The organism is Streptococcus mitis (genome assembly GCF_002860865.1).
Taxonomy (GTDB): domain Bacteria; phylum Bacillota; class Bacilli; order Lactobacillales; family Streptococcaceae; genus Streptococcus; species Streptococcus mitis_AT.
Window position 1 is genome coordinate 230,686 of sequence record NZ_PKIE01000001.1, and the last position, 57,671, is coordinate 288,356.

Below are 57,671 nucleotides of genomic sequence, written 5' to 3' on the forward strand. Positions count from 1 at the left end.
TCTTCGAAAATCAAATTCAAACCACGTCAGCGTCGCCTTACCGTACTCAAGTACAGCCTGCGGCTAGCTTCCTAGTTTGCTCTTTGATTTTCATTGAGTATAAGGAGGAAATCATGTACCATATAAAAGAAGCTGCCCAGCTTTCGGGTGTCTCTGTCAAGACCCTGCATCACTACGACAAGATAGGGCTCTTGGTTCCTTTAAAGTCGGAAAACGGCTATCGAACCTACAGTCAGGAGGATTTGGAACGCCTTCAGGTTATTCTTTATTACAAATACCTAGGTTTTTCTTTGGAAAAAATAGCAGAGCTATTAAAGGAAGAAAGGACAGATTTATTGCCCCATCTGACCAGACAGTTGGACTATTTGACTCGAGAAAGGGAACATCTGGATACCTTGATTTCAACCTTGCAAAAAACCATTAAAGAACAAAAAGGAGAAAGAGAAATGAGCATTCAAGAGAAATTTGCTGGATTTAACTACCAAGACCATCAAAAATACCACCAAGAGGCGGTAGAGAAATATGGACAAGAAGTCATGGACCAAGCGCTGGAGCGCCAAAAAGGTCACGAAGACGAGGCTACAGCTGCCTTCAACCAAGTTTTTCAAGCTTTGGCACAAAATCTTCAAGCTGGTCTACCTGTAACAGCAACCGAAAATCAAGAAGAAGCCACTAAACTCTTGCAAGCCATCCGTACTTATGGATTTGACTGCTCTATTGAGGTATTTGGTTATATCGGTAAAGGCTACGTCTACAACCCAGAATTTAAGGAAAACATTGACAAATTTGGACCTGGAACAGCCCAGTACACATCAGATGTCATTGCCTATTATGTCCAAACTCAGACAAAATAAAATCGGAGGAGCATTCTTCCGATTTTTACTAAATTCAAGCACTATTTGCTTAATAATTTTTCTACCACATTTAGTTTTCGCATGGTCAAATCTACATTAAAAAGCTTTTCAAGATAGTTGGTATGGAGTTTCTTTTGTTTAGCAGTTCTAGGGAGATAGAGGTAAAGACAATGGTTACCGATACAAATTTCTTCTTCACCGTAATCAATTTTCAATTTTTCTAAAGGGAGACTTTGAATAGATTCTTGATAAAAAATCACATGTATACGGTCATAAAGATAGTGTTCTCCAAACGGGTTTTCTTGGACAATTTTTTTAAAATCACTTTTGTTCTTGATAACCATTTTTAAGTCGGCCCCAATTTTTTCCTTTATCAGAGTATGAACACATTCTCGTATTTCTTCTAAATCTAAATCACTTTCAAGAATGATATTCCCACTTTGAATATAGGTTCGAACGTGTTGAAAACCAGCTTCTGTTAAAATATCTACCAAATAAGACATTTTCGGGATAGCATTTTTTCCATTAGGAGTAACACCTCTTAGTAAAATAATATGTTCCAAAGGACTTCCTTTCTTATTTTGTATTTTAGTCATTCAATTATTTATATATTTGATTTGAGCCTGCCACCCAACCGGTACAGAGGGCTGAAGTGATATTAAAGCCACCCGTGTGGGCATTGATATCCATGACTTCGCCAGCAAAGTGAAGGCCAGGTACCAGCTTACTTTCAAGGGTTTTAGGGTTGATTTCCTTAAGACTGACACCACCCTTGGTAACAAAGGATTTGGCGAGAGACATTTTACCAGTCACAGGGATTTTGAGGGTCTTAATAGACTGGAGAAGTTGTTCTTGTTCCTTTTCACTCAACTGTTTGACTTTGTCAGGATAGCCTTGCACAAAAAAATCTGCCAAGCGTTCTGGAAGCAAAGTTTTTAAGGCATTTTTCAAGGATTTTTCCCGATTTTCTTCTAGAAATGTAGTCAAGTCATTTTCAGAAAGATGAGGCAAGACATCCAGTGAAAGGATTTCACCACCCTTGACAAAACTAGACATACGTAGGGCAGCAGGGCCAGACAAACCAAAGTGGGTAAAGAGCAAATCGTGAGTGATGACATGCTTACCATAGCTTAGGGTCACATCGTCCAGCGAAATACCCTGCAAGACCTTGTGTGGAAAATCTGTCAACAAAGGACTCTCAGCGGCCTCAAGTTCGGTGATGGTGTGCTTAAAATGACGGGCGATCTCGTGACCAAACCCAGTTGAACCAGTCGAAGGATAGGATTTACCACCTGTTGTGACAATGAGTTTCTCACAAGTGAAGGTTTGGTCTGCGGACTTAAGGACAAACTGGTCGTCTATCTTTTTAACCGAAACAATCTCCGTTTGAGTAGCAACTCGACCACCGAGTTCAGTGATTTTCTTTTCCAAGGCCTCGATAATGGTCCGAGACTTGTCACTAGCAGGAAAGACGCGTCCGTGGTCTTCGACCTTAAGTTTAACACCATTTTCTGTAAAAAAATTAATGATATCATGGTTATCAAATTGGGAGAAGACACTGTAGAGAAAGCGCCCATTTCCAGGGATGCCAGCTAGTAGGTCATCTAGAGTTCCGTTGTTGGTTACATTGCAACGTCCCCCACCAGTACCAGCTAATTTTTTTCCAAGTTTCCGATTTTTTTCGATGAGGAGGGTTTTCTGTCCATAAAAGCTACTGGAAATCGTAGCCATCATACCAGCAGGACCTCCACCAATGACGATAGTATCAAAATGTTTCATAGCTCTATTGTACCACAAAAAAACAAGAGATGAAGTCACCTCTTGTCAAGAATGCAATTAATCAATTTCATACCCCATCAGCAAACCACCATCTTCTGCATAAAAACTGCAGAGACCAGATGTTGGGAGAATTTTAATATCCGCCTGTGGGAAGGTTTCACGTATTCGGTCTGAAAGCTGTTGGCAACATTTCTCGTTATTACGTTGGGCCATGACAATACGGCCACCAGCATATCCAGCTTTAATGATTTCATCATAGGCAGCTTGAACTGATTTCTTTGGTCCTCGTGCTTTTTGTAGCAATTCGAGAGTTCCAGTTTCACTAGCTTCTCCGACCATACGGATATTGAGAAGGCCAACGACCGTACCGATAAGCTTGCTCAAACGGCCGTTCTTCACCAAGTTATCGACTTTAGCTAGGACAAAAAGTAACTTGGTTTTTTCTTGATAGGCGGTGATAGCTTCAACCACTTCTTCAAAAGATAAGCCCTGGTCGATCAAGTCATTCACTTTTTCTACGAGCAAGTCAACTTCCCCACCAGCAGACAAACTATCAATTATATGAATTTTAGTATCAGGATGTTCTTCCAGATAAATATTTTTTGCTAGTTGAGCACTATTGTGGCTTCCAGAAAGAGTACCAGTGATGGTTACTAGGAAAATGTTTTTGGCTCCTTCAAATGCTCGCAAATAATCATCTGGGCTTGGACAAGCTGATTTTGAAGCTTCTGCAGTTGCATACATGGTTTCCATCATTTGGTCAATGTCAAGACTGGCATCATCAACAAAGACCTGATCAGCTACTTGAATGGTTAAGGGCACACTTACAAAGGTCGTGTCAATAGCTGGTCTTGCCAGCTGACGATAATCACAACCAGAGTCAGCAATAATCTTCCAAGTCATAGAAATTCTCCATCTTTGTCAGTTATACATTGACAAAGGTTCTGTCTTTTTTTACAATTATATCATGAAAGCCCTTGAAACAAAAGCCTCATCCGTCTGTTGTGACAAGTAGAAAGAAAATGTTATGTCTGAACGTAGAATCTCTGAAAAGTCTCTTGAAAATCTCAGAAAATCAAACCAAGAATCCAATTTATTAACTAGAGAAGCCATCGAAACAGCCCTCTTGCAGCTCTTGGAAAAAAAGGACCTGACCAAGATTAGTATTTCTGAATTGGTCAAACGTGCAGGCGTTTCTCGTGCAGCCTTTTACCGTAATTATGATTCCAAAGAGGAAATTTTAGAGAGTGTCTTTAAACGGAGTGTCCACAACATCATGGAACAACTGCACCATTATGATTTAAAGACAGATCTTTATCTGGTCTGGGTTCATCTTTTCCGGGAGGCCAGAAAGGAAGCCAGAGTGATTCAATTGGCCTTGGATTACCATCTGGAAAAAATCTTTGTCCAAGCCATGGAGGAATTTTTAGAAAAATACCATGGGAAATCAAAAGGTGTCAGCTCTTATCTTCATTCCTTTTGGAGCTCGGCCATCGTTTCTGTCCTTCTAAAATGGATCAAGGATGGCATGAAGGTACCAGCTGAAAAGATTGCAGATTTAGGTTTACCATTTTTTAAAAAATAGAGAAAAAGGAGAAGAGATATGACTGAAAAAAGACTAGCATGGGATGAGTATTTTGCAGCCCAAGCCTTACTAATTGCCAATCGTTCCACTTGTAAACGTGCCAAAGTGGGCGCAATTTTGGTAAAGGATAATAAAGTTATTTCCACTGGTTATAATGGTTCGGTGTCAGGGACTGAGCATTGTATTGATCACGAATGTCTGGTCATTGAAGGTCACTGTGTTCGCACTCTTCACGCAGAGGTTAATGCCATTCTCCAAGGTGCAGAACGTGGGGTTCCCAAAGGCTTTACAGCCTATGTGACCCACTTTCCATGTCTAAACTGTACAAAACAATTGCTTCAGGTTGGTTGTAAGCGCGTGGTTTATATCAACCAGTACCGAATGGACGACTATGCCCAATACCTTTATCAAGAAAAGGGAACAGAATTAACCCATTTACCACTTGAGACAGTGCAGGCAGCTCTTAAAGAGGCGGATTTAATGTAAAAATTATCAAAAATAAATGGTTTAGAAAGATTTTTAAACCGTTTTTTGGTATAATAAGAAGAATAAATTGAAAGAAGGAATTCCAAAAATGGGAAAAATTGAAGTTATTAATCATCCATTGATTCAACACAAATTGTCAATCTTGCGTCGTACAGATACTTCTACAAAAGCTTTTCGTGAGCTAGTAGATGAGATTGCAATGTTGATGGGGTATGAAGTACTTCGTGATCTTCCACTAGAAGATGTGGAAATCGAAACACCAATCACAAAAACAGTTCAAAAACAATTGGCAGGTAAGAAATTGGCCATCGTTCCAATCTTGCGTGCAGGTATCGGGATGGTTGATGGACTCTTGAGCTTGGTTCCAGCTGCTAAGGTTGGCCACATCGGTATGTACCGTGATGAAGAAACGCTTCAACCAGTTGAGTACTTAGTGAAATTGCCTGAAGATATTGACCAACGTCAAATTTTTGTGGTAGACCCAATGTTGGCAACAGGTGGCTCAGCAATCTTGGCTGTTGATTCTCTTAAAAAACGTGGCGCATCAAATATCAAATTTGTCTGCCTTGTATCTGCTCCAGAAGGTGTTAAAGCCCTTCAAGAAGCTCATCCAGATGTAGAAATCTTTACAGCAGCCTTGGATGAACGTTTGAACGAACACGGATATATCGTTCCAGGTCTTGGAGATGCTGGAGACCGCTTGTTCGGTACAAAATAACATCGAAAAGAAGAATGATTTGGAAAAGTATTTCCAGTCGTGAAAGGGGGTTGAATTTTTGTTTCTGTCTGATGAAAACAGAGCAAAAATTTGACCTTTTTTGACCAAGATATTATAATAGTCTTATCTTCAGTCATTTGACCAACAAAATTAAAACTCAAAAGGAGAAATGAATGATTCCTGTAGTTATTGAACAAACAAGCCGTGGGGAACGTTCCTACGATATTTACTCACGTCTTCTCAAAGACCGCATCATTATGCTGACAGGCCCAGTTGAAGACAATATGGCTAACTCAGTTATTGCACAGTTGCTTTTCTTGGATGCCCAAGATAGTACAAAAGATATTTACCTTTATGTCAATACACCTGGTGGTTCCGTTTCAGCTGGTTTGGCAATCGTTGATACCATGAACTTTATCAAGGCAGATGTCCAAACCATTGTTATGGGAATGGCTGCATCTATGGGGACTGTCATCGCATCAAGTGGAGCAAAAGGCAAGCGTTTCATGCTTCCAAATGCAGAGTATATGATCCACCAACCGATGGGTGGTACAGGTGGTGGTACTCAACAAACTGATATGGCGATCGCTGCAGAACACTTGCTTAAAACTCGTAATACTTTGGAAAAAATCTTGGCTGAAAATTCAGGTCAGTCAATCGAAAAAGTCCATGCAGATGCAGAACGAGATAACTGGATGAGCGCCCAGGAAACACTTGAATATGGCTTTATTGATGAAATCATGGCCAACAATTCATTGAATTAATGATCAAAGAAGGCAAACTCGACTGGGTTTGCTTTTTTTGGTATAATAGGGAGAGATTTCTTAGAAAGAGGATTTATCATGTTTGAAAAAGTCAATCGATCTGGCTTGATTATCTATCTTTACTATAATCGTGATGCCAAAAAATTGCAGGATTATGGAGATATTACCTATCATTCCAAGAAACATCGTTACTTACAACTCTATGTTCCAACTCAAGAAATGGAGCAATTGGTCGGGCGCTTGGGCAAGGAAAAGTTTATAAAAAAAGTCAGGGTTTGTCATATCCAAGAGCTGGAAACACCCTTTGTGGGCAATCTTCATCGAGAGGAAAACGTTATCATCGAAAAAGTTCAAGAAAAGTGTTGACAATTTTCTGATAATTCGGTATATTCTTAACATGCTATTTATTTAAGAAATAAGGAGACAAAAAAAGATGAAGAAAAAATTTGCCCTATCGTTTGTGGCGCTTGCAAGTGTAGCACTTCTTGCAGCCTGTGGAGAAGTGAAGTCTGGAGCGTCAAACGCTGCTGGTAACTCAGTAGAGGAAAAGACAATCAAAATTGGATTTAACTTCGAAGAAACTGGTGCCGTAGCTGCCTACGGAACATCTGAACAAAAAGGTGCCCAACTTGCCGTTGATGAAATCAATGCAGCAGGTGGTATCGACGGAAAACAAATCGAAGTAGTTGATAAAGATAATAAATCTGAAACTGCTGAGGCGGCTTCAGTAACAACTAACCTAGTAACCCAATCTAAGGTATCAGCAATCGTAGGACCTGCGACATCTGGTGCAACTGCAGCTGCTGTAGCTAACGCTACAAAAGCAGGTGTTCCATTGATTTCGCCAAGTGCGACTCAAGATGGATTGACTAAAGGTCAAGATTACCTCTTTATCGGAACATTCCAAGATAGCTTCCAAGGAAAAATTATCTCAAACTATGTTACTGAAAAATTAAACGCTAAGAAAGTTGTTCTTTACACTGACAATGCCAGCGACTATGCTAAAGGTATTGCTAAAGCCTTCCGTGAAGCTTACAAGGGTGAAATCGTTGCAGATGAAACTTTCGTAGCAGGTGACACAGACTTTCAAGCAGCCCTTACAAAAATGAAAGGGAAAGACTTTGATGCTATCATCGTCCCTGGTTACTACACTGAAGCTGGTAAAATTGTAAACCAAGCGCGTGGTATGGGAATTGATAAACCAATCGTTGGTGGTGATGGATTCAACGGTGAAGAGTTTGTACAACAAGCAACTGCTGAAAAAGCATCAAACATCTACTTTATCTCAGGCTTCTCAACTACTGTAGAAGTTTCAGCTAAAGCAAAAGCTTTCCTTGATGCTTACCGTGCTAAGTACAACGAAGAGCCTTCAACATTTGCAGCCTTGGCTTATGACTCAGTTCACCTTGTAGCAAACGCAGCAAAAGGTGCTAAAAACTCAGGTGAAATCAAGGATAACCTTGCTAAAACAAAAGATTTTGAAGGTGTAACTGGTCAAACAAGCTTCGATGCAGACCACAACACAGTCAAAACTGCTTACATGATGACCATGAACAATGGTAAGGTTGAAGCAGCAGAAGTTGTAAAACCATAATAGAAAAATGTTGAAATAGGGAATGAGCCTTTGACTCACTCCCTGTTTCGATGTTTAAGAACCTATCAAAAAGTGAGGGGAAACCCTCAAAATTATAAATAGAAAGAGTGAATCTTATGCTCCAACAACTAGTAAATGGTTTGATTCTAGGTAGTGTTTATGCGCTGTTAGCACTAGGATATACCATGGTTTACGGAATTATCAAGCTCATCAACTTCGCCCACGGTGATATTTATATGATGGGAGCCTTTATCGGTTATTTCTTGATTAATTCTTTCCAAATGAATTTCTTTGTAGCGCTTATTGTAGCTATGCTAGCGACGGCCATTCTTGGTGTCGTGATTGAGTTCCTTGCTTACCGACCTTTGCGTCACTCTACTCGTATTGCTGTTTTGATTACAGCTATCGGGGTTTCCTTCCTATTGGAGTATGGCATGGTCTATCTGGTTGGTGCCAATACCCGTGCCTTCCCTCAAGCGATTCAAACAGTTCGCTATGATTTGGGACCAGTTAGCCTAACAAACGTGCAGTTAATGATTTTGGCCATCTCCTTGATTTTGATGATTTTATTACAAGTCATTGTTCAAAAGACCAAGATGGGGAAAGCCATGCGTGCAGTATCCGTAGATAGCGATGCGGCGCAATTGATGGGGATCAATGTAAACCGTACTATCAGCTTTACCTTTGCTTTGGGTTCAGCTCTTGCGGGTGCGGCTGGTGTTTTGATTGCCCTTTATTATAACTCTCTTGAGCCTTTGATGGGGGTTACTCCAGGTCTTAAGTCTTTCGTTGCCGCAGTACTTGGTGGTATCGGGATTATTCCTGGTGCGGCTCTTGGTGGCTTTGTGATTGGTCTATTGGAAACCTTTGCGACAGCCTTTGGGATGTCAGACTTCCGTGATGCCATTGTTTATGGAATTTTGTTGTTGATCTTGATTGTCCGCCCAGCTGGTATCCTTGGTAAAAATGTGAAAGAGAAGGTGTAAACGATGAAGGAAAATTTAAAAGTTAATATTCTATGGTTACTCCTTTTGTTAGCTGGCTATGGCTTGATTAGTGTACTGGTTTCAGTCGGAGTACTCAACCTATTCTATGTTCAGATTTTGCAACAAATCGGAATTAATATTATTCTGGCTGTTGGTCTCAACTTAATCGTTGGTTTTTCAGGCCAATTTTCACTTGGTCATGCTGGTTTCATGGCGATTGGTGCCTATGCAGCAGCTATTATTGGTTCTAAATCACCAACCTACGGTGCCTTCTTTGGAGCTATGCTTGTAGGGGCTTTGCTTTCAGGAGCAGTTGCCTTGCTTGTCGGAATTCCAACCTTGCGCTTGAAGGGGGACTATCTTGCGGTAGCGACTCTAGGTGTTTCTGAAATTATCCGTATCTTTATCATCAATGGCGGAAGCCTTACAAATGGTGCGGCAGGTATCTTGGGAATTCCTAACTTTACAACTTGGCAAATGGTTTACTTCTTTGTCGTGATTACAACTATTGCAACCTTGAACTTCTTGCGTAGTCCAATTGGTCGTTCAACTCTCTCTGTTCGTGAGGATGAAATCGCTGCTGAGTCAGTTGGGGTTAATACGACTAAGATTAAAATCATCGCCTTCGTCTTTGGTGCTATTACTGCAAGTATTGCAGGGTCACTTCAGGCAGGATTTATCGGTTCAGTTGTACCGAAAGATTACACTTTCATCAACTCAATCAACGTTTTGATCATTGTTGTCTTTGGTGGACTTGGTTCCATTACAGGTGCTATTGTTTCAGCTATTGTTCTTGGAATTTTGAATATGCTTCTCCAAGATGTTGCTAGTGTGCGTATGATTATTTATGCTTTGGCCTTGGTATTGGTAATGATTTTCAGACCAGGTGGACTACTTGGGACATGGGAATTGAGCCTATCACGTTTCTTTAAAAAATCTAAGAAGGAGGAACAAAACTAATGGCATTACTTGAAGTAAAACAGTTAACCAAACATTTTGGCGGTCTAACAGCTGTTGGAGATGTGACTCTTGAATTGAACGAAGGGGAATTGGTTGGACTAATCGGTCCAAATGGAGCTGGGAAAACCACTCTTTTCAACCTTTTGACCGGTGTTTATGAACCAAGCGAGGGAACAGTAACCCTAGATGGTCACCTTTTGAATGGAAAGTCACCTTATAAGATTGCTTCTTTGGGACTTGGACGTACTTTCCAAAATATTCGACTCTTTAAAGATTTAACAGTTTTGGACAATGTTTTGATTGCTTTTGGCAACCATCACAAACAACATGTTTTTGCTAGTTTCTTACGCTTACCAGCTTTTTACAAGAGTGAAAAAGAATTAAAGGCTAAGGCTTTGGAATTGTTGAAAATCTTTGATTTAGATGGTGATGCAGAAACTCTTGCTAAAAATCTTGCCTACGGACAACAACGTCGTTTGGAAATTGTTCGTGCTCTCGCTACGGAACCTAAAATTCTCTTTTTAGATGAACCAGCAGCAGGTATGAACCCACAGGAAACAGCCGAATTGACTGAGTTAATTCGTCGTATCAAAGATGAATTTAAGATTACGATCATGCTGATTGAACACGATATGAATCTGGTCATGGAAGTGACAGAACGTATCTACGTACTTGAATATGGTCGTTTGATTGCTCAGGGAACTCCAGACGAAATTAAGACCAATAAACGCGTTATCGAAGCTTATCTAGGAGGTGAAGCCTAATGTCTATGTTAAAAGTTGATAATCTTTCTGTGCATTACGGTATGATCCAAGCAGTCCGTGATGTAAGCTTTGAAGTAAATGAAGGAGAGGTTGTTTCCCTTATCGGTGCCAATGGTGCAGGTAAGACAACCATTCTCCGTACCTTGTCTGGTTTGGTTAGACCGAGTTCAGGAAAGATTGAATTTTTAGGTCAAGAAATCCAAAAAATGCCAGCTCAAAAAATCGTGGCAGGTGGTCTTTCACAAGTTCCAGAAGGACGCCACGTCTTTCCTGGCTTAACTGTTATGGAAAATCTTGAAATGGGAGCTTTCTTAAAGAAAAATCGTGAAGAAAATCAAGCCAACTTGAAGAAAGTTTTCTCACGCTTTCCTCGTCTTGAAGAACGGAAGAACCAAGATGCAGCTACTCTTTCAGGGGGAGAACAGCAAATGCTTGCCATGGGACGCGCCCTCATGTCAACACCAAAACTTCTTCTTTTAGATGAACCATCAATGGGACTTGCCCCAATCTTTATCCAAGAGATTTTTGATATCATTCAAGACATCCAGAAACAAGGAACAACCGTCCTCTTGATTGAACAAAATGCCAATAAAGCACTCGCAATCTCTGACCGAGGCTATGTATTGGAAACAGGGAAAATCGTTCTATCAGGAACAGGAAAAGAACTCGCTTCATCAGAAGAAGTCAGAAAAGCATATCTAGGTGGCTAAAAAGGTCCGGGGGACCTTTTTAGTCGGCGGATGAAGATTGCGAAGCAATTATCAAATCCACTGGATTGTTTTAGTCGGTGGATGAGGATTACGAAGTAATCATCATTATAGTCCGGGGGACCTTTTTAGTCGGTGAATAGAGATTGCGAAGCAATTCTCATCTGCACTGGAAGGTTAGCTTCTGATAATTGAAATAAAATCGAATGAAGCGTATCTACCCTTCATTCACAGGGCTCGATTTCAGAGCTCTTTTTGCTAGCTTATTCATACTTTTCTGAATTTTGAAAAAGAAATGTAAGCGTTTGATAGATTTACAAAAAGATTGTATAATAGGGATAAGAATAGAAAAGGAGAAGTCTCATGGCAGTTAAAGATTTTATGACCCGCAAGGTAGTTTATATTAGTCCAGATACAACAGTATCTCATGCAGCAGATTTGATGAGAGAGCAAGGGTTGCACCGCTTGCCTGTTATCGAAAATGATCAATTGGTTGGTTTGGTAACTGAGGGAACCATTGCCCAAGCTAGTCCATCCAAAGCAACAAGTCTTTCTATCTATGAGATGAATTATCTTCTAAATAAGACAAAAGTAAAAGATGTGATGATTCGTGATGTTGTCACTGTTTCAGGCTATGCGAGTCTAGAGGATGCAACTTATCTGATGTTGAAAAACAAGATTGGTATTCTTCCTGTCGTAGATAACCATCAAGTCTATGGGGTTATTACGGACCGTGACGTTTTCCAAGCCTTTCTTGAAATCGCAGGTTATGGCGAAGAAGGGATTCGTGTACGCTTTGTTACGGAAAATGAAGTTGGTGTACTCGGAAAGATTGTTTCTTTGATTGTAGAAGAAAATTTGAATATCTCTCATACAGTCAATATTCCGCGTAAGGATGGTAAGGTCATTATCGAAGTTCAAATCGATGGATCAATTGATTTACCAGCCTTGAAAGAAAAATTTGAATCAGAGAATATTCAAGTAGAAGAGATTACTCGTACTTCAGCAAAAGTCTTGTAAAAAGGGAAGCCGAAAGGCTTCTTTTTTCATGAAAAGAGGAGTAGAGCAAAAGATGGAAAGAAATGATAAAATATGCTATAATGAAATAATGTAAAAAAGGAGTATTTATGGACATTTCAGTAATTCGTCAGAAAATTGACGCAAATCGTGAAAAATTAGCTTCTTTCAGGGGGTCTCTTTGACCTCGAAGGTTTAGAGGAAGAGATTGCTATCTTGGAAAACAAGATGACAGAACCTGATTTTTGGAACGATAATATCGCGGCCCAAAAAACGTCGCAAGAATTAAATGAATTAAAAAACACTTACAATACTTTCCATAAGATGGAAGAGTTGCAGGATGAAGTTGAAATTTTATTAGACTTTTTAGCTGAAGATGAGTCGGTACATGAAGAATTGGTTGAACAGTTGTCAGAACTTGATAAGATGATGACCAGTTACGAGATGACCTTGCTCTTGTCAGAACCTTATGACCATAATAATGCCATCTTGGAAATCCATCCAGGATCCGGTGGTACTGAGGCTCAGGACTGGGGTGATATGTTGCTTCGTATGTACACTCGCTATGGAAATGCTAAAGGCTTTAAAGTGGAAGTATTGGATTACCAAGCAGGAGATGAAGCTGGTATCAAGTCAGTAACCTTATCATTTGAAGGACCTAATGCCTATGGTCTTCTCAAGTCAGAAATGGGGGTACACCGTTTGGTGCGAATTTCACCATTTGACTCTGCTAAACGTCGCCATACCTCTTTCACATCTGTAGAAGTGATGCCAGAGTTGGATGATACCATTGAAGTGGAAATCCGTGAAGATGATATCAAGATGGACACCTTCCGTTCAGGTGGTGCTGGTGGACAAAACGTCAATAAGGTTTCAACAGGTGTACGTTTAACACACATTCCAACTGGGACTGTTGTCCAGTCAACGGTCGATCGTACCCAGTATGGAAATAGAGATCGTGCCATGAAGATGTTGCAGGCTAAGCTCTATCAAATGGAGCAAGAAAAGAAAGCAGCGGAAGTTGATTCCCTCAAGGGTGAGAAAAAGGAAATCACATGGGGAAGCCAAATCCGTTCATATGTTTTTACGCCATATACTATGGTAAAAGATCACCGAACTAGCTTTGAAGTTGCACAAGTAGATAAGGTTATGGATGGAGACCTAGATGGTTTTATTGATGCCTATCTCAAGTGGAGAATCAGCTAAGATAGAAAGGAACTCACATGTCAATTATTGAAATGAGAGATGTCGTCAAAAAATACGACAACGGAACGACTGCCCTACGTGGTGTTTCGGTAAGCGTTCAACCAGGGGAATTTGTTTACATCGTAGGACCTTCAGGAGCTGGGAAATCAACCTTTATTCGTTCTTTGTATCGCGAAGTAAAAATCGAAAAAGGAAGCTTATCTGTTGCTGGTTTTAATCTGGTTAAAATTAAAAAGAAAGATGTTCCTCTCCTACGTCGTAGTGTTGGGGTTGTCTTCCAAGATTATAAACTGTTACCAAAGAAAACCGTTTATGAAAATATTGCTTATGCAATGGAGGTAATTGGAGAAAGTCGCCGTAATATCAAAAAACGTGTTATGGAAGTCTTAGACTTGGTTGGATTGAAGCATAAGGTTCGTTCTTTCCCAAATGAACTTTCAGGGGGAGAACAGCAACGGATTGCAATTGCACGTGCCATTGTAAACAATCCAAAAGTATTGATTGCGGACGAACCAACAGGAAACTTGGACCCAGATAATTCATGGGAAATTATGAACTTGCTGGAACGCATCAATCTCCAAGGTACAACTGTCTTGATGGCTACCCACAACAGTCAGATTGTAAATACCTTGCGCCACCGTGTCATTGCCATTGAAAATGGCCGTGTCGTTCGTGACGAAGCTAAAGGAGAATATGGATACGATGATTAGTAGATTTTTTCGTCATTTATTTGAATCGTTAAAAAGTTTGAAACGAAATGGCTGGATGACAGTAGCTGCTGTTAGTTCAGTTATGATTACTTTGACCTTGGTTGCAATATTTGCATCTGTTATCTTTAATACGGCTAAACTAGCTACAGATATCGAAAATAATGTCCGAGTAATGGTATACATTCGTAAGGACGTAGCTGATAATAGTGAGACCATTGAAAAAGAAGGTCAAACTGTTACAAATAACGACTACCATAAGGTATATGATGCTTTGAAAGGTATGTCAACCGTTAAAAGTGTTACGTTTTCAAGTAAAGAAGAACAATATGAAAAGTTGACAGAAACAATGGGGGACAACTGGAAAATCTTTGAAGGCGATGCCAATCCTCTCTATGATGCATATATCGTTGATACAAATACACCAAGTGATGTAAAGACAGTAGCAGAAGAGGCTAAAAAAATCGAAGGTGTATCAGAAGTTCAAGATGGTGGTGCTAATACAGAACGCTTGTTTAAGTTAGCCTCATTTATTCGTGTTTGGGGACTAGTTATCGCTGGATTATTGATTTTCATTGCGGTGTTCTTGATTTCTAATACTATACGTATCACCATTATTTCACGAAGCCGTGAAATTCAAATCATGCGTTTAGTAGGTGCTAAGAATGGCTATATCCGCGGACCTTTCTTGCTTGAAGGTGCCTTCATTGGTTTGCTTGGAGCAACACTTCCATCAGTTCTGGTATTTATTGTCTATAAAATGGTTTACCAATCTGTTAATAAGTCATTGGTTGGTCAGAACCTTTCAATGATATCACCAGAAGTATTCAGTCCACTGATGATTGCCTTATTATTTGTGATTGGAATTTTTATCGGTTCAATCGGATCAGGAATTTCAATGCGCCGATTCCTGAAAATCTAAAATAGAAGTATATTTGAGGAGATTTTAATATCTCCTTTTTTACTACAAAAATTTTAGAAAAAAGTCTACTTTTTTTTTATAAAAGCCTTTACAAAAAAAATTAAAGTGGTATAATTGAATTATAGAAAGTGCAAACGTTTTCGTAAAACGTTTGCCTAAATAAAAATAAAGGAGATTTGAATGATGAAAGATACATTCAAAAATGTCTTGTCTTTCGAGTTTTGGCAAAAATTCGGTAAGGCTTTGATGGTGGTTATCGCGGTTATGCCGGCTGCTGGTTTGATGATTTCAATCGGTAAGTCTATCGTAATGATTAACCCAACTTTTGCACCACTTGTAGTTACAGGTGGAATTCTTGAGCAAATTGGTTGGGGGGTTATCGGTAACCTTCACATTTTGTTTGCCCTAGCAATTGGAGGAAGCTGGGCTAAAGAACGTGCTGGTGGTGCTTTCGCCGCTGGTCTTGCCTTCATCTTGATTAACCGTATCACTGGTACAATCTTTGGTGTATCAGGAGATATGTTGAAAAATCCAGATGCTATGGTCACAACTCTCTTTGGTGGTTCAATCAAAGTTGCTGATTACTTCATTAGTGTTCTTGAAGCTCCAGCATTGAACATGGGTGTGTTTGTAGGGATTATCTCAGGTTTTGTAGGGGCAACTGCTTACAATAAATACTACAACTTCCGTAAACTTCCTGATGCACTTTCATTCTTCAACGGGAAACGTTTCGTACCATTTGTAGTTATTCTTCGTTCAGCAATCGCTGCAATTCTACTTGCTGCCTTCTGGCCAGTAGTTCAAACAGGTATCAATAGCTTTGGTATCTGGATTGCCAACTCACAAGAAACTGCTCCAATCCTTGCACCATTCTTGTATGGTACTTTGGAACGTTTGCTCTTGCCATTTGGTCTTCACCATATGTTGACTATCCCAATGAACTACACAGCTCTTGGTGGTACTTATGACATTTTAACTGGTGCAGCTAAAGGTAGTCAAGTATTTGGTCAAGACCCACTATGGCTTGCATGGGTAACAGACCTTGTTAACCTTAAAGGTACAGATGCAAGTCACTACCAACAATTGTTAGATACTGTTCACCCAGCTCGTTTCAAAGTTGGACAAATGATCGGTTCATTCGGTATCTTGATGGGTATGATCGTTGCTATCTACCGTAATGTCGATGCTGATAAGAAACATCAATATAAAGGTATGATGATTGCGACAGCTCTTGCAACATTCTTGACAGGGGTTACTGAACCAATCGAATACATGTTCATGTTCGTCGCAACACCTATGTATCTTGTTTACTCACTTGTTCAAGGTGCTGCCTTCGCTATGGCTGACGTAGTAAACCTACGTGTCCACTCATTCGGTTCAATTGAATTCTTGACTCGTACACCACTAGCAATTAATGCTGGTATTGGTATGGATATCGTTAACTTTATCTGGGTAACTGTTCTCTTTGCCGTAATCATGTACTTTATCGCAAACTTCATGATTCAAAAATTCAACTACGCCACTCCAGGACGTAACGGAAATTACGAAACTGCTGAAGGTTCAGAAGAAGCTAGTAGCGAAGTGAAAGTTGCAGCAGGCTCTCAAGCTGTAAACATTATTAACCTTCTTGGTGGACGTGCAAACATCGTTGATGTTGATGCATGTATGACTCGTCTTCGTGTAACTGTAAAAGATGCTGACAAAGTCGGTGATGCAGAACAATGGAAAGCAGAAGGAGCTATGGGTCTTGTCATGAAAGGACAAGGAGTTCAAGCTATCTACGGTCCAAAAGCAGACGTATTGAAATCTGATATCCAAGATATCCTTGATTCAGGTGAAATCATTCCTGAAACTCTTCCAAGCCAAATGACTGAAGCACAACAAAACACTGTTCACTTCAAAGGTCTTACTGAGGAAGTTTACTCAGTAGCAGACGGTCAAGTTGTTGCTTTGGAACAAGTAAAAGATCCAGTATTTGCTCAAAAAATGATGGGTGATGGATTTGCAGTAGAACCTGCAAATGGAAACATTGTATCTCCAGTTTCAGGTACTGTATCAAGCATCTTCCCAACAAAACATGCTCTTGGTATTGTGACTGAAGCAGGTCTTGAAGTATTGGTTCACATTGGTTTGGACACAGTAAGTCTTGAAGGTAAACCATTTACAGTTCATGTTGCTGAAGGACAAAAAGTTGCAGCAGGAGATCTTCTTGTCACAGCTGACTTGGATGCTATCCGTGCAGCAGGACGTGAAACTTCAACAGTAGTTGTCTTCACAAATGGTGATGCAATTAAATCAGTTAAATTAGAAAAAACAGGTTCTCTTGCAGCTAAAACAGCAGTTGCTAAAGTAGAATTGTAATATACTTGAGGTTGGAAGCTGTATTCCAACCTCTTATTTTGGGAGAAAAGAATGAAATTTTTAACACTCAATACTCACAGTTGGATGGAGAAAGAAGCAGAGGAAAAATTCCAGATTTTGCTTGAGGATATTCTTGAAAAAGACTATGATTTGATTTGTTTCCAAGAAATCAATCAGGAGATCACTTCGCCAGTGGTGGAGGTTAATGACCTTTATCAAGCTTTGCCAGCAGCTGAGCCTATTCACCAAGACCATTATGTTAGACTTTTGGTTGAAAAGTTGTCAGAGCAAGGGAAAGATTACTACTGGACTTGGGCCTATAACCATATTGGTTATGACCGCTACCATGAAGGTGTGGCTATCTTGTCTAAAACACCTATTGAAGCAAGAGAAATTTTGGTTTCAGATGTGGATGATCCAACAGACTATCATACTCGCCGTGTCGCCCTGGCTGAAACTGTAGTTGATGGCAAGGACCTTGCAGTTGCCAGTGTCCACCTTTCTTGGTGGGATAAAGGTTTCCAAGAAGAATGGGCACGATTTGAAGCTGTCTTGAAAGAATTGAACAAGCCGCTTTTGCTAGCTGGAGATTTCAACAATCCAGCTGGTCAGGAAGGTTACCAAGCTATTTTAGCTAGTCCATTAGGCTTACAAGACGCATTTGAAGTTGCTCAAGATAAAAGTGGTAGCTATACTGTTCCACCAGAAATTGATGGATGGAAGGGGAACACTGAACCCCTTCGAATCGACTATGTTTTTACTACCAAGGAGTTAGCGGTGGAAAATTTACATGTCGTATTTGATGGTAACAAGAGTCCACAAGTGAGTGATCACTATGGCTTGAATGCTATTTTAAACTGGAAATAATGACTGAAAAGAGGTTGGGATTCACAAATTCCAGCCTTTTTTACTAGAGAAGCTACTAGAAATAGCCTAAATAAGTGAGACTACTGAAATGGAATAAAATATGGTATAATTGATAGGATAGATAGAATCGAGGATATTATGTCATTTACGAAATTTCAATTTAAAAAATATATTAGTGAAGCCTTGGAGGAGTTGAAATTTACAACTCCAACAGAGGTGCAAGACAAGTTGATTCCTATTGTTTTGACAGGTCGTGACCTAGTCGGTGAATCAAAAACAGGTTCGGGTAAGACTCACACTTTCCTATTGCCGATTTTCCAGCAATTAGATGAAGCCGACGATAGTGTTCAAGCAGTCATTACTGCACCGAGCCGTGAATTAGCTACTCAAATTTACCAAGCAGCCCGTCAGATTGCAGCCCACTCAGATGTCGAAGTTCGTGTGGTTAATTATGTGGGTGGTACGGATAAGGCTCGCCAGATTGACAAATTGGCAAGTAACCAGCCTCATATTGTTATCGGAACGCCTGGCCGTATTTATGACTTAGTTAAGTCTGGTGACCTAGCTATTCACAAGGCTAAGACCTTTGTGGTCGATGAGGCAGATATGACCTTGGATATGGGATTCTTGGAAACTGTTGATAAGATTGCTGGAAGCCTTCCAAAAGACTTGCAATTCATGGTCTTCTCAGCGACTATCCCACAAAAACTGCAACCATTCTTGAAAAAATACTTGTCAAATCCTGTTATGGAGAAAATCAAGACCAAAACGGTCATTTCTGATACCATTGATAATTGGTTGATTTCTACAAAGGGACGTGACAAGAATGCTCAAATTTACCAGTTAACTCAGTTGATGCAACCGTATTTGGCAATGATTTTTGTTAACACTAAAATGCGTGCTGATGAATTGCATTCATATCTGACTGCTCAAGGCTTGAAGGTAGCGAAGATTCATGGAGATATTGCCCCTCGTGAACGCAAGCGTATCATGAACCAGGTGAAAAATCTGGATTTTGAGTACATTGTCGCAACAGACTTGGCAGCGCGTGGGATTGACATTGAAGGTGTCAGCCATGTCATCAATGATGCCATTCCGCAAGATTTATCTTTCTTTGTTCACCGTGTTGGTCGTACTGGACGAAATGGCCTACCAGGTACAGCTATTACCCTTTATCAGCCAAGTGATGACTCGGATATCCGTGAGTTGGAGAAATTGGGAATCAAGTTTACTCCTAAAATGGTCAAAGACGGGGAATTTCAAGATACTTATGACCGTGATCGTCGTGCCAACCGTGAGAAAAAACAAGATAAACTTGATATCGAAATGATTGGTTTGGTTAAAAAGAAAAAGAAAAAAGTCAAACCAGGTTATAAGAAGAAAATTCAATGGGCGGTTGATGAAAAACGCCGCAAGACCAAGCGCGCTGAAAATCGCGCACGTGGTCGTGCAGAGCGTAAAGCAAAACGCCAAACATTTTAATAGAAAAAGTTGGAGTACTGAGCTCCAACTTTTTTAATTATGTGATTTGCAGTCCGTCTCGCTCAGTTAGGTGCGAGACAAAAAAACTCCAAACGCGATACAATGAAGGTGTTCAAGCCAATTGTAAAGCGAAAGGAGAAAAATATGGCACAAAAGGCTCATAGTTTATCGTACACAAAGTAGAACTGTTGTGTTCACACCTAAGTATAGACGAAAAGTCATCTAAAATTAATATCGAAGTAAGAATCACAAAAAATTTTAAAAAATGGCAATATTTGTTAACAAGGATTTCGTAGTTTGTTATAATGTGGTTGTAAATGATTAAGATTGGTAATCAAAAAATAAAGAGGGGACTGTCATGAATAAGAAATATAACAAGTTTCTATTTTTGTTGTTTATAGTTTATTTATTTGGATATTTTTCAATTTCAAAAACGTTAATTCCTATAATGTGTCTTTTTCAAGTATTTTTGATAGAAAATATATTTAGAGTTCGAAATAGGATTATGCAAATAGGTGAAATTATAATTATTGTTGCTTCTATGATATTATTTATTGATAGTATATTGAGTTTGTAACAAAAGGATTCTCTATAAAATCAAATTTTCCAGATACCTGCTTAAGGTGATTTATCTTCTCTCTATGCCTTCTCATCTTTATTCTACTATCTACACCACTAAACTTGACAGTCATATATTGCAGGTACAACCTCTCTACCTATAATATCACAGTTAATCTGAGGCTAGTTTCTTAGTTTGCTCTTTGATTTTCATTGATAAAAAGAAATGCTCCTCCAAGACGGAAGAGCATCTTTTATTGTGATTTTGATTTGGTTTCTGCCGACTCTGGATGGAGTTCTTGGTAACTTGGTGCCTTGAAAAGGTCAGCACTGGTTTTACCTTGTCGTTGGCTAAAGAGACTGGTTGATTGACTACCTTTTTCCTGCTCAATCTTTTGAAGAATTGGTAAAGAATTGAGATAAGAAATACTTTCTGTATCAACTTTTCCAAGATGATCTGCTTGGTAGAAACGGATCAAATCGCCAGTTTGAATCTGGTCGCTGATTTTTAGCTGTTGACTAGCTGCTTGACGAACAATTTCTAGTTCAGTCTGAGCTTGTTCATCAAGATTGCTGATTTCAAGACCGCTCTCAGTATAGTAGGTTCGACCGTCGTAGCTGGTATATTTGGGTGTGACGAAGGAATTGGCAGTCCGAAAGGCAACGATTTCTTGATGATCTGGAGACAGAAGGTCTTGGCCGACTTGAAGGAAGGAATTGGACTCAATACCAAGGAGGTGTTCGAGAGTTGGTAAGATATCGATTTGTCCACCGTAGGTATTGATGATTTGCCCTTTTTCATAACCAGGCATGACCACCATAAAAGGCACTCGTTGCAACATGGCATTGTCGTAATTCGACCAGTTCTCAGAAGTCTTGCCAATCAAGGGAGCCAGGTCAGGATTGCGGGAGTTAGAAATTCCATAATGGTCTCCGTAGATGACGATGATGGATTTTTCATAGAGGCCACTTTCTTTGAGATAGTCAAAGAAGGCCTTGATAGCACTATCCAGATAGTTAGCTGTTTGGAAGTAGCCGTTGATTGTTTCATCTTTGGTTTTAGCCAGTGGGAAACCAAGCTCATCGCCTGTCAGATTGCTAGCATAGGGATAGTGATTGGACACCGTGATATACTTAGTATAAAAAGGCTGCTGCAAGTGCTCTAAATATTGGATAGAATCTTTCATCATGATTTTATCATTTAAACCATATTGGAAAGAATTGCTACTGTCTTGCTTGGTGAAGTAGGAAGCATCAAAGAAGTATTGGTAGCCCCATTGCTTGTAGGTTGTATTTCGGTTCCAGAAGGTCCCGATATTACCGTGAAAGACGGCACTCGATTGATAGCCGTTTTTTGATAGGATAAAAGGAGCTGCCTGCTGGGTATTGGTACCTCCATAATTGACCATAAAGGAACCTTGGTCAAGTCCAAACAAACCGGTTTCTAGCATGGTTTCTGCATCTGAGGTTTTACCAGCCTTGACTTGGTTAAAGATATTCGAAAAGGCTAGGGTAGATTGCGAATGGTAGAGGGAATTAAGGAAGGGAGTGACTTCATGATCAGTTCCATCTAGGTTGAGTTTATAGTCAAGCAGGAACTGTTGGAAACTCTCCAAGTGGAGATAAATCACATTTTTCCCTTTGGCCAGGCCAAAATAGTCTGGATTGGGCTTAGCCGAATGTTCTTGAATATAATCTGTAATAGGTTGAAGGTCAGTCTCAGAGGCCTTAGCCCGTTCTTTATTAGCGCTATAGGATTGGTTGGCACTATAGCCTAAAAAGGCTGGCAAACTAAGGGCACGAACAATATAATAATTAGAAAATCCTCGCGACAGGAGATCGGGACGCTCAATCTCTGCCAAGAAAAGATTAGCAGAAAAGAGCAGGGCTGAGAGAGCAGTGATAGCAACACTGGAGCGGAATTTGAAGGGTCTCCTATTCAGCTGGATGAATTTTTTATAGAAAAGGAAAGCCAGCAGTGGGAAATCCATAAAATAGATGAAATCCCAGGGACGCAGTAACTCTAGTTCCGCAGTGCCGACAGACACCTTGCTGACCACCTTCATGGTATTGGCTGTGATAAAGTCGCTAAATTCTCGATAGTAAAAGACGTTAGAATAAAGCCAAATGAATAAAAGGCTATAAATAGCTATACTCAGGCCATAAAAAATCTTGGTTGACCGAGCATAGAGGGCTAGAGCCAGCAGGAGTAGTCCTAGAGGAAGGGGGTTGAAAAAGGCGATAAAGGCAAGGTAATTTCCCTGCAACTTGCCCACTTGAATATCTAAATTAAAGTCAACGGCATAGGCTAATAAGGTTTTGAGCCAATAGAGGATTAAAAGGGTTAGGACAAAACCCAGTCTGGTACCCATGGCTTTTTGGATTTTGTTAAAATTGCTTTTCACACATTTACTTCCTAGTTTTTTATTAGTATTAGTATACCATTTTTTAAAAGAAGAGTAAAAAAGCAAGGGTAGTTTCTTTTTTGAGAATTGTCTAAAAGTTTGATATAATGGTAGTTATGAATAGAATAAGAGTCAGCAAAAGGGTTGAAAAGAAGCTCGCTAAGGGGCTAGTTTTACTAGAAGCCAGTGATCTTGAGAATGTCAATCTTAAGGATCAGGAAGTAGAAGTGCAGAGTCAGGAAGGAAACTTTCTTGGTACTGCCTACCTTTCTCAGCAAAACAAGGGCTTGGGCTGGTTTGTTAGTAAGGACAAGGTGGTCTTCAATCAAGCTTTCTTTGAAACACTATTTAGACAAGCTAAAGAAAAGAGAAGCGCCTACTATCAAGATGATTTGACAACTGCCTTTCGTCTCTTTAATCAAGAGGGAGATGGCTTTGGGGGTCTGACAGTGGACCTCTATGGTGACTATGTCGTCTTTTCTTGGTATAACTCTTATGTTTATCAGATTCGCAAGGTTATCTCAGAAGCTTTTAGACAGGTTTTTCCTGAGGTGTTAGGGGCCTATGAGAAAATCCGCTTTAAGGGTTTGGACTATGAATCAGCCCATGTTTATGGTCAAGAAGCACCTGACTTTTTCACTGTTCTAGAAAATGGTGTCTTGTATCAGGTCTTTATGAATGATGGCTTGATGACAGGGATTTTCCTAGACCAGCATGAAGTTCGTGGGAGCTTGGTCGATGGTTTGGCTATGGGTAAATCCTTGCTCAATATGTTTTCTTATACAGCTGCCTTTTCCGTGGCTGCGGCCATGGGAGGAGCAAGTCAGACAACTTCTGTTGACCTAGCCAAGCGTTCACGAGAATTGTCTCAAGCGCATTTTCAGGCAAATGGAATCAGCACAGACGACCATCGCTTTATAGTCATGGATGTCTTTGAATATTTCAAGTATGCCAAACGAAAAGGTTTGACCTACGATGTGATTGTCCTAGATCCGCCTAGCTTTGCTCGGAACAAAAAACAGACCTTCTCTGTGGTCAAGGATTATCACAAGTTGATTTCCCAGAGTCTTGAGATTTTAAATCCGGGAGGAATCATCATTGCCAGCACCAATGCTGCCAATGTTTCCCGTCAGAAATTTACAGAACAAATTGATAAAGGCTTTGCAGGAAGAAGTTACCAGATTTTAAACAAATACGGTCTTCCAGCAGATTTTGCCTATAATAAAAAAGATGAAAGTAGTAATTACCTCAAGGTGATTAGTATGAAGGTTAGTAAATGAAATTAATCGTTTCAGTAATGCCAAGAAGTTTAGAGGAGGCCCAGGCTCTGGACGCCACGAGGTATCTGGATGCCGACATCATTGAATGGCGTGCAGATTATCTGCCTAAGGAAGCGATTTTGCAGGTAGCTCCAGCTATTTTTGAAAAATTCGCAGGCCGTGAGTTGGTTTTCACGCTGAGAACTCGCTCTGAAGGGGGAGAAATCGACCTTTCTCCAGAAGAATATATCCATCTAATCAAGGAAGTGGCGCAACTCTATCAACCAGACTATATTGATTTTGAGTACTATAGCTACAAGGATGTTTTTGAGGAAATGTTGGACTTCCCAAATCTCGTTTTGAGTTACCATAATTTCCAAGAAACACCTGAAAATATGATGGAAATCTTGTCAGAGTTGACGAGCCTAAATCCAAAACTTGTTAAGGTCGCGGTGATGGCTCACACGGAGCAGGATGTGCTAGACTTGATGAACTATACACGAGGCTTTAAAACCCTCAATCCTGAACAGGAATATGTGACCATTTCTATGGGCAAGGTGGGTAAGGTCTCTCGTATCACTGCGGATGTGACGGGTTCTAGCTGGTCTTTTGCTAGTCTAGATGAGGCAAGTGCCCCAGGTCAGATTTCCTTAGCTAACATGAAAAAAATTCGGGAGATTTTGGATGAAGCTTGATGGCTATACACGTTTAGCTGCCGTTGTTGCCAATCCTATTAAGCATTCTATTTCCCCCTTTATTCACAATAGTGCCTTTGAGGCGACAGCTACCAATGGTGCTTACGTGGCTTGGGAGATTGAAGCGGGTGATTTGGCAGAAACAGTGGCCAATATTCGTCGCTACCAGATGTTTGGCATCAACCTGTCCATGCCCTATAAGGAGCAAGTGATTCCTTATTTGGATGAGCTGAGTGACGAAGCGCGCTTGATTGGTGCGGTCAATACGGTTGTTAATGAGAATGGCAATTTAATTGGATATAATACAGATGGCAAGGGATTTTTTAAGAGCTTGCCTTCTTTTACAATTACAGGTAAGAAGATGACCCTACTGGGTGCAGGTGGTGCGGCCAAGTCCATTTTGGCACAAGCTATTTTGGATGGTGTCAGTCAGATTTCGGTCTTTGTTCGTTCAGTTTCCCTGGAAAAAACAAGACCTTATCTAGACAAGTTACAGGAGCAAACAGGCTTTAAAGTGGACTTGTATGCTTTAGAAGATGTTTCTGAACTGAAAGAAAGGATTGCTGAGTCTGATTTACTGGTCAATGCGACAAGTGTAGGGATGGATGGTCAATCATCTCCAGTTCCTGAAAACATTGTCCTATCAGAAACTCTTTTAGTAGCAGATATCATTTACCAACCCTTTGAAACGCCATTTTTGAAATGGGCTAGACGTCAGGGCAATCCAGCAGTCAATGGTCTGGGAATGTTGCTCTATCAAGCTGCAGAAGCTTTTCAACTGTGGACAGGCAAGGAAATGCCAACAGAAGAGATTTGGCAGTCTTTAACAGAAAAATACCAATAAAGAAAAGGAGATTCTCCTATGAAAATCAGAATCGATATTCCTCATCATCCTTATGATATTCAGATTGAAAAAGGTTGTCTGGCTCAGGCTGGTCAATGGTTGCGAGAACTCTGGCAACCACAAAAAGTGGTCATCGTAACAGACAACCATGTAGCTTCTCTTTATGCAGAGAAGGTCAAACTCAGCCTAGAAGATGCTGGTTTTCAGGTAGCTGTATTTGACTTTTTAGAAGGTGAAGAAAGAAAGAATTTGACCACTGTTCAGAAGGTCTATGAATTTTTGGTCAAGCAAGGTCTGACCCGCAGTGATGGGATTGTAGCCCTAGGTGGTGGTGTCGTTGGGGACTTGGCTGGTTTTGTAGCCTCTACCTATATGCGGGGCATTCACTTTGTTCAGATTCCGACTAGTTTGACTGCCCAGGTGGATTCTTCAATCGGTGGAAAGACGGGCGTCAATACTCCATTTGCTAAAAATATGGTGGGTACCTTTGCCCAGCCAGACGGGGTTCTGATTGATCCGCTTGTCCTTGAAACACTTGGAAAAAGAGAGTTGATTGAAGGGATGGGTGAAGTTATCAAGTATGGCTTGATTGAGGATCCAGAACTATGGACTCTTTTGACGGAGCTGGATGGTTCTGTTGAGAGCATTCTGGAACATGCAGAGACCTTGATTGAACATTCTTGTCAGGTCAAGCGCAAGATGGTGGTTGAGGATGAGTTGGACAATGGTGTTCGCCTTTACCTCAATTTTGGCCATACTATTGGCCATGCCATTGAAGCAACTGCCGGTTATGGCAAGGTTATGCATGGTGAGGCTGTGGCCATGGGTATGGTACAGATTTCCAAGGTTGCTGAGGAAAAAGGCCTCATGCCAGCTGGCATTACCCAGTCAATCACAGAGATGTGTCAGAAATTTGGACTACCTGTTGACTATGAGAGCTGGGATGTTAACAAGCTTTATCAGGCTTTGACTCATGATAAGAAAGCGCGTGGCAATACCTTGAAATTGGTCTTGGTACCAGAGCTTGGTTCAGCGACTATTCACCCAGTTTCTCTGGAAGAGATGAAAGACTACTTGGTAAAATAAGGAGAGTGTATGAGATATTTAACTGCAGGAGAATCACACGGCCCCCGTCTGACGGCTATCATTGAGGGAATTCCAGCTGGACTACCTTTGACAGCAGAGGATATCAATGAGGATCTTAAACGCCGTCAGGGTGGTTACGGTCGTGGTGGCCGTATGAAGATTGAGAGCGACCAAGTTGTCTTTACTTCAGGCGTTCGCCACGGGAAGACGACAGGGGCGCCTATTACCATGGATGTCATCAATAAGGATCACCAAAAATGGCTGGATATCATGTCTGCGGAGGACATTGAAGAGCGACTTAAAAGCAAACGAAAAATAACCCATCCTCGTCCAGGTCATGCCGATTTGGTTGGGGGCATCAAGTACCGTTTTGATGATTTGCGTAATTCCTTGGAGCGTTCATCAGCTCGTGAAACCACCATGCGGGTGGCAGTTGGGGCAGTAGCCAAACGCCTCTTGGCTGAGCTGGATATGGAGATTGCCAACCATGTCGTAGTCTTTGGTGGCAAGGAAATCGATGTTCCTGAGAATCTCACAGTTGCTGAGATTAAGGAACGAGCTGCCCAGTCTGAAGTTTCTATTGTCAACCAAGAAAGGGAACAGGAAATCAAGGATTATATTGACCAAATCAAGCGTGACGGTGATACCATCGGTGGGGTTGTGGAGACAGTCGTCGGAGGTGTTCCAGTTGGTCTTGGTTCCTATGTCCAATGGGACAGAAAATTAGATGCCAGACTTGCCCAAGCAGTTGTCTCTATCAATGCTTTTAAAGGGGTGGAATTTGGTCTTGGTTTTGAAGCTGGTTACCGTAAGGGCAGCCAGGTCATGGATGAAATTCTCTGGTCTAAAGAAGACGGCTATACTCGCCGTACCAACAATCTGGGCGGCTTTGAAGGCGGTATGACCAATGGGCAACCGATTGTTGTTCGTGGCGTCATGAAACCCATTCCTACTCTTTATAAGCCTCTTATGAGTGTGGATATCGAAACCCATGAGCCTTACAAGGCAACTGTGGAAAGAAGTGATCCGACCGCCCTTCCAGCTGCAGGAGTGGTCATGGAAGCCGTTGTGGCAACGGTTCTGGCACAAGAAATCCTCGAAAAATTCTCATCAGACAATCTAGAGGAATTAAAAGAAGCGGTAGCCCAACACCGAGACTATACAAAGAACTATTAAGGAGTTCCTATGGCAAAAACAGTCTATATCGCAGGCCTTGGTCTGATTGGTGCCTCTATGGCACTTGGTATCAAACGCGATCATCCAGATTATGAAGTTTTAGGTTATAATCGCAGTCAAGCTTCGAGAGATATCGCCTTGAAAGAAGACATGATTGACCGTGCAACAGATGATTTTGCCAGTTTTGCTCCTTTGGCAGATATCATCATTCTCAGCTTGCCAATAAAGCAAACCATTTCCTTTATTAAGGAGTTGGCCAATTTGGACTTGAAAGAAGGTGTCATTATTTCAGATGCTGGTTCGACCAAGTCAGCTATTGTGGATGCGGCAGAGCAGTATTTGGCTGGCAAGCCTGTTCGCTTTGTCGGGGCCCATCCTATGGCTGGTAGTCACAAGACAGGGGCTGCTTCTGCGGATGTCAATCTCTTTGAAAATGCCTATTATATCTTTACCCCTTCGAGCCTGACAAGCCCTGGCACGCTTGAGGAAATGAAGGATTTGCTTTCAGGTCTTCATGCTCGCTTTATCGAGATTGATGCCAAGGAGCACGATCGAGTGACTTCTCAGATTAGCCATTTTCCACATATTCTGGCTTCTAGTCTCATGGAGCAGACTGCGGTCTATGCTCAAGAACATGAGATGGCAAGACGCTTTGCGGCCGGTGGTTTTAGAGATATGACTCGAATTGCGGAAAGCGAGCCGGGTATGTGGACTTCCATTCTCTTATCTAATCGTGAAACTATTCTAGATCGAATTGAGGATTTCAAGGAGCGATTAGATGAGGTTGGACAAGCCATCAGCAAGGGAGATGAAGAGCAAATCTGGAACTTTTTCAATCAAGCGCGGGAGCAACGTCAGGCCATGGAAATTCATAAGCGTGGCGGTGTGGACAGTTCTTACGACCTCTATGTTGATGTTCCCGATGAAGAAGATGTTATCTTGCGAATTTTGGAACTGCTACGTGGAACTTCCTTGGTTAACATCCACATCAATGAGGAAAACCGTGAGGATATTCACGGGATTCTACAAATCTCATTTAAAAATGCTCAAGATTTAGAAAGAGCCGAGCACCTCATAACAGAAAATACCGACTATACAGTCGTTGTCAAATAAGGAGAAAAATATGCCTAAAATAGAGCCTAGATTCATATTTGGTATTATCTTTATTTCTTTTATCTTACTTAGAGCTTACGCTGTTAAAAAGGATGTGAAAACTAATTCAGAATCAAGTGTCGAGACAAAAAATGAACCATCCAACAAGGAAATAAGTTAAGAGAAAACCAATTCAAAGTATTTAGACGATAGAATTATTAATGAGTTTATCAATAGCTACAATAAAAATTCTAATAGCCCATTAGAAAATATCAAAAAAGGAAACATAAAGATAAAATATTTCGCATCAAGCTACGGATACTACTTGGAACTTTTACATGCAAATGATACTGATAAAATCAATGTAACAATAAATCAGACAAATGAAAATAGTGAATCTGGTGTTGCAGGAATGAAAGAAGTATTTCATGATATTGTTAAATCGATTGAATCATCATTATCTGATGATGAGATAAATAACTATTTTGATAATCTTACGTCAAATGAAATAAAAACATGTTCTAATTTAGGAACTTTGAAGATAGAGTATATACCAGATAAGGAATTAAGCAATGGACATTCAAGAGGTCATATAAAAGTGATTGCACAATAATAAAGATCACAGAGTGACTAGTAATTTTAAAAGAAATGAATAAGGAGAAAATCATGTCAAATATTTACGATAGTGCAAATGAACTCAGTCGCGGTCTACGCGAATTACCAGAATACAAGGCTGTTAAAACAGCTAAAGATGCGATTTCAGCAGATGCTGAGGCAAGCAAAATTTTTACAGAATATGTTGCTTTCCAAGAGGAAATTCAAAAACTAGCACAGACAGGTCAAATGCCAGACGCTTCCTTCCAAGCGAAGATGGAAGGCTTTGGTAAGCAGATTCAGGGGAACAGCCTCTTGTCAGAATTCTTTACCAAGCAACAACAATTGTCCATTTACCTTTCTGACATTGAAAAAATTGTTTTTGAACCAGTTGCAGAATTGCTAAAATAAGAAAATAACAATCCTAAAGTCAGGAATTTTTAAGGAATTTCTGGCTTTTTATGATAAAATAAGTAAAAGTATTGCAAGTATGAGGTCCAGTATGAAACTAAAAACAAACATTCGCCACTTACATGGCAGTATTCGCGTTCCAGGTGACAAGTCTATCAGCCACCGTTCCATTATCTTTGGAAGTTTGGCTGAGGGTGAGACCAAGGTTTATGATATATTACGTGGCGAAGATGTCCTTTCTACCATGCAAGTCTTTCGTGACCTTGGTGTTGAGATTGAGGATAAAGATGGGGTTGTTACCATCCAAGGTGTAGGTATGGATGGCTTAAAAGCTCCGCAAAATGCCCTTGATATGGGAAATTCTGGAACCTCGATTCGTCTGATTTCAGGTGTTCTTGCTGGTGCAGACTTTGAAGTAGAAATGTTTGGAGATGACAGTCTTTCCAAACGTCCTATGGATCGTGTGACCCTTCCACTGAAAAAAATGGGCGTCAGCATTTCAGGGCAAACTGATCGAGACCTGCCTCCCCTTCACTTAAAAGGGACGAAAAACCTAAGACCTATTCATTATGAGTTGCCAATTGCCTCTGCCCAAGTCAAGTCAGCCTTGATGTTTGCAGCCTTGCAGGCTCAGGGGGAGTCTGTTATTATCGAAAAAGAGTGCACCCGTAATCATACTGAAGATATGTTGCAACAATTTGGTGGCCATTTAAGTGTGGATGGCAAGAAAATCACAGTCCAAGGACCTCAAAAACTGACTGGACAAAAGGTGGTTGTTCCAGGAGATATTTCCAGTGCAGCCTTTTGGCTGGTAGCAGGTTTGATTGTTCCAAATTCTCGTCTAGTGCTGAAGAATGTTGGTATTAACGAAACGCGCACCGGTATTATCGATGTCATTCGTGCCATGGGTGGAAAATTGGAAATGACTGAAATTGACCCAGTCGCTAAATCTGCTACCTTAACTGTTGAGTCTTCTGACTTGAAAGGAATAGAGATTGGTGGCGCTTTGATTCCACGTTTAATTGATGAATTGCCAATTATCGCGCTTCTGGCGACCCAGGCCCAAGGTGTAACAGTTATCAAGGATGCTGAGGAGCTCAAGGTTAAGGAAACAGACCGCATTCAGGTTGTGGCAGACGCTTTAAATAGTATGGGAGCAGATATTACTCCGACGGCAGATGGAATGATTATCAAAGGGAAAACCGCCCTTCACGGTGCTAGAGTCAATACGTTTGGAGACCATCGTATCGGCATGATGACGGCTATTGCAGCTCTCTTGGTTGCAGATGGAGAAGTGGAGCTTGACCGTGCTGAAGCTATCAATACCAGCTATCCTAGTTTCTTTGATGATTTGGAGAGCTTGATTCATGGCTAAGGTATTACTAGGATTTATGGGGGCTGGCAAGTCCACTATTGCAAGAGAATTGGACCCAGATTACGTCGATATGGATGCCTTGATTGAGAAGCGCTTAGGTATGTCCATTGCGAATTTTTTCGCTGAAAAGGGAGAAGCGGCCTTTCGTCAGGTAGAATCAGAAGTCCTAGCTGATATACTACAAAGAGACCAAGTCGTGTCAACTGGTGGAGGAGTGGTCGTTTCTCAGAGAAATCGTGACTTACTAAAGACTAATACAGATAACATCTACCTGAAATCAGATTTTGAAACCCTCTACCAACGTATCGCAGCTGATAAGGACAATCAGCGCCCGCTTTTTCTAAATAATAGCAAGGAAGAATTAGCAACTATTTTCCAAGAAAGACAGGCTTGGTATGAGGAAGTGGCTAGTCGGGTTTTGGATGTGACCAATCTAAGCCCAGAGGAAATTATAGAGGAACTGAGATGAAAATTGCTTATCTAGGTCCCAAGGGATCATTTTCACACCACGTTGTGCAGACAGCTTTTCCTCATGAGGAATTGCAGGCCTTTGCCAATATTACAGATGTCATCAAGGCCTATGAGCAAGGCTTGGTGGACTATTCTGTGGTGCCAGTTGAAAATTCTATTGAGGGTAGTGTTCATGAAACCTTGGACTACCTTTTTCATCAGGCTCGCATTCAAGCAGTTGCAGAAATCGTTCAGCCTATTCATCAGCAGTTGATGGTGGTTCCAGGTCATACTAAGATTGAAAAGATTTTTTCACATCCACAGGCCTTGGCTCAAGGAAAGAAATTCATCGCTGAACAGTATCCAGAGGCACAAATCGAGGTGACTGCTAGTACTGCCTATGCGGCCCGCTTTATTTCCGAACATCCAGACCAGCCTTATGCAGCCATTGCACCAAGAAGTTCTGCAGAAGAATATGGCTTGGAACTGATTGCCGAGGATATTCAGGAAATGGAAGCCAATTTCACACGTTTTTGGGTGCTAGGAGCCGAAATTCCTACTATTCCCTTGCAAGCACAAACTGAAAAAATGAGTTTGGCCTTGACCTTACCTGACAACCTTCCAGGTGCACTTTATAAGGCCCTGTCGACCTTTGCTTGGCGAGGAATTGACTTAACAAAAATTGAAAGTCGTCCACTCAAGACAGCGCTAGGCGAATACTTTTTCATTATCGATGTGGACTATACTGATAAGGACTTGGTTCACTTTGCCCAAAAAGAATTAGAAGCTATTGGAATCCAGTATAAAATTCTGGGTGCCTATCCTATTTATCCAATATCAGACCATGGAAAGGAGAGAAGATGAGTAAAGAAAATCCCTTAAGCCATCATGAGCAGTTGCGTTATGACTATCTACTTAAGAATATTCACTACCTCAATGAGCGAGAGAAAAAGGAATTTGCTTATTTGCAAGACAAATTAAATAGGGCAAGTAGTGACGTTCCCTCAGAAAGTCAGGAATTGACAGAGGATTATAGAAAGACAAGTGCTAACACTTCGATTCCTTCTTATAATAGCCGTAGTCGTTCTGAGAGATACCAGAAAATCAATTCTCTTCCAAAGAAAAAAACTAAAAAGCGGAAGCTACGTTGGGGGCGCATTTTCGCAGGTTTACTGGCTATCTTAGCTTGTCTAGCCTTAGGTATGATTTTTATGTTTTTAAAAGGTTACACCAATGCTAATCCAGATAAAAATGTCAATGCCAGGGCAGCTCAAGTAGAAGTTTTTAATGGTCAAGATACCAGAGATGGAGTTAATATTTTGATCATGGGTACAGATGGGCGAATCGGTCAAAATAGTGCTGAGACGCGGACGGACTCTATTATGGTATTAAATGTTGGCGGTTCGGATAAGAAAATTAAGCTGGTCAGCTTCATGCGTGACAATTTGGTTTATATAGACGGTTACAGTCAAGTGATTAACGGTAGAAAACAGACGGATAACAAGTTAAACGTAGCCTATGAGTTAGGAGAACAAGAGGGGCAAAAAGGGGCAGAAATGGTTCGTCAAGTTTTGAAAGATAATTTTGATTTGGACATTAAGTACTATGCCTTGGTCGATTTTCAGGCCTTTGCTACAGCGATTGACACACTTTTCCCTGATGGGGTGACGATTGATGCTCAATTTTCAACATTGAATGGGCGCCAACTAACAGAAGCTACAGTTGGAGATGATTTACACGCTACTGAGACTGAGTCTCCAACCCAAACCATCAAAGTCGGAAAACAGCAGATGAATGGTTCGACCTTGCTCAATTATGCTCGTTTCCGTGATGATGATGAGGCGGATTACGGCCGTACCAAAAGACAGCAACAAGTACTGACAGCAGTTCTTCAGCAAATCAAAGATCCAACCAAGCTCTTTACGGGCTCAGAGGCACTTGGCAAGGTATTCGCAATGACCTCAACGAATGTTCCTTATACCTTCCTGTTAACAAATGGCTTGTCTTTCCTAGACGGAGCTCAAAATGGTATTGAAAAATTGACGATTCCAGAACTGGGTGACTGGGTAGATGCCTATGATGTTTATGGAGGCTTGGGCTTACTTGTCGATCAAAACAAATATCAGAATAAATTATCTCAGATGGGCTTGAGATAAGATAAGACAGAAAAATCAAAGTTTGATAGCTATTTATCTAGCAGTCAGGCTTTGATTTTTTACAGTCTGCAATAGATTTTTACCCCCTATTTGTGGTATAATGGAACAATACGATAGAAAGAATAATGAACAATATGACTGATTTAAAAGCAATTCAGGCTCGTAGTCTGGAGATGGCTGAATATTTTGTGGGCTTTTGCAAGGAACATGATTTACTTTGTTATCTCTGTGGAGGAGGTGCTATTGGTGCCCTTCGAAACAAGGGCTTTATTCCTTGGGATGACGACCTAGACTTTTTTATGCCTCGTAAAGATTATGAGAAATTAGCAGAATTATGGCCTCGTTATGCAGATGAGCGTTATTTCTTGTCAAAGAGTAACAAGGATTTTGTAGACCGCAATCTTTTTATTACCATTCGTGACAAGGAAACTACCTGTATCAAACCTTACCAGCAGGATTTGAATTTACCACATGGTCTGGCCTTGGATGTCTTGCCTTTGGATTATTATCCGAAAAATCCATCTGAGAGAAAGAAACAGGTTCGCTGGGCCTTGATTTATTCACTCTTTTGTGCCCAAACTATTCCAGAAAAGCATGGTGCACTTATGAAATGGGGAAGCCGTATTTTACTGGGTATGACTCCCAAATCTCTCCGTTATCGTATTTGGAAAAAAGCTGAGAAAGAAATGACCAAGTATAGTCTGGATGAGAGCGATGGCATCACAGAATTATGCTCAGGTCCTGGCTACATGAGAAACAAGTACCCAATCGCATCTTTTGAAGATAATCTCTTCTTGCCATTTGAAGAGACAGAGATGCCTATTCCAGTTGGCTATGATGCTTATCTCAGCACTGCTTTTGGGGATTATATGACGCCTCCACCAGCAGACAAGCAGTTACCACATCATGATGCTGTCATCGCTGATATGGATAAGTCTTATACAGAATACAAGGGAGAATATGGTGGCTAAGAAAAAAATCTTATTTTTTATGTGGTCTTTTTCTCTCGGAGGCGGTGCAGAAAAGATTCTGTCTACCATTGTTTCAAATCTGGATCCAGAAAAGTATGATATTGATATTCTTGAAATGGAGCACTTTGACAAGGGATACGAATCTGTTCCCAAGCATGTAGGCATTTTAAAATCCCTTCAAGATTACCGCCAAGCTAGATGGTTACGAGCTTTTTTGTGGAGAATGAGAATTTATTTTCCAAGATTGACACGTCGCTTACTGGTGAAAGATGACTATGATGTTGAAGTTTCCTTTACCATTATGAATCCTCCACTTTTGTTCTCTAAAAGAAGAGAAGTCAAGAAGATCTCTTGGATTCATGGAAGTATCGAAGAATTTCTTAAGGATAGTTCAAAAAGAGAATCACATAGACGCCAGTTGGATGCTGCGGATACCATTGTAGGAATTTCAAAAAAGACCAGTCATTCTATCAAGGAAGTCTATCCAGATTATGCTTCGAAATTACAGACGGTCTACAATGGATATGATTTTAAGAGTCTTCTAGAAAAATCTCAAGAGAAAATTGATATCGAGATTGCGCCTCAAAGTATCTGTACCATTGGACGGATTGAGGAAAATAAGGGTTCTGACCGTGTGGTGGAAGTGATACGACTATTACACCAAGAGGGAAAAAACTATCATCTCTATTTTATCGGGGCTGGGGATATGGAAGAGGAACTGAAAAAACGCGTCAAAGAATATGATTTTGAAGACTATGTACATTTCCTTGGTTATCAAAAAAATCCTTATCAGTATTTATCTCAGACGAAAGTTCTCTTGTCTATGTCTAAACAAGAAGGTTTTCCTGGAGTATATGTGGAAGCCTTGAGTCTTGGAATCCCTTTTGTCTCTACGGATGTTGGAGGGGCTGAGGAACTATCACAAGAAGGAAGATTTGGACAAATCATTGAGAGCAATCAAGAGGCGGCTCAGGCAATTACGAACTACATGACCTCTGCATCAAACTTCGATGTCAATGAGGCTAGCCAATTCATTCAACAATTCACAATTGTCAAACAAATCGAACAAGTAGAAAAACTATTAGAGGAGTAGCATGGAAACTGCATTAATCAGTGTGATTGTGCCAGTCTATAATGTGGCGCAGTACCTAGAAAAATCGATAGCTTCCATTCAGAAGCAGACTTATCAAAATCTGGAAATCATTCTTGTTGATGATGGAGCAACGGATGAAAGTGGTCGCTTGTGTGATTCAATCGCTGAACAAGATGATAGGGTGTCAGTGCTTCATAAAAAGAATGAAGGTTTGTCGCAAGCACGAAACGATGGAATGAAACAGGCTCACGGAGATTATCTGATTTTTATTGATTCAGATGATTATATCCATCCAGCAATGATTCAGAGCTTATATGAGCAATTAATTCAAGAAGATGCGGATGTTTCGAGCTGTGGTGTCATGAATGTCTATGCTAATGATGAAAGCCCACAATCAGCCAATCAGGATGAGTATTTTGTCTGTGATTCTCAAACATTTCTAAAGGAATACCTCATAGGTGAAAAAATACCTGGAACAATCTGCAATAAGCTAATCAAGAGAGAGATTGCAACTGCCCTATCCTTTCCAAAGGGATTGATTTATGAAGATGCTTATTATCATTTTGATTTAATCAAGTTGGCTAAGAAGTACGTTGTTAATACCAAACCCTATTATTACTATTTCCATAGAGGGGATAGTATTACGACTAAACCCTATGCAGAGAAGGATTTAGCCTATATTGATATCTATCAAAAGTTTTACAATGAAGTTGTGAAAAACTATCCTGACTTGAAAGAGGTTGCTTTTTTCAGATTGGCCTATGCCCATTTCTTTATTCTAGATAAGATGTTACTAGATGATCAGTATAAACAATTTGAAGCCTATTCTCAGATTCATCGTTTTTTAAAAGGCCATGCCTTTACTATTGCTAGGAATCCAATTTTCCGTAAGGGGAGAAGAATTAGTGCTTTGGCTCTATTCATAAATATTTCCTTATACCGATTCTTATTACTGAAAAATATTGAAAAATCTAAAAAATTACATTAGAACGGGGGTGAGCAAGTGATTGATGGAAAACGATTATTATTTAGTTTGACCATAGTCAGTTATGCCTTGACGCTAGTAAGTGGAATTGTGTATCTGTTTAATAATAATAATGTTAGCTTACTTTCTACTTTATTGTTCTTGTTGGTTAGTAGCTTAATTGCTTGTTGGAATGATATCAAGTATTACTTAATCCATTTTATTTTCTTTTTAACTATTTTTGTATTTCTGGTATCAAGGCCGACCATTGATTATTTTAGAGATGGCGCTTTGGATACCTATCATCCCATAGCCTATCGTTTTGCCTTTATAGTTGTCATGGTTTCGATTCTGGGCTTGACCATAGGAGGCGTCCTGGCTCGTTACTTCATAGCTAGGAAGAAAATAAAAGTACCAAATATAGGAAATTCTCTAAAAGAGGTTTATATCAAGCGGTTACGCTTTGTATCACTAGGAGTTTTTCTTCTAACCTATCCTTTCTATTTCATTAGATTATTTGAACGACTCCTGTATCGCTTGCAGACTTCCTACTATGCCTACTATGCAAATTTTGAAAGTAAACTGCCTTATTTTACCTACATTTTGTCTACCTTTACGGTCTACGCAATGTGTATGTATCTGGCAACCAAACCAAAGAAATGGCAGGCCACAGCAGTGCTTGTCTCCTTTATTGTAGCTAATACTATTCATTTGGCAATTGGGACGCGAAATCCTTTTATTTTAAGTATTTTATTTGCTTTTGTTTATTACTTTATGCGGGAGCAAACCGAAAAAGGAAAATGGATTGGATTTAAAGAAAAGTTAGCGATTTTTGTAGGATCTCCTATTCTCATGTTAGCGATGGGAGTACTCAATTATGTACGGGATAATGTCCAAGTTTCCCATACAGGTTTCTGGGATATCTTACTTGACTTTATCTATAAACAAGGGACTAGTTTTGGTGTCTTGGCTCGAGGTTTTCTATTTAACAGTAGCCTCCCTTACCGAGATTTCCGTAATTTTACTTTTGGTCCTGTTCTTGATTATTTTGCAAGGGGGAGTTTGGGGGCAATTTTCGGAGGAAAAGCCTTTGAGCATACAACCAATAGTGTGGAGCTAGCAATTGATAGTAATAGTTATGCCCACAATCTATCCTATCTTGTTTTGAACAAGGAATATTTGAAAGGACATGGTATCGGAAGTAGTTATATCATGGAGTTGTATACAGACTATGGTATGATAGGAGTCTTTCTACTTAGTCTCTTGCTAGGTATGTTATTCATAGCTATGTTGCAAGTAGCCTATCGCTCTAGAACAATCCTATTTGCCTTGTCCCTACTCATCTTGAATAATCTATTCTTTATGCCAAGAAGTAGCTTTTCAGAAAGTTTCTTCAATTTATTTACAATGCAATTCTGGGGAATTGTTCTTGTGATTATATTCGTAGCGAAAATGCTTACAAAGGAAAACCAGTATCTACTAAACAAAGGAGAAAAAAATCATGTTTGAACATTATTCAGTAGCTGATTTGTTTGCAAATCTATACAAAAAACGAAAAGCAAATATTCTAGCTCTTATCGCTTTATTTGCTATCATTGCTGTACCATTTACAATTAAAGCAGTTAAGAATAAAAATACTGTCAAAGACACAACAAGTTATTCAACTTATATCAGCTATAAAATTACACCTCCGGAAGATTCAGCCAAAACGATTTTGAATCATCAAATTGGTGGGTATAGTGATTTCTATGGGAAATTAATTGAAGGGAATTTAAATGGAGCTTATCTTTTCAATGATGTAGAACCGAGTGAGTTGAAAAAAATTGCCAGTGAATTGGATACGACAGAGTCAACCTTGAAAAATTCTACAAGCGACTATTGGTGGAAAAAATTGACCGTCTATTATATGATTGACGATACAGGGGTTGGTGTGAAAATTTTGACACCAAGTAAAGATGCTAATGACTTGTTGGAGCGAAAAATTGATGGATTGATTGAGAAATTTAAACACACTTATGCAAATGTAAAAATTGAAAAATTGGAAACCATCAATTCTAAAGAATTGAATGCAAATGGTGAGACAGCGCTTGGATTAAACGTCAAGAATTTGATTCTTCGTTTAGCTGTTATTGGAGTAGTCTGTGTGATTTTGGTTGTGATGGGAAATGTATTGATTTATCTCTTTAATCCAACAATCAATAGAGCAGGTGATTTTTCTCAGTATCAAATTGATTTTGTAACAGAGATTACAACAATTGCTAATCTAGCAGATATTCTATCATACAAAAATGCTGGACAAGAATTGACTATTGTTAGCTCAAATAAAGCTATTCTAGATAAATTAAAACAAAATCAAGAGACTTTGAAAGGAATGCATTTTGTAGATTTACAAGATGTACCATCTCTTTTAGAAAGAGATACAGTCCTTCTTGTTGAAGAATACGGAGTGACTCGTTATAAGAAATTTGAACAAAGTCTTCAAATTCTTCGAAACTTAAATCGTTCTATCCTCGGTGTAGCAACCTTTAAATTATAAGCATCCTGATACATTGTGTCTTTAAAGTTGGCAAAGAGTCGATTTTGAGGCTCCATAATATTTGTAGTGATAGATATTATGGAGTCTATTTTGTTGTCTTGTTAGAAGATGGTAGTCACGGAGAGTCCTCTAGTAAAGAATATCAACAAATCCGTTAGATTCTCAATTCAAAGATTACTTAAAAGTTAATTGAAAAGACTTCTATGAAAGATATAAATCATAAACTTTCAATCTTATTATAATTATCGTACTGTAACTAAATAATTAAGACTTAATAATTTTTGTATTTTCAATCCCAATTGGAGTTTTTGCTTTTTTAACGATATATTTGTCCTTGGTTAAAGTTCAATAAATTTTATTTGAAATCCTCAAAAAGTTAGTTTTTAATCTTAAATTTTTGAGGATTTGAGTTCCTAAAAATTTTTTAAAATAATTAAAGACTAGTTGTTGAAAATAAAAGAGTTATTTTAACTAACTTTATGATATAATGAAAAACGAGGTAAATTGAATGAAAAGTATAAAATTAAATGCTCTATCTTACATGGGAATTCGTGTCTTGAATATTATTTTTCCCATCTTAACTGGTACCTACGTCGCGCGTCTCTTGGACCGAACTGACTATGGTTACTTCAACTCAGTTGACACTATTTTGTCATTTTTCTTGCCCTTTGCGACTTATGGGGTCTATAACTACGGTTTACGGGCCATCAGTAATGTCAAGGATAACAAAAAAGATCTGAATAGAACCTTCTCTAGTCTTTTTTATTTGTGCATAGCTTGTACAATTTTGACTACTGCTGTCTATATCCTAGCTTATCCTCTCTTCTTTACTGATAATCCAATCGTCAAAAAAGTCTACCTTGTTATGGGGATTCAGCTCATTGCCCAGATTTTTTCAATCGAGTGGGTCAATGAAGCTCTGGAAAATTACAGTTTTCTCTTTTACAAGACTGCCTTCATCCGTATCCTGATGCTGGTCTCTATTTTCCTGTTTGTCAAAAATGAACACGATATTGTTGTCTATACACTTGTGATGAGTTTATCGACACTGATTAACTATCTGATTAGTTATTTTTGGATTAAAAGAGACATTAAGCTTGTTAAGATTCACATAAGTGATTTTAAACCGCTCTTTCTCCCTCTAACAGCCATGTTAGTCTTTGCAAATGCCAATATGCTCTTCACTTTTTTGGATCGTCTCTTCCTCGTTAAAACAGGGATTGATGTCAACGTTAGTTACTATACCATGGCTCAACGAATTGTGACCGTTATAGCTGGGGTTGTAACAGGAGCTATCGGAGTGAGTGTGCCTCGTCTCAGTTACTATTTGGGTAAAGGAGACAAAGAAGCCTATGTTTCTCTGGTTAACAGAGGAAGTCGAATCTTTAACTTCTTTATCATTCCACTCAGTTTCGGACTCATGGTTTTAGGACCAAATGCTATCCTACTTTATGGTAGTGAAAAATATATCGGAGGCGGTATCTTAACCTCTCTCTTCGCTTTTCGTACGAACATCCTGGCACTGGATACCATTCTTGGTTCCCAAATTCTCTTTACAAATGGCTATGAAAAACGAATCACAGTCTACACAGTCTTTGCAGGATTGCTCAATTTGGGCTTAAATAGTCTCCTCTTTTTCAACCATATCGTGGCTCCTGAATACTACTTACTGACAACTATGCTATCAGAGGCCTCTCTGCTTGTTTTCTATATCATTTTCATCCATAGAAAACAGCTCATCCACTTAGGACATATCTTTAGCTATACTGTTCGATACTCGCTCTTTTCACTTTCCTTTGTAGGAATTTATTTCCTGATCAATTTCTTGTATCCTGTGGATATGGTCATTAATTTGCCATTTTTGATTAATACTGGTTTGATTGTCTGGCTATCAGCCATCTCTTATATTGCTCTACTTGTCTTCACCAAAGATAGCATTTTCTATGAATTTTTAAACCATGTCCTAGCCTTAAAAAATAAATTCAAAAGATCATAGGAGTTTAGAATGAAACAACTAACCATTGAAGATGCCAAACAGATTGAATTAGAAATTTTGGATTATATTGATACTCTCTGTAAAAAGCACAATATCAACTATATTATTAACTACGGTACTCTGATTGGGGCAGTTCGACATCAGGGCTTTATTCCTTGGGACGACGATATTGATCTGTCCATGCCTCGAGAAGACTACCAACGATTTATGAACATTTTTCAAAAGGAAAAAAGTAAATACAAACTTTTATCCTTAGAAACAGATAAGAACTACTTTAACAACTTTATCAAAATAACAGACAGTACAACTAAAATTATTGATACTCGGAATACAAAAACCTATGAGTCTGGTGTTTTTATCGATATTTTCCCTATGGATCGCTTTGATGATCCTAAGGTCATTGATATTTGTTATAAGCTGGAAAGCTTCAAACTTCTGTCTTTCAGCAAACATAAAAATATTGTCTATAAAGATAGCCTTTTAAAAGATTGGATACGAACAGCCTTTTGGTTGCTCCTTCGACCTGTTTCTCCTCGTTATTTTGCAAATAAAATCGAGAAAGAAATTCAAAAATATAGTCGTGATAATGGGCAGTATATGGCTTTTATCCCTTCTAAATCTAAGGAAAAGGAAGTCTTCCCAAGTGGTACCTTTGATAAAACAATCAATCTCCCATTTGAGAATTTAAGCCTTCCAGCACCTGAAAAATTTGATACTATTTTGACACAATTTTATGGAGATTATATGACCCTACCACCAGAAGAAAAACGCTTCTACAGTCATGAATTTCACGCTTATAAATTGGAGGATTAGGATGCAGTATTTAGAAAAAGAAGAAATTAAAGAAATTCAACTAGCCCTGCTAGACTATATTGATGAGACTTGTAAGAAACATGATATTCCTTATTTTCTAAGTTATGGAACCATGCTTGGAGCTATCCGCCACAAAGGTATGATTCCCTGGGACGATGATATTGATATTTCCCTTTATCGTGAAGATTATGAGCGCTTATTGAAGATTATTGAGGAAGAAAATCACCCTCGCTACAAGGTTCTTTCCTACGATACCTCTTCTTGGTACTTCCATAATTTCGCATCGATTTTGGACACTTCTACTGTTATCGAAGACCATGTTAAGTACAAGCGCCATGACACCAGTCTCTTTATCGATGTCTTCCCAATTGATCGCTTTACAGATTTGAGCATTGTCGACAAGAGCTATAAGTATGTGGCTCTTCGTCAACTGGCTTATATCAAAAAATCACGCGCAGTTCACGGTGACAGCAAACTAAAAGATTTTCTTAGATTATGTAGCTGGTACGCTCTCAGATTTGTCAATCCGAGATACTTCTATAAGAAAATAGATAAGTTAGTTAAGAATAGTGTTGTAGAACAGCCGAAATATGAGGGAATGGTTGGAGTTGATAAAGAGGGAATGAAGGGTGTTTTCCAAATAAATACTTTCAAAGAGTTAATCTTAACAGAGTTTGAGGGAAGAATGTTACCAATTCCTAAAAATTATGATGTCTTTTTAACCCAGATGTATGGGGATTATATGACACCACCATCAAAGGAAATGCAAGAGTGGTATAGTCATAGTATAAAAGCTTTTCGCAAGGTGGAGAAGTAATTCTGTTTTATGAGAGAACAAATCTTGTGAGTGTCTATTGAGGAGATTAGGACATTGATATTCTTATACAAGCTTGGACACAAAAAGGAGTTCTAGTTTACTAAGACCAATTTTTTATACATCAGCAGAAAATATTGCAAATTGTGGTCTGTAGAGATGGTAAAGGAAAGTGTGATATACATGAAGAACATAATGATAAGAAATTTAATATTATTTAGTTTTCTTGTATGTCCTTTAAATATGGCTGCCAAATTATCCGCATCCACTTTATTAATGTAAAATCTAAGTCAGGGAGTTATACTATTCTTTTAGAAAGCTAAGGGTACTTTGTTTTAATTATGTGACTATTGATCCTTCTCGCTCCGTTAGGTGAGCGTCGAAGGTTATAGCCTAAAAACTTCAAATGCGATACAATAAAGTTGTTTCTGTAAATCGAAAAGTGAAAAAATATGGTACAAAAGTCTCATAGTTTATCGTACACAAAGTGGCGCTGTAAGTATCACATCTTATATAGACGAAAAGTAGTCTATAATCAATATCGAAGTAGTTTAAGCGAAGTATTTCATCGCTTGTGTAGTTATAAGGAAGTTGAAATTATCAGTTAGATTATGTACATATGTCAACTCTTTGTAAACTGTAGTGAGTTTAAGAAAAGCTAAGATCGAGAAAGGACACATTTTGTCCTTTCTTTTTTAAGTCTGACGCTAGAAATAAGAATCATCAGAGGAAGGGATAGCGAAATCGTGGCTCTACGAACAGGAACGTGATAGTAAGGCGTATATAGTGGATAAGGGGGCTTAAAACTCTAAAGTACAAAAAGGTAGTCGTAATCTATATGCGTAAATCACGAGAGTAATTGAATTCGGACTAAGGTTTGTGTGAAAAAGATAAATCTTCCTAGAGTCTAAAGACTCTGCGTCAGATTTCCTATTTTCACTGTAACCTTTTAACGTCCTCGTATCTTGTATAAACGAGGAAAGATGTACGACTTATCCCGTGAGGTCTCATGAGCGCTGAAAGCGTAGTAACAACGAATTATGAGAAGTCAGCCGAGCCCATAGTAGTGAGGAAGCTTCTGTAATGGAAGTGGAGCGAAGGGGTGACCAACTAATCGAAGTAATCCTACTTCACTTGTGTCTGTAAAACGAGCAGTTTTATAGAACTGGACTCTGTCACGTATTGACTGGGTGAAGGTTCACCAATATAAAATGTCCCTCAGGCATCAAAACAAGAAAGGAATACGCACATGTCAAAATTGCTAGATAAGATTTTATCACGCGAAAATATGCTTGAAGCCTATAATCAAGTAAAATCCAATAAGGGCTCAGCTGGGATTGATGGAATTACTATCGAAGAGATGGATGACTATCTCAGACACAACTGGCGCCTGACTAAGGAACTGATAAAACAGAGAAAATATAAGCCTCAACCAGTTCTTAGAGTTGAGATTCCCAAACCAAACGGAGGCATCCGTCAACTAGGAATTCCAACAGTTATGGATAGAATGATTCAACAGGTCATTGTCCAAGTCATTAGCCCCATTTGTGATCCCCCATTTCTCAGATACGAGTTATGGCTTCAGACCAAATAGGTCATGTGAAAAATCCATCATGAAGCTCTTAGAGTACTTAAATGACGGCTATGAGTGGATAGTGGATATAGACCTAGAGAAATTTTTCGATACGGTTCCTCAAGATAGATTGATGTCCTTAGTACATAATATTATCGAAGACGGAGATACGGAATCCTTGATTCGTAAGTATCTTCATTCAGGTGTTATCATTAACGGTCAGCGTCATAAAACGCTAGTTGGTACACCACAGGGAGGAAATTTATCTCCTCTCTTATCCAATGTCATGCTTAATGAATTGGATAAGGAATTAGAAAAGAGGGGACTTCGATTTGTGCGCTACGCAGATGATTGTGTAATTACGGTCGGAAGCGAGGCAGCCACTAAGCGTGTGATATATTCAGTCAGTCGTTTTATTGAGAAACGGCTAGGTTTGAAAGTAAATATGACCAAGACTAAGATTCCCAGACCAAGCGAGTTGAAATACTTAGGCTTTGGGTTCTGGAAATCATCATCTGGTTGGAAAAGCCACCCCCATCAAGATAGTGTTCGGAGATTTAAGCTTAAATTGAAGAAACTAACACAGAGGAAATGGAGTATAGACTTAACAAGACGTATTGAGCAACTGAATTTGTCTATTCGAGGATGGATAAACTATTTCTCGCTGGGAAATATGAAGCGCATAGTCACTAGCATAGATGAGCGCTTGCGTACTCGCCTACGAGTGATTATCTGGAAGTAATGGAAGAAGAAATCTAGACGACTATGGGGATTACTGAAACTAGGGGTTCCTAAATGGATAGCAGATAAGGTATCTGGCTGGGGTGACCACTATCAATTAGTAGCTCAGAAGTTGGTACTTAAACGTGCGATATCAAAACCAGTCCTTGAAAAACGTGGACTGGTTTCGTGTTTGGATTATTACCTTGAACGACATGCGTTAAAAGTTAGTTGAACCGCCGTATGCCGAACGGCACGTACGGTGGTGTGAGAGGAGCTAGAGATTATCTCCTACTCGATTGTTGAGAGCGATAAAAATCCGTTTTTTGAAGTTTTCAAAGTTCCGAAAACCAAATGCATTTCGTTTGATAAGCTTGATGAGATTATTGGTCGCTTCTAATTTGGCGTTGGAATAGGGTAATTGAAGGGCATTGACGATTTTCTCTTTGTTCTTTAGAAAGATTTTAAAGACAGTTTGACGAAGAGGATGAACTTTCTTTAGATTGTCCTCGATAAGTCCGAAAAATTTGTCTTGCTTCTTATTCTGAAAGTGAAAAAGCAAGAGCTGATAGACATTGTAGTGGTGTCTCAAGTCTTCTGAATAGCTCAAAAGCTTATCTAGAATCTCTTTGTTGGTTAGATGCATACGAAAAGTAGGGCGATAAAATCGCTTATCGCTCAGTTTACGACTATCCTGTTGTATAAGCTTCCAGTAACGTTTGATAGCTTTGTATTTATGGGATTTTCGCTCGAATTGGTTCATGATTTGAACACGGACACGACTCATAGCACGGCTGAGATGTTGTACAATATGAAAACGATCTAGAACGATTTTAGTACATGGAAAAAAGCAGTTTAGCCAAGTCATAGTAAGGACTAAACATATCCATAGTAATGATTTTCACCTGACAACAAACGGCTCTATCGTAGCGCAGAAAATGATTACTTATGATAGCTTGTGTTCCACTTTCAAGAACAGTGATGATATTGAGATTGTCAAAACCTTACGCAATGAAACTCATATTTCCCTTAGTGAAGGCATACTCGTCCCAAGACATAATCTCAGGAAGACGAGAAAAATCATGATTAAAGTGAAAGTCATTGAGTTTTCGAATGACAGTTGAAGTTGAAATGGACAGCTGATGTGCAATATCAGTCATAGAAGTCTTTTCAATCAACTTTTGCTCAATTTTTATTGATGAGAGAAGTTTTGGAGAGGGTCATTTTCGAGCAATGATAGCACTTGAAACAGCTTTTCTAAGAAGTGGTTCTATTGGGGATACCAATTGTTTCAAGGTAAGGAATTTTAGACAATTTTTGAAACTCATATTTCTTAATTTGGCTAGCGCAATTAGGACGAGATAGAGCATCATTATCCAGTTTAGCGATGATTTCCTTGTGGGTATCCCTGTTAATTTAATTGTTCCATACGATTCTTTCTAATGATGGTTTGGTCATTTTTCATTCTAGATATTACGGAACTTTTTCTACAACAAATAGGCTTCATAATATCTATAGGGAATTTACCCACTGCAAATATTATAGTTCCCTATTTTCTTAATATAGAATCTAACTTGACAAAAACAAATGTTCATTGTATAATCGAATGGATAGAAATATTGAACGAAAGAGGTTAAGGATATGCTATCAGAAAAACAATTTAAACTTTTACGTTTTTTGTTGATTCACAAAGACGAAAACTTTACGCAGAGACAATTGGCTGAACAGCTAGATTTATCTTTAGGAACAGTCAATGCATTGGTTGGAAAACTTAAAGAAGAGAAGTGGATTGATGAGGAACATCACTTAAATGAACTAGGCAAGAACGTTTTAGAACCCTATCGAGTAGAAAATGCTATTATAATGGCTGCTGGAATGAGTAGTCGTTTTGCTCCTTTGTCTTATGAAATTCCCAAAGGATTGCTTCAAGTCAAGGGGGAACGCTTGATAGAGAGGCAAATCAGACAACTGCAAGAAGCAGGAATAGAAGATATAACCGTTATTGTAGGTTATCTACAAGAAAAAATGTTCTATCTGGAAGAAAAGTTTGGCGTTAAAATCGTTGTGAATAATGATTACTACAAATACAATAACTGTTCTTCTCTCATGCTAGTCAGAGATCAACTTTCCAACACTTATATCTGTTCTTCGGATAATTATTTTGTAGAAAATCCGTTTGAACGATACATTTACAGAGGTTATTATTCGACTATATTTGCAGAAGGGGACACAGACGAATACTGCTCTAAGGAAGATTCCAATCACACGATTATCGATATTCAAATCGGTGGGACGAATACTTGGGCTATGGTGGGGCACGTTTATTTTGATCGTGCATTTAGTGAAAAATTCGTAGATATTTTGGAAACTGAATTTAAACATGAGCCGTATCGCGAACAGCTCTGGGAAGATTATTATAGTCGTCACGTCAAAGAACTTCCTTTGGAAGCTCGGCATTATTCAGCAGACATTGTTAAGGAGTTTGATTCACTAGATGAGTTGCGTCAGTTTGATGAACACTATTTGGTGAATACTAATTCGGAAATCATTGATAACATCTGTAAGACATTAGGATGTATAGCTTCAGATATTGTCAATATTAAACCCCTAAAAGACGGTTTAACCAACACTTCGTTTTCATTTGACTGCCTAGGAAAGAAATATGTTTACCGTCATCCAGGTAGAGGAACGGAGAATTATATCGATCGTGCTAGCGAGGCAGCTTCCATGGAAATTGCTACAAAATTGAAGATTGACCGTACTTTTGTTGCTATGAACAAGGATGAGGGCTGGAAAATTTCAGAATTTATTCCTAACGCCAAGCAACTAGATTATGATAATTGGGATGATGTAGCAAAAGCAATGGAGCTCTTGAGACGCTTGCACCAATCTGGAGAAAAAACGGATCATTCTTTTGATCAATTTGAGGGAATTGATGATTTTAGACAAAAATTAAAAGCCAGCAATCGTTTTGAATTTGATGGGCTTGAAGAGTTGGATAAGAATGTCTCAGTTCTCGAGAAGCTTTTACAAGAAGATCAAGCGAAAAAGGTTCTCTGCCATGGAGATTCTTATAGCCCAAATTTCTTGTTGAACGAAGATGGCGAAATGAGCTTGATTGATTGGGAATATTCTGGTATAGGAGATCCAGCGGGAGATTTAGGGACCTTTATTGGATGTTCAAATTATACAGTGGAAGAAGCTGAAAAGGTACTTGAAATCTATCTACAAGAAGTTCCAGACAAGAAAACCAAACGTCACTATTTTGCCTATGTATCAGTGACTTCATATTATTGGTTCTTGTGGGCCCTGTTCCAAGAAAGCGTTGGAAAACCAGTAGGTGAATTTCTTTATATCTGGTATCGTTATACCAAGCAGTATGGAAAACTTGCATTAGATTTATACTTAGAGGATAATTAAGATGAAACCGACATCAGAAATTGAAGAATTAATAGCAAATGAAACGAAAAGAAGGCTAGAAGAAATGGAATCACCAAACTATGTGTTTGCCCAGCCATTTCTAAAAAGTGATTTTACTATAGTCATCGTCTTAGTTCTAATTAACCTTATTCTGATTATCCTAGCCATGACAGGAGGTATTCAATAAAATGTCCAAGATGAATGACTTCATTCAACAGGAGACGATAACGGGTATTGTTCCCATGACCAACAAGGATCGTCAGTATTCTTTCTGGGATCTCTTCCTATCGACAAGTGGTTTTGCCATCGCAACCTGGTGTTATACCCAAGGAGCCTATGTGGCTCAATATTTGACCTTTAATCAAATGTTGATTAATATTTTTAGTTTTAACATTATCTGGGTCTTTATTGAATGTCTCCCAATCTTGTTTGCAGTTAAATATGGAATTGATTTATGGATTTGGTTGAGAGCCGTTCTAGGTAAAAAAGGGGTGGCCGTTTTATCAACCGTGATTAGTCTGGCAAATTTTGGTTGGTACGCCGTTACCGCCAATCTTTTTGCCAGCTCCATGATTCATTTAGCAAATAATTTTGGGCTTGGTTTAGACAAGGGAGTATGGGCACCGATTCTAGGTACCCTCTGTGTTTTCCTTGGAACGCTGATTGCTCTTGGGGGCCCAGAGGTGATTAAAGGTACTAATCGCTTTCTGGTGGTTGCCTTGTTATTTGTTGGGCTAATTATCGTTGGAATCTGTTTTGTTGCGGTTCCGATTAGGGATATTATGAATGTCCAACCTGCCATCCAAGAAAATTTGACACCGATTGAACGTTTTATGATGTCAGGGGAAGGAAATGTGGCCGTAGCCTTTTCTTGGTCTACACAGGCATTGGTTTTACCACGTTTGGCAAAATCAGAACGCAGTGGCTATTGGGCTACAGCCTTGTCATATGGGGTTGTTGCGCCATTCTTTGCTGCGACAGGTGGAGTCATGGCTCTAGCCATGTTTGTCAAAACAGGTGTTTATGAAAGTGATCCAACAACCATGCTATCAACTCTAAGTACCCCAGCCTTTGCCCTTTTAAGTTTACTACTAGTAGCCTTTGCCAATATTGGAACCCAAGGTACAGGATCTTATGTGAACTGTATGATTGTAAAAAGCGGGATGCCCAAAGTAAGCTATAAACTAATGGTTTGGATTGCCATGGTTTACGTGAGCCTACTCACCATCTGGGGAGGAGTGGATGAATACTTCGGTTCCTTCATTTCGCTGGCTGCCTATATTCAAGGCCCCATTATTGGTATGATCGTTGTCGACTACTTTATCTTAAGAAAACGAAAACTCGATTTGCGTTCAGCCTATTTCGTTGAAGGACATGACGCCTATGAGTTTACAAATGGCTTTAATATGGTAGGATTATCTTGTGTAATCATTTCTTTGTTAGTTGCAGTACTATTTGTTTACAACCCTATAACAAAGCACATCCAGAGTCCTATGTTCCTGCTCACAACTGGTAGTGGCTTCACTGCAATTTTTGGAGGTCTATTGTACTGGTTAGCTAGCTTAACTCGTTTAAAACGCTATATGCTCAAGGATAAAGATTCTGTTACGATTTAAGTTTAAGAGAGAACGTTGTGTACTACCCCAAAAAGTTGGAAAAATAATTATTGAAAGGATTTAGTTCTGTATTGCACAGGACTAAGTCCTTTTAGTTTTACAACTGTAGTGGGTAGAAGAAAAGCTAAGATCTAGAAAGGACACATTTCGTCCTTTCATTTTTGATGTTCATAGAGATAAAAATCCGTTTTTTGAAGTTTTCAAAGTTCCGAAAACCAAAGGCATTTCGCTTGATAAGTTTGATGAGATTATTGGTTGCTTCTAATTTGGCGTTAGAATAAGGTAGTTGAAGAGCGTTGACTATTTTCTCTTTGTCCTTAAGAAAGGTTTTAAAGATAGTCTGAAAAATAGGGTGAAGTTGCTTTAGATTGTCCTCGATAAGTCCGAAAAATTTGTCTGGCTCCTTGTTCTGAAAGTGGAAGAGTAAGAGCTGATAGACATTGGAGTGGTGTCTCAAGTATTCTGAATGGCTCAAAAGCTTATCTAGAATTTCTTTATTCGTCAAGTGCATACGAAAAGTAGGGTGATAAAATTGTTTATGGCTTAGTTTACGACGATCCTGTTGGATGAGCTTCCAGTAGCGCTTGATGGCCTTGTATTTATGGGATTTTCTATCGAACTGATTCATGATTTGAACACGCAAACGACTCATAGTACGGCTGAGATGTTGGAGTAAAACAGTCCAGTGGACTGTTTTAGCCTGAGTCTAGAAATTCTAAAGCGAAGCAGCTGTTTAGCCAAGTTATAGTAGGGACTAAACATATCCATAGTAATGATTTTCACCTGACAACGAACAGCTCTATCGTAGCGCAGAAAGTGATTTCGGATGATAGCCTGTGTTCTGCATTCAAGGACAGTGATGATATTGAGGTTATCAGAATCTTGCGCAATAAAGCTCATTTTTCCCTTAGTGAAGGCATACTCATCCCAAGACATAATCTCGGGAAGTTGAGAAAAATCATGTTTAAAATGGAAGTCACTGAGCTTTCGAATGACAGTTGAAGTTGAAATGGAAAGCTGGCGTGAAATATCGGTCATAGAAGTCTTTTCAATCAACTTTTGAGTAATCTTTTAGCTTTCGCACTCAGGGCAAGATGGGGCATTGTAATTCAGTTTAGCGATGATTTCCTTATGTGTATCCATATTGATGATATCTACAATTTTGATATTTGAGTCTTTGATATCGAGTAGTTTTGTGATAAAATATAATTGTTCCATATGAATCTTTCTAATGAGTTGTTTTGTCGCTTTTCATTATAGGTCATATGGGACTTTTTTTTCTATAACAAAATAGGCTCCATAATATCTATAGGGGATTTACCCACTACGAATATTATAGAGACCTTTTTATATTAGTAAGTACAAGATTGAGTGCATAGTGGAATGTTTTATCTTTTGTGTTAAAAAGTATCAAGAGATAGTAGATTCCACAAGTTGCAATAGTCGAGAGAACCATGAGGATCATATTGAGGTTGACTGTATAAGAGTTGATTTGGAAAAGGAATTTAAATGTGAAATAGATGGGAATGAATCCGAGCGATACAATAGTATAGCGTGTTAAAGTAGTAAAGATTTCTTTTAAGTCAAGTAGATGATGTTTCTTGATAAAGTAAATTTCTAGTAGAACAACTACGGTTTCTGCAATAATAGTAGTAGCAATGTAATACTCTGGTGCAAAAATATTATTGAAATACAAGAGACTGTTGAGTAGGATATTGGCACCGCCACCAATAAAGTAAAAGGCTGTTAAACGATTTTTGTGGTCGTTGATGAAGATAATTTGTTTACCAAGGATTAACTCAATGGCCCAAATGATAGTCCGAAAAGCGAAGACACTAGTTCACAATACCAGCTTCAAGGTATTTTTCAGAAGAGTAGATGACTGCAGCATAGTTTCCTAATACCATAATCCCAATACTGGTTGGAATGATAAGGAAATAAAAGAGGGCGGCTCCTTGGTTTAGAAGATTTTTATAAGATTCGTAGTCTTTCTTACCGAGATAGTAGCCGAGACGTGGAATACTAACGTTGATAGCTCCGCTCAGGACACTGGCAATCAACATAACGATGCTAGAAGCAATGGTGTAATAAGAAATGTAGTTTTCATCAGGTCCTTTGGTAATAAACATTCTATCAAGTAAGGTGTAGAGCATATTGGCATTAGCTAGAAGCAACATGGTCAAGAGTGGTTTAGATGCTTTGACTAATTCGACAAGACCAATCTTAACAAAGGAAACTTCTCTCTTGATCCAGAGAAAACTGAGTAGATAGTTGAGAATTGTCGTTGCACTCATGATGATTGCATAAGGTACGATATCATTTGGAGTTTTTACAAAGGTGAAGATAGCGACCAACATGGCAATACGAATAACCAATGTTTTATATAAGATGAATGCATAATTTTCATAAGCTTCATTCATCCACTCGATATAAAGGAATTGGAAGAGAGCCTGGACACCAAGTATATAGTAGAGTTCTTTCAAATTTTCAATACTATTATCCAGATAAATAACTAGGAAATAGATACTTGTTGTTAGAACAGATGTGATAATGGAGATATAGAATAACTTAGAGAAAACATAGTTGATTTTATTTTTATCATCCTTGACCTTACTGATAGCACGAATCCCGTAGTTGTATATTCCAAAGGCTGCTAGTGGAATGACAAAGCTAGCCCAGGTATTTGCGGTATTGAAATAGCCGTAATTGGATTTGCTGAGAATCCGAGTCAGATAAGGATTGGTTATCAGCGGAAAAACGATATTGAGAATATTGACTAGTAAGCTAGCCAGTGCATTAACTTTTATATTTTTCATTGTACTTTCTTTCTTGTATTGTAAAATGGTCTCTAGTATTATATCACATTCTCGCTCCATTCTTTTGATAAAATCTTAAAAATCTAGTATAATAGATAGAACTGAAAGTATGAGGTTACTAGCAATGAAAATGAAACAAATTAGTGATACAACTTTGAAAATCACGATGTCTTTAGAGGATTTGATGGATCGAGGAATGGAGATTGCTGACTTTCTCGTTCCTCAAGAAAAAACAGAAGAGTTCTTTTATGCTATCTTGGATGAGTTAGAGATGCCTGATAGCTTTCTAGATACAGGTATGTTGAGCTTCCGTGTGACTCCAAAACCTGATAAGGTTGATGTTTTTGTAACCAAATCAAAGATTGACCAAAATCTAGATTTTGAAGACTTATCGGATTTGCCAGACATGGAAGAATTGGCTCAAATGTCGCCAGATGAATTTATCAAAACCTTGGAAAAAAGCATCGCGGATAAAACTAAGGATGATATCGAAGCCATTCAATCTCTAGAGCAAGTCGAAGCCAAGGAAGAAGAGCAGGAACAGGTTGAACAAGAAGCTGAAAGCAAGAAAGAGCCCTACATTTACTACATCCTTTCTTTTGAAAAATTAGCTGACTTGGTTGCTTTTGCACAGACAGTGACTTTTGAGATGGAAACTTCTGAACTCTACAAGATGAATGAGCGCTATTATTTGACCATTTTAGTGGATATTGAAAATCATCCAAGTCCATATCCAGCTTGGCTGTTGGCTCGTATGCGTGAGTTTGCAGACGATAGTGACATCAGTCGTTCAGTCTTGCAAGAGTATGGCCAAGTATTGATGAATCACGATGCAGTGCTCAATTTGCAAAAAATTGGATAATCCTTTCTGGAAAGTTATTTCTAGATTTTAAGAAGAGCGAATCGTCTGATTCGTTTTTTCTTTTTATACTGAAATAGTGATTTACTATAATAGGAATTTTCACAAAATTCTGTTATAATGGCTATATTAGAAAATTTCGAGGAGACAAACATGACAGTTAAAATTGCTTTACTAGGATTTGGTACCGTTGCAAGTGGTGTGCCTTTCCTCCTAAAGGAAAATGGAGAAAAAATCAATCAATCAGCACATTCAGAGATCGAAGTTGCTAAGGTATTGGTCAAGGATGAAGATGAAAAGAATCGCTTGCTTGCAGCAGGGAATGACTTTAACTTTGTAACCAATGTGGATGATATTTTATCAGACCAAGACATTACGATAGTAGTGGAATTGATGGGACGTATCGAACCTGCTAAAACCTTTATCACTCGTGCCTTGGAAGCTGGAAAACACGTTGTTACTGCTAACAAGGACCTTTTGGCTGTCCATGGTGCAGAATTGTTAGAAATCGCTAAAGCTAATAAGGTAGCACTTTACTACGAAGCAGCAGTTGCTGGTGGGATTCCAATTCTTCGTACTTTGGCAAATTCCTTGGCTTCTGATAAAATCACGCGCGTGCTTGGAGTAGTCAACGGAACTTCTAACTTCATGATGACCAAGATGGTGGAAGAAGGATGGTCTTACGACGATGCTCTTGCGGAAGCGCAACGTCTAGGATTTGCAGAAAGCGACCCGACAAATGACGTGGATGGGATTGATGCAGCCTACAAGATGGTTATTTTGAGCCAATTTGCCTTTGGCATGAAGGTTGCCTTTGATGATGTAGCCCACAAGGGAATCCGTAACATCACACCAGAAGACGTAGCTGTAGCTCAAGAGCTTGGTTATGTAGTGAAATTGGTTGGTTCTATCGAGGAAACTCCTTCAGGTATTGCTGCGGAAGTGACTCCAACCTTCCTTCCTAAAGCACACCCACTTGCTAGTGTGAATGGGGTAATGAATGCTGTCTTTGTAGAATCTATTGGTATCGGTGAGTCTATGTACTATGGACCAGGTGCTGGTCAAAAACCAACAGCAACAAGTGTTGTAGCAGATATTGTCCGTATCGTTCGTCGCTTAAATGACGGTACCATCGGTAAAGACTTCAATGAATACAGTCGTGACTTGGTCTTGGCAAATCCAGAAGATGTCAAAGCAAATTACTATTTCTCAATCTTGGCTCCAGACTCAAAAGGTCAGGTCTTGAAATTGGCTGAAATCTTTAATGCCCAAGATATTTCCTTCAAGCAAATCCTCCAAGATGGCAAAGAAGGTGACAAGGCGCGTGTTGTGATCATCACACACAAGATTAATAAAGCCCAGCTTGAGAATGTTTCAGCTGAATTGAAGAAGGTTTCAGAATTCGACCTCTTGAATACCTTCAAGGTGCTAGGAGAATAAGATGAAGATTATTGTACCTGCAACCAGTGCCAATATCGGGCCAGGATTTGACTCGGTAGGTGTAGCTGTAACCAAGTATCTTCAAATTGAGGTCTGCGAAGAACGTGATGAGTGGTTGATTGAACACCAGATTGGCAAATGGATTCCACATGATGAGCGTAATCTCTTACTAAAAATTGCCTTGCAAATTGTACCAGACTTGCAACCAAGACGTTTGAAAATGACTAGTGATGTTCCCTTGGCGCGTGGTTTGGGTTCTTCCAGCTCGGTTATTGTTGCTGGGATTGAACTAGCCAACCAATTGGGCCAACTCAACTTGTCAGACCATGAAAAATTGCAGTTAGCGACTAAGATTGAAGGACATCCTGACAATGTGGCTCCAGCCATTTATGGTAATCTCGTTATTGCAAGCTCAGTTGATGGACAAGTTTCTGCTATCGTAGCAGACTTCCCAGAGTGTGATTTCCTAGCCTACATTCCAAACTATGAATTGCGTACTAGAGACAGCCGTGGTGTCTTGCCTAAGAAATTGTCTTACAAGGAAGCTGTTGCGGCTAGTTCTATCGCTAATGTGGCGGTTGCGGCCTTGTTGGGAGGAGATATGGTGACAGCTGGTCAAGCAATCGAGGGGGACCTCTTCCACGAGCGCTATCGTCAGGACTTGGTGAGAGAATTTGCAACCATTAAGCAAGTAGCCAAAGAGAATGGTGCCTATGCAACCTATCTCTCTGGTGCTGGGCCGACAGTTATGGTCTTGGCTTCTCATGAAAAGATGCCAACGATTAAGGCAGAATTGGAAAAGCAACCTTTCAAAGGAAAACTTCATGACTTGAAAGTTGATACCCAAGGTGTCCGTGTCGAAGCAAAATAAAGAATAGAAGATAGGATGGGGAAACTCTCGACCAGAGGGCTTCCTATCCTTTTTTTGAAAAGAAGTTTATACTCAATGAAAATCAAAGAGCAAACTAGGAAGCTAGCCGCAGGCTGCTCAAAACAGTGTTTAGAGGTTGTGGATAGAACTGACGAAGTTAGCTCAAAATACTGTTTTGAGGTTGCAGATGTAAGCTGGCGTGGTTTGAAGAGATTTTCGAAGAGTATTAGTTAAAAACTTGATATTCGAAGAGTATTAGTTAAAAACTTGATAAAGGAGAAATTAAGATGGCAGAAATTTATCTAGCAGGCGGTTGTTTTTGGGGCCTAGAGGAATATTTTTCACGCATTTCTGGAGTGCTAACAACCAGTGTCGGCTACGCTAATGGTCAAGTCGAAACGACCAATTACCAGTTGCTCAAGGAAACAGACCATGCAGAAACGGTTCAAGTGATTTACGATGAGAAAGCAGTGTCACTCAGAGAAATTTTGCTTTATTATTTCCGTGTTATTGATCCATTATCAGTCAATCAACAAGGGAATGACCGTGGTCGCCAATATCGAACTGGGATTTATTACCAAGATGAAGCAGACTTGCCAGCTATCTACACAGTGGTGCAGGAGCAGGAGCGCATGCTTGGTCGAAAGATTGCAGTGGAAGTGGAGAAACTTCGCCACTATATTTTAGCTGAAGATTACCACCAAGACTATCTTAAGAAGAATCCTTCAGGTTACTGTCATATCGATGTGACCGATGCTGATAAGCCATTGATTGATGCCTCTAACTATGAAAAGCCTAGTCAAGAGGTGTTAAAGGGCAGTTTATCTGAAGAATCCTATCGTGTTACCCAAGAAGCTGCTACAGAGACTCCATTTACCAATGCCTATGACCAAACCTTTGAAGAGGGCATTTATGTAGACATCACGACGGGTGAGCCGCTATTTTTTGCCAAGGATAAGTTTGCTTCAGGTTGTGGTTGGCCAAGTTTTAGTCGTCCGATTTCTAAAGAGTTGATTCATTATTACAAGGACCTGAGTCATGGAATGGATCGAATCGAAGTTCGTTCTCGGTCAGGCAATGCTCACTTGGGTCATGTTTTCACAGATGGACCTCGGGAGTTAGGCGGCCTTCGTTACTGTATCAATTCTGCCTCCTTACGCTTTGTGGCCAAGGATGAGATGGAAAAAGCAGGATATGGCTATTTATTGCCATATTTAAATAAATAAAATTGAGAGGGTGGGAGCTTCCCACTTTCTTCATTTTAGAAAATAGAAGGGATTTATGAAACACTTACTATCTTACTTTAACC

At 39.4% G+C, this 57,671-nt stretch carries 52 protein-coding genes and 5 pseudogenes (1 of these 57 running past the window's edge); 50 read left to right on the forward strand and 7 right to left on the reverse strand.

All coding sequences use genetic code 11. The annotated features are described in order from the left end of the window. Positions 1 to 113 precede the first annotated feature (113 nt). Entirely contained in the window at positions 114 to 854 is a 741-nt protein-coding gene (locus tag CYK18_RS01135; protein ID WP_000274780.1) for a MerR family transcriptional regulator, read from the forward strand. 41 nt (positions 855 to 895) lie between these two features. On the opposite strand, the gene CYK18_RS01140 is transcribed toward CYK18_RS01135, so the two are convergent. Genes CYK18_RS01140 through CYK18_RS01150 form a run of 3 tightly spaced genes read right to left on the reverse strand, consistent with a single transcriptional unit; the run spans position 896 to position 3,536 of the window. Continuing rightward, complete coding sequence (locus tag CYK18_RS01140; protein WP_000400044.1) at positions 896 to 1,417, reverse strand: DUF1697 domain-containing protein; 522 nt, start codon at positions 1,415 to 1,417, stop codon at positions 896 to 898. 37 nt (positions 1,418 to 1,454) lie between these two features. Further along, positions 1,455 to 2,633 (reverse strand): aminoacetone oxidase, encoded by a 1,179-nt coding sequence (aao, locus tag CYK18_RS01145; protein WP_064276978.1) that lies wholly within the window; start codon positions 2,631 to 2,633, stop codon positions 1,455 to 1,457. Positions 2,634 to 2,690: 57 nt separating this feature from the next. Beyond that, a complete protein-coding gene (locus CYK18_RS01150) occupies positions 2,691 to 3,536 on the reverse strand; it encodes a DegV family protein (protein WP_024057020.1) in 846 nt (281 codons plus the stop codon). A gap of 124 nt (positions 3,537 to 3,660) precedes the next feature. Here CYK18_RS01150 and CYK18_RS01155 point away from each other — a divergent pair, with 124 nt between their 5' ends. The 17 genes from CYK18_RS01155 to CYK18_RS01240 all read left to right on the forward strand — a co-directional run bounded on the left by CYK18_RS01155 (position 3,661) and on the right by CYK18_RS01240 (position 19,759). Beyond that, positions 3,661 to 4,218 carry a TetR/AcrR family transcriptional regulator gene (locus tag CYK18_RS01155; RefSeq protein ID WP_101784610.1) on the forward strand — a complete coding sequence of 186 codons (558 nt, stop codon included), beginning with the start codon at positions 3,661 to 3,663 and terminating at the stop codon, positions 4,216 to 4,218. Between the two features lie 18 nt (positions 4,219 to 4,236). Next, positions 4,237 to 4,704 (forward strand): deoxycytidylate deaminase, encoded by a 468-nt coding sequence (locus CYK18_RS01160; protein ID WP_000136973.1) that lies wholly within the window; start codon positions 4,237 to 4,239, stop codon positions 4,702 to 4,704. An 88-nt stretch (positions 4,705 to 4,792) separates the two neighbouring features. Then, positions 4,793 to 5,422: a uracil phosphoribosyltransferase gene (gene upp / locus CYK18_RS01165; RefSeq protein ID WP_000515974.1), complete on the forward strand. Its 630-nt coding sequence runs from the start codon at positions 4,793 to 4,795 to the stop codon at positions 5,420 to 5,422. 173 nt (positions 5,423 to 5,595) lie between these two features. After that, entirely contained in the window at positions 5,596 to 6,186 is a 591-nt protein-coding gene (gene clpP, locus CYK18_RS01170; protein ID WP_000613475.1) for an ATP-dependent Clp protease proteolytic subunit ClpP, read from the forward strand. Positions 6,187 to 6,264: 78 nt separating this feature from the next. Beyond that, positions 6,265 to 6,552 (forward strand): YlbG family protein, encoded by a 288-nt coding sequence (locus CYK18_RS01180; RefSeq protein WP_000462118.1) that lies wholly within the window; start codon positions 6,265 to 6,267, stop codon positions 6,550 to 6,552. 67 nt (positions 6,553 to 6,619) lie between these two features. Beyond that, positions 6,620 to 7,780 carry an ABC transporter substrate-binding protein gene (locus CYK18_RS01185; RefSeq protein ID WP_000726121.1) on the forward strand — a complete coding sequence of 387 codons (1,161 nt, stop codon included), beginning with the start codon at positions 6,620 to 6,622 and terminating at the stop codon, positions 7,778 to 7,780. Positions 7,781 to 7,896: 116 nt separating this feature from the next. Then, complete coding sequence (locus CYK18_RS01190; RefSeq protein WP_000941427.1) at positions 7,897 to 8,766, forward strand: branched-chain amino acid ABC transporter permease; 870 nt, start codon at positions 7,897 to 7,899, stop codon at positions 8,764 to 8,766. 3 nt (positions 8,767 to 8,769) lie between these two features. Then, positions 8,770 to 9,726, forward strand: a complete 957-nt coding sequence (locus CYK18_RS01195; RefSeq protein WP_000662290.1) for a branched-chain amino acid ABC transporter permease — start codon at positions 8,770 to 8,772, stop codon at positions 9,724 to 9,726. Beyond that, positions 9,726 to 10,490 carry an ABC transporter ATP-binding protein gene (locus CYK18_RS01200; RefSeq protein WP_001185997.1) on the forward strand — a complete coding sequence of 255 codons (765 nt, stop codon included), beginning with the start codon at positions 9,726 to 9,728 and terminating at the stop codon, positions 10,488 to 10,490. The genes CYK18_RS01195 and CYK18_RS01200 overlap by 1 nt, the downstream gene beginning before the upstream one ends. After that, positions 10,490 to 11,200: an ABC transporter ATP-binding protein gene (locus tag CYK18_RS01205; RefSeq protein WP_000062200.1), complete on the forward strand. Its 711-nt coding sequence runs from the start codon at positions 10,490 to 10,492 to the stop codon at positions 11,198 to 11,200. Before CYK18_RS01200 ends, CYK18_RS01205 begins: the two co-directional genes overlap by 1 nt. 360 nt (positions 11,201 to 11,560) lie before the next feature. Beyond that, on the forward strand, positions 11,561 to 12,217 hold the full coding sequence (locus CYK18_RS01210; RefSeq protein ID WP_004256822.1) for a CBS domain-containing protein: 657 nt from the start codon (positions 11,561 to 11,563) through the stop codon (positions 12,215 to 12,217). A 107-nt stretch (positions 12,218 to 12,324) separates the two neighbouring features. Beyond that, positions 12,325 to 13,420, forward strand: a protein-coding gene (gene prfB, locus CYK18_RS01215; protein WP_101784613.1) for a peptide chain release factor 2 whose coding sequence is annotated in 2 segments (ribosomal slippage) — positions 12,325 to 12,396 and positions 12,398 to 13,420 — 1,095 coding nt in all. Because the reading frame shifts where the segments join, the coding sequence is not laid out codon by codon here. A gap of 17 nt (positions 13,421 to 13,437) precedes the next feature. After that, positions 13,438 to 14,130 (forward strand): cell division ATP-binding protein FtsE, encoded by a 693-nt coding sequence (gene ftsE / locus CYK18_RS01220; RefSeq protein ID WP_000022269.1) that lies wholly within the window; start codon positions 13,438 to 13,440, stop codon positions 14,128 to 14,130. Continuing rightward, positions 14,123 to 15,049, forward strand: coding sequence for a permease-like cell division protein FtsX (ftsX, locus tag CYK18_RS01225; protein WP_000625545.1), 927 nt, complete (start codon positions 14,123 to 14,125; stop codon positions 15,047 to 15,049). Before ftsE ends, ftsX begins: the two co-directional genes overlap by 8 nt. Positions 15,050 to 15,229: 180 nt before the next feature. Further along, positions 15,230 to 17,410 carry a PTS transporter subunit IIBC gene (locus tag CYK18_RS01230; RefSeq protein ID WP_101784615.1) on the forward strand — a complete coding sequence of 727 codons (2,181 nt, stop codon included), beginning with the start codon at positions 15,230 to 15,232 and terminating at the stop codon, positions 17,408 to 17,410. Positions 17,411 to 17,461: 51 nt separating this feature from the next. Further along, positions 17,462 to 18,277 (forward strand): endonuclease/exonuclease/phosphatase family protein, encoded by an 816-nt coding sequence (locus CYK18_RS01235; RefSeq protein WP_049516557.1) that lies wholly within the window; start codon positions 17,462 to 17,464, stop codon positions 18,275 to 18,277. 138 nt (positions 18,278 to 18,415) lie between these two features. Further along, positions 18,416 to 19,759 (forward strand): DEAD/DEAH box helicase, encoded by a 1,344-nt coding sequence (locus tag CYK18_RS01240; protein ID WP_004238723.1) that lies wholly within the window; start codon positions 18,416 to 18,418, stop codon positions 19,757 to 19,759. A gap of 812 nt (positions 19,760 to 20,571) precedes the next feature. On the opposite strand, the gene CYK18_RS01255 is transcribed toward CYK18_RS01240, so the two are convergent. Beyond that, positions 20,572 to 22,689 carry an LTA synthase family protein gene (locus CYK18_RS01255; RefSeq protein ID WP_180948007.1) on the reverse strand — a complete coding sequence of 706 codons (2,118 nt, stop codon included), beginning with the start codon at positions 22,687 to 22,689 and terminating at the stop codon, positions 20,572 to 20,574. 149 nt (positions 22,690 to 22,838) lie between these two features. On the opposite strand from CYK18_RS01255, the gene CYK18_RS01260 reads away from it, so the two are divergent. The 23 genes and pseudogenes from CYK18_RS01260 (at position 22,839) to ltrA (ending at position 45,575) form a co-directional block, all read left to right on the forward strand. Beyond that, positions 22,839 to 24,002 (forward strand): class I SAM-dependent rRNA methyltransferase, encoded by a 1,164-nt coding sequence (locus CYK18_RS01260; protein ID WP_180947993.1) that lies wholly within the window; start codon positions 22,839 to 22,841, stop codon positions 24,000 to 24,002. Next, on the forward strand, positions 23,999 to 24,676 hold the full coding sequence (aroD, locus tag CYK18_RS01265) for a type I 3-dehydroquinate dehydratase (RefSeq protein WP_000767765.1): 678 nt from the start codon (positions 23,999 to 24,001) through the stop codon (positions 24,674 to 24,676). The genes CYK18_RS01260 and aroD overlap by 4 nt, the downstream gene beginning before the upstream one ends. Then, positions 24,666 to 25,520, forward strand: coding sequence for a shikimate dehydrogenase (locus tag CYK18_RS01270; RefSeq protein WP_101784624.1), 855 nt, complete (start codon positions 24,666 to 24,668; stop codon positions 25,518 to 25,520). The genes aroD and CYK18_RS01270 overlap by 11 nt, the downstream gene beginning before the upstream one ends. A gap of 18 nt (positions 25,521 to 25,538) precedes the next feature. Further along, positions 25,539 to 26,606: a 3-dehydroquinate synthase gene (gene aroB / locus CYK18_RS01275; RefSeq protein ID WP_101784626.1), complete on the forward strand. Its 1,068-nt coding sequence runs from the start codon at positions 25,539 to 25,541 to the stop codon at positions 26,604 to 26,606. A 9-nt stretch (positions 26,607 to 26,615) separates the two neighbouring features. After that, a complete protein-coding gene (gene aroC, locus CYK18_RS01280) occupies positions 26,616 to 27,782 on the forward strand; it encodes a chorismate synthase (protein ID WP_101784628.1) in 1,167 nt (388 codons plus the stop codon). A gap of 9 nt (positions 27,783 to 27,791) precedes the next feature. Next, on the forward strand, positions 27,792 to 28,895 hold the full coding sequence (locus CYK18_RS01285; RefSeq protein ID WP_101784630.1) for a prephenate dehydrogenase: 1,104 nt from the start codon (positions 27,792 to 27,794) through the stop codon (positions 28,893 to 28,895). Positions 28,896 to 28,905: 10 nt separating this feature from the next. Beyond that, positions 28,906 to 29,055 carry a hypothetical protein gene (locus tag CYK18_RS10740; protein WP_180947994.1) on the forward strand — a complete coding sequence of 50 codons (150 nt, stop codon included), beginning with the start codon at positions 28,906 to 28,908 and terminating at the stop codon, positions 29,053 to 29,055. Positions 29,056 to 29,199: 144 nt separating this feature from the next. Next, positions 29,200 to 29,487: a hypothetical protein gene (locus CYK18_RS01290; protein ID WP_101784632.1), complete on the forward strand. Its 288-nt coding sequence runs from the start codon at positions 29,200 to 29,202 to the stop codon at positions 29,485 to 29,487. A gap of 53 nt (positions 29,488 to 29,540) precedes the next feature. Continuing rightward, positions 29,541 to 29,879, forward strand: a complete 339-nt coding sequence (locus CYK18_RS01295; RefSeq protein WP_101784634.1) for a YlbF/YmcA family competence regulator — start codon at positions 29,541 to 29,543, stop codon at positions 29,877 to 29,879. A 91-nt stretch (positions 29,880 to 29,970) separates the two neighbouring features. Continuing rightward, the gene (gene aroA, locus CYK18_RS01300; protein ID WP_101784637.1) at positions 29,971 to 31,254 is read left to right on the forward strand and encodes a 3-phosphoshikimate 1-carboxyvinyltransferase; all 1,284 of its coding nucleotides are present in this window, start codon (positions 29,971 to 29,973) and stop codon (positions 31,252 to 31,254) included. Next, positions 31,247 to 31,723, forward strand: a complete 477-nt coding sequence (locus CYK18_RS01305) for a shikimate kinase (protein WP_101784639.1) — start codon at positions 31,247 to 31,249, stop codon at positions 31,721 to 31,723. Before aroA ends, CYK18_RS01305 begins: the two co-directional genes overlap by 8 nt. Beyond that, positions 31,720 to 32,568, forward strand: a complete 849-nt coding sequence (pheA, locus tag CYK18_RS01310) for a prephenate dehydratase (protein WP_060805603.1) — start codon at positions 31,720 to 31,722, stop codon at positions 32,566 to 32,568. The genes CYK18_RS01305 and pheA overlap by 4 nt, the downstream gene beginning before the upstream one ends. Continuing rightward, the gene (locus tag CYK18_RS01315) at positions 32,565 to 33,860 is read left to right on the forward strand and encodes an LCP family protein (protein ID WP_060805604.1); all 1,296 of its coding nucleotides are present in this window, start codon (positions 32,565 to 32,567) and stop codon (positions 33,858 to 33,860) included. Before pheA ends, CYK18_RS01315 begins: the two co-directional genes overlap by 4 nt. A 125-nt stretch (positions 33,861 to 33,985) precedes the next feature. Then, on the forward strand, positions 33,986 to 34,831 hold the full coding sequence (locus tag CYK18_RS01320; protein WP_101784641.1) for a LicD family protein: 846 nt from the start codon (positions 33,986 to 33,988) through the stop codon (positions 34,829 to 34,831). Further along, positions 34,821 to 35,924 carry a glycosyltransferase gene (locus CYK18_RS01325; protein WP_101784643.1) on the forward strand — a complete coding sequence of 368 codons (1,104 nt, stop codon included), beginning with the start codon at positions 34,821 to 34,823 and terminating at the stop codon, positions 35,922 to 35,924. The genes CYK18_RS01320 and CYK18_RS01325 overlap by 11 nt, the downstream gene beginning before the upstream one ends. Before the next feature lies 1 nt (position 35,925). Beyond that, positions 35,926 to 36,912: a glycosyltransferase family 2 protein gene (locus CYK18_RS01330; protein ID WP_101782720.1), complete on the forward strand. Its 987-nt coding sequence runs from the start codon at positions 35,926 to 35,928 to the stop codon at positions 36,910 to 36,912. A 15-nt stretch (positions 36,913 to 36,927) separates the two neighbouring features. Continuing rightward, entirely contained in the window at positions 36,928 to 38,397 is a 1,470-nt protein-coding gene (locus CYK18_RS01335) for an O-antigen polysaccharide polymerase Wzy family protein (protein ID WP_101782721.1), read from the forward strand. After that, positions 38,390 to 39,424: a teichoic acid biosynthesis protein TarQ gene (tarQ, locus tag CYK18_RS01340; protein WP_101782722.1), complete on the forward strand. Its 1,035-nt coding sequence runs from the start codon at positions 38,390 to 38,392 to the stop codon at positions 39,422 to 39,424. The genes CYK18_RS01335 and tarQ overlap by 8 nt, the downstream gene beginning before the upstream one ends. Positions 39,425 to 39,932: 508 nt before the next feature. Continuing rightward, complete coding sequence (tacF, locus tag CYK18_RS01345; RefSeq protein WP_101782723.1) at positions 39,933 to 41,420, forward strand: type IV teichoic acid flippase TacF; 1,488 nt, start codon at positions 39,933 to 39,935, stop codon at positions 41,418 to 41,420. A gap of 9 nt (positions 41,421 to 41,429) precedes the next feature. After that, positions 41,430 to 42,233 (forward strand): LicD family protein, encoded by an 804-nt coding sequence (locus tag CYK18_RS01350; RefSeq protein WP_101782724.1) that lies wholly within the window; start codon positions 41,430 to 41,432, stop codon positions 42,231 to 42,233. A 1-nt stretch (position 42,234) separates the two neighbouring features. Next, the gene (locus tag CYK18_RS01355) at positions 42,235 to 43,050 is read left to right on the forward strand and encodes a LicD family protein (RefSeq protein ID WP_101782725.1); all 816 of its coding nucleotides are present in this window, start codon (positions 42,235 to 42,237) and stop codon (positions 43,048 to 43,050) included. Positions 43,051 to 43,499: 449 nt separating this feature from the next. Then, positions 43,500 to 43,649, forward strand: a pseudogene (locus CYK18_RS01360) (IS200/IS605 family transposase); the annotation flags it as partial. 647 nt (positions 43,650 to 44,296) lie between these two features. Continuing rightward, positions 44,297 to 45,575: pseudogene (ltrA, locus tag CYK18_RS10745) on the forward strand (group II intron reverse transcriptase/maturase). Between the two features lie 42 nt (positions 45,576 to 45,617). Here ltrA and CYK18_RS10750 read toward each other — a convergent pair. Then, positions 45,618 to 46,756, reverse strand: a pseudogene (locus tag CYK18_RS10750) (ISL3 family transposase); the annotation flags it as partial. Positions 46,757 to 46,981: 225 nt separating this feature from the next. Between CYK18_RS10750 and CYK18_RS01385 the strand changes: the two are divergent. The 3 genes from CYK18_RS01385 to CYK18_RS01395 are packed head-to-tail and all read left to right on the forward strand — an operon-like array spanning position 46,982 to position 50,376. Beyond that, positions 46,982 to 48,760, forward strand: a complete 1,779-nt coding sequence (locus tag CYK18_RS01385; protein ID WP_101784645.1) for a phosphotransferase — start codon at positions 46,982 to 46,984, stop codon at positions 48,758 to 48,760. A gap of 1 nt (position 48,761) precedes the next feature. Beyond that, entirely contained in the window at positions 48,762 to 48,947 is a 186-nt protein-coding gene (locus CYK18_RS01390) for a hypothetical protein (RefSeq protein WP_060805305.1), read from the forward strand. Between the two features lies 1 nt (position 48,948). Next, on the forward strand, positions 48,949 to 50,376 hold the full coding sequence (locus CYK18_RS01395) for a cytosine permease (RefSeq protein WP_101782728.1): 1,428 nt from the start codon (positions 48,949 to 48,951) through the stop codon (positions 50,374 to 50,376). A gap of 124 nt (positions 50,377 to 50,500) precedes the next feature. Here CYK18_RS01395 and CYK18_RS01400 read toward each other — a convergent pair. Then, positions 50,501 to 51,594, reverse strand: a pseudogene (locus CYK18_RS01400) (ISL3 family transposase). 115 nt (positions 51,595 to 51,709) lie between these two features. Further along, a pseudogene (locus CYK18_RS01405) lies at positions 51,710 to 53,192 on the reverse strand (oligosaccharide flippase family protein). Positions 53,193 to 53,316: 124 nt separating this feature from the next. On the opposite strand from CYK18_RS01405, the gene mecA reads away from it, so the two are divergent. The 6 genes from mecA to CYK18_RS01435 all read left to right on the forward strand — a co-directional run. Beyond that, positions 53,317 to 54,054 carry an adaptor protein MecA gene (gene mecA, locus CYK18_RS01410; protein ID WP_049523846.1) on the forward strand — a complete coding sequence of 246 codons (738 nt, stop codon included), beginning with the start codon at positions 53,317 to 53,319 and terminating at the stop codon, positions 54,052 to 54,054. 150 nt (positions 54,055 to 54,204) lie between these two features. Then, positions 54,205 to 55,491, forward strand: coding sequence for a homoserine dehydrogenase (locus CYK18_RS01415; protein ID WP_000216346.1), 1,287 nt, complete (start codon positions 54,205 to 54,207; stop codon positions 55,489 to 55,491). Between the two features lies 1 nt (position 55,492). Then, positions 55,493 to 56,362, forward strand: a complete 870-nt coding sequence (gene thrB, locus CYK18_RS01420; protein ID WP_101784647.1) for a homoserine kinase — start codon at positions 55,493 to 55,495, stop codon at positions 56,360 to 56,362. Between the two features lie 75 nt (positions 56,363 to 56,437). After that, positions 56,438 to 56,596 (forward strand): hypothetical protein, encoded by a 159-nt coding sequence (locus CYK18_RS10915; RefSeq protein ID WP_219619944.1) that lies wholly within the window; start codon positions 56,438 to 56,440, stop codon positions 56,594 to 56,596. Positions 56,597 to 56,649: 53 nt separating this feature from the next. After that, the gene (gene msrB, locus CYK18_RS01430; RefSeq protein ID WP_101782733.1) at positions 56,650 to 57,588 is read left to right on the forward strand and encodes a peptide-methionine (R)-S-oxide reductase MsrB; all 939 of its coding nucleotides are present in this window, start codon (positions 56,650 to 56,652) and stop codon (positions 57,586 to 57,588) included. A gap of 55 nt (positions 57,589 to 57,643) precedes the next feature. Continuing rightward, on the forward strand, positions 57,644 to 57,671 hold the 5' end (the start) of the coding sequence (locus CYK18_RS01435) for an ABC transporter ATP-binding protein (RefSeq protein WP_101784649.1). 1,697 nt of this gene lie beyond the right edge of the window; the window shows 28 of its 1,725 coding nt (coding positions 1-28); it begins with the start codon at positions 57,644 to 57,646; its stop codon lies beyond the right edge, outside the window.

Coding starts and splice junctions, on each gene's coding strand:
- CYK18_RS01135 (WP_000274780.1), top strand. CDS start 114: ATGTACCATATAAAAGAAGCTGCCCAGCTTTCGGGTGTCTCTGTCAAG.
- aao (WP_064276978.1), bottom strand. CDS start 2,633: ATGAAACATTTTGATACTATCGTCATTGGTGGAGGTCCTGCTGGTATG.
- CYK18_RS01150 (WP_024057020.1), bottom strand. CDS start 3,536: ATGACTTGGAAGATTATTGCTGACTCTGGTTGTGATTATCGTCAGCTG.
- CYK18_RS01155 (WP_101784610.1), top strand. CDS start 3,661: ATGTCTGAACGTAGAATCTCTGAAAAGTCTCTTGAAAATCTCAGAAAA.
- CYK18_RS01160 (WP_000136973.1), top strand. CDS start 4,237: ATGACTGAAAAAAGACTAGCATGGGATGAGTATTTTGCAGCCCAAGCC.
- upp (WP_000515974.1), top strand. CDS start 4,793: ATGGGAAAAATTGAAGTTATTAATCATCCATTGATTCAACACAAATTG.
- clpP (WP_000613475.1), top strand. CDS start 5,596: ATGATTCCTGTAGTTATTGAACAAACAAGCCGTGGGGAACGTTCCTAC.
- CYK18_RS01180 (WP_000462118.1), top strand. CDS start 6,265: ATGTTTGAAAAAGTCAATCGATCTGGCTTGATTATCTATCTTTACTAT.
- CYK18_RS01185 (WP_000726121.1), top strand. CDS start 6,620: ATGAAGAAAAAATTTGCCCTATCGTTTGTGGCGCTTGCAAGTGTAGCA.
- CYK18_RS01190 (WP_000941427.1), top strand. CDS start 7,897: ATGCTCCAACAACTAGTAAATGGTTTGATTCTAGGTAGTGTTTATGCG.
- CYK18_RS01195 (WP_000662290.1), top strand. CDS start 8,770: ATGAAGGAAAATTTAAAAGTTAATATTCTATGGTTACTCCTTTTGTTA.
- CYK18_RS01200 (WP_001185997.1), top strand. CDS start 9,726: ATGGCATTACTTGAAGTAAAACAGTTAACCAAACATTTTGGCGGTCTA.
- CYK18_RS01205 (WP_000062200.1), top strand. CDS start 10,490: ATGTCTATGTTAAAAGTTGATAATCTTTCTGTGCATTACGGTATGATC.
- CYK18_RS01210 (WP_004256822.1), top strand. CDS start 11,561: ATGGCAGTTAAAGATTTTATGACCCGCAAGGTAGTTTATATTAGTCCA.
- ftsE (WP_000022269.1), top strand. CDS start 13,438: ATGTCAATTATTGAAATGAGAGATGTCGTCAAAAAATACGACAACGGA.
- ftsX (WP_000625545.1), top strand. CDS start 14,123: ATGATTAGTAGATTTTTTCGTCATTTATTTGAATCGTTAAAAAGTTTG.
- CYK18_RS01230 (WP_101784615.1), top strand. CDS start 15,230: ATGATGAAAGATACATTCAAAAATGTCTTGTCTTTCGAGTTTTGGCAA.
- CYK18_RS01235 (WP_049516557.1), top strand. CDS start 17,462: ATGAAATTTTTAACACTCAATACTCACAGTTGGATGGAGAAAGAAGCA.
- CYK18_RS01240 (WP_004238723.1), top strand. CDS start 18,416: ATGTCATTTACGAAATTTCAATTTAAAAAATATATTAGTGAAGCCTTG.
- CYK18_RS01255 (WP_180948007.1), bottom strand. CDS start 22,689: ATGGGTACCAGACTGGGTTTTGTCCTAACCCTTTTAATCCTCTATTGG.
- CYK18_RS01260 (WP_180947993.1), top strand. CDS start 22,839: ATGAATAGAATAAGAGTCAGCAAAAGGGTTGAAAAGAAGCTCGCTAAG.
- aroD (WP_000767765.1), top strand. CDS start 23,999: ATGAAATTAATCGTTTCAGTAATGCCAAGAAGTTTAGAGGAGGCCCAG.
- CYK18_RS01270 (WP_101784624.1), top strand. CDS start 24,666: ATGAAGCTTGATGGCTATACACGTTTAGCTGCCGTTGTTGCCAATCCT.
- aroB (WP_101784626.1), top strand. CDS start 25,539: ATGAAAATCAGAATCGATATTCCTCATCATCCTTATGATATTCAGATT.
- aroC (WP_101784628.1), top strand. CDS start 26,616: ATGAGATATTTAACTGCAGGAGAATCACACGGCCCCCGTCTGACGGCT.
- CYK18_RS01285 (WP_101784630.1), top strand. CDS start 27,792: ATGGCAAAAACAGTCTATATCGCAGGCCTTGGTCTGATTGGTGCCTCT.
- CYK18_RS10740 (WP_180947994.1), top strand. CDS start 28,906: ATGCCTAAAATAGAGCCTAGATTCATATTTGGTATTATCTTTATTTCT.
- CYK18_RS01295 (WP_101784634.1), top strand. CDS start 29,541: ATGTCAAATATTTACGATAGTGCAAATGAACTCAGTCGCGGTCTACGC.
- aroA (WP_101784637.1), top strand. CDS start 29,971: ATGAAACTAAAAACAAACATTCGCCACTTACATGGCAGTATTCGCGTT.
- CYK18_RS01305 (WP_101784639.1), top strand. CDS start 31,247: ATGGCTAAGGTATTACTAGGATTTATGGGGGCTGGCAAGTCCACTATT.
- pheA (WP_060805603.1), top strand. CDS start 31,720: ATGAAAATTGCTTATCTAGGTCCCAAGGGATCATTTTCACACCACGTT.
- CYK18_RS01315 (WP_060805604.1), top strand. CDS start 32,565: ATGAGTAAAGAAAATCCCTTAAGCCATCATGAGCAGTTGCGTTATGAC.
- CYK18_RS01320 (WP_101784641.1), top strand. CDS start 33,986: ATGAACAATATGACTGATTTAAAAGCAATTCAGGCTCGTAGTCTGGAG.
- CYK18_RS01325 (WP_101784643.1), top strand. CDS start 34,821: ATGGTGGCTAAGAAAAAAATCTTATTTTTTATGTGGTCTTTTTCTCTC.
- CYK18_RS01330 (WP_101782720.1), top strand. CDS start 35,926: ATGGAAACTGCATTAATCAGTGTGATTGTGCCAGTCTATAATGTGGCG.
- tarQ (WP_101782722.1), top strand. CDS start 38,390: ATGTTTGAACATTATTCAGTAGCTGATTTGTTTGCAAATCTATACAAA.
- tacF (WP_101782723.1), top strand. CDS start 39,933: ATGAAAAGTATAAAATTAAATGCTCTATCTTACATGGGAATTCGTGTC.
- CYK18_RS01350 (WP_101782724.1), top strand. CDS start 41,430: ATGAAACAACTAACCATTGAAGATGCCAAACAGATTGAATTAGAAATT.
- CYK18_RS01355 (WP_101782725.1), top strand. CDS start 42,235: ATGCAGTATTTAGAAAAAGAAGAAATTAAAGAAATTCAACTAGCCCTG.
- CYK18_RS01385 (WP_101784645.1), top strand. CDS start 46,982: ATGCTATCAGAAAAACAATTTAAACTTTTACGTTTTTTGTTGATTCAC.
- CYK18_RS01390 (WP_060805305.1), top strand. CDS start 48,762: ATGAAACCGACATCAGAAATTGAAGAATTAATAGCAAATGAAACGAAA.
- CYK18_RS01395 (WP_101782728.1), top strand. CDS start 48,949: ATGTCCAAGATGAATGACTTCATTCAACAGGAGACGATAACGGGTATT.
- mecA (WP_049523846.1), top strand. CDS start 53,317: ATGAAAATGAAACAAATTAGTGATACAACTTTGAAAATCACGATGTCT.
- CYK18_RS01415 (WP_000216346.1), top strand. CDS start 54,205: ATGACAGTTAAAATTGCTTTACTAGGATTTGGTACCGTTGCAAGTGGT.
- thrB (WP_101784647.1), top strand. CDS start 55,493: ATGAAGATTATTGTACCTGCAACCAGTGCCAATATCGGGCCAGGATTT.
- CYK18_RS10915 (WP_219619944.1), top strand. CDS start 56,438: ATGAAAATCAAAGAGCAAACTAGGAAGCTAGCCGCAGGCTGCTCAAAA.
- msrB (WP_101782733.1), top strand. CDS start 56,650: ATGGCAGAAATTTATCTAGCAGGCGGTTGTTTTTGGGGCCTAGAGGAA.